This is a genomic window from Deltaproteobacteria bacterium HGW-Deltaproteobacteria-4, from assembly GCA_002841765.1.
Lineage (GTDB): Bacteria > Desulfobacterota > Desulfuromonadia > Desulfuromonadales > UBA2197 > UBA2197.
In genome coordinates this window covers 1-44,446 of the sequence record PHAV01000020.1, presented here as the reverse complement: position 1 = coordinate 44,446, position 44,446 = coordinate 1, and the positions used below count along the sequence as shown (strand labels likewise).

The window sequence follows — 44,446 nt, the reverse complement described above, 5'->3', positions numbered from 1 at the left end:
GCAGTCGAGCACGTCTTTCGGTATGGCCATCGGTTCCTCCAGTGGTTACGGGTTGTAACCGACGATGACCATTTACACAAAGTTTTTTACACCCTCGCTGTAAACGACATAACTACTCCTACCGCTCACCAGATTAAGCCGTGGACTATTCATGCACTAATCGCTAGGGTCGAGAGTGGTGTCATAGATCTTTCAAAATATGACAATCCCTTAATTGTCATCGATGAATGCTCAATGGTCGACGTTGCCCTGTTTAATAATCTTCTGAACCTCTTCGATGGCAAGAATTTCAGCCTTCTTACCGTTGGCGACACAGAGCAGCTCAGCCCGGTTGGTTTTGGCATCGCTTGGCACAAAATGGCTCAATCAGCAGCTATCCCTCGCGTCAACTTAACGGAGGTTCTTCGTCAGAAGAAAAATTCACCAATTCACAAACTTGCAATGCAGATGAGGAAATATGATGAAAAAGGAAAAGACCGCCAGATCGATGTACTCCAAGTATGGGCAGGAGAAGATGAGGGCGTTTTTCTTGTCCCATGTGCTAAGCAGGAAATCAAGGAGGCTCTCCGTAATATCAAGACAAGACTCCCCACCGCCCAGATTCTTACTCCTCACATGTCAGAACGGATGCCCGATTCTGGACACAGAATAAATAAGCACCTCCAGAATGAGCTCAATGGCGATGCGAAGCGAATAGCGCTCGGGCATCTCTGGCTACATGAAAATGATCCCGTTATTGTTACCGAAACGAAGAATGATATTGATCTGTTCAACGGCACTATGGGTGTCCTCAGATGCATTGAGATAACAAATGGTGAGTTGGTGGGTGTCTTCGATTTGGAGGGACACCCTCAGCCTCTTACTCTCGACACTGATGCCATGTTCGATGTTGGAATGATGCCCGCCTACGCCATCTCGATACACAAAAGCCAAGGGTCTGAGATGGATGTAACCGCTATCTGTTGTGTCGTCGATAGCGATATGATTGAAAGAAGTCTGATATACACAGCCCTCACCAGGGCTAAGAAACTCTGTCTTATAGTAGGCTCACAAAATGTTTTCGATCGTGCTGTTCATAAGAAACCAAAAGCCGAGACGCTTTGTGTCGGATTTTCGATTTAGTGATCTATCTTCAAATCCTCCAGTGGGGGCGTGACATTCAAAAAAATGCAGAGGTCATCTTCTTGGCGAAGCCGCACCGACATTGGGGTTCATAACCGAGCACCGCCGAATTCGAACTGAAGGAGATGTTACGCGTTTTCGGAGATTTCTTTCTCGCATGGATCTTTTTTTTACAAACTTGCTAGTTAACTTCCCAAAATCCAGCTCCTTTTCATATTGATTAATATCTCTGATTGGTGTATATAGCTCGTTCGCTTGCGGGCGTGGCGGAATTGGCAGACGCACCAGACTTAGGATCTGGCACCGCAAGGTATAGGAGTTCAAGTCTCCTCGCCCGCACCATTTTTCATACTAAGCCCATCATGGTGCATCTGGAGCACAGTGCTGGATCGTAGATGAAATGTGAAAAACACGGTTCGAGTCGATCCACTCTCGCCTGTGAGTTAATGCACAACTAGTTGTTCTTTCAAAAAATGCGTAGTCGGGGACAAGAGAATAAATCTAAGTATTGAAAAAACTTAGGTTCCAAGGAATTTAATTGGGTAAAATGAATACAGTCAGTAGGACGGGCAACCTACTTTTCTACCCCATAACGGTTCGACTCCCCTCTCTCGCACCAAGCCGTCACCCTTCAATAATTTTTGACGGTTCCTGAATTCATTAACTCTACGTCCAGACCGTAGCCCAGCAGGGTTCGGTCTGTCTCTTTTTTCACAATCCAACACCCCCATTAAAATCGCAAGGAGCAAACCCATGAACGTCACAATAGAAGAGATCAGCAGCATCAAAAAACGCCTGTCCTTTGAAGTCCCTGCCGAAACGGTCGCGACTGAAATTGAAAAGGCTTACCAGAAGATCGGTCAGAGCGCCAAAATCAAAGGTTTCCGCGCCGGCAAGATCCCCCGCCCCATCCTTGAGCAATACTATGCGCCGCAAATGGAGCAGCAGGTCATCAACCGCCTGATCAATGACAGTTACGTGAAAGCGCTCGACACCCACGACATCAACGTCCTTAGCGACCCGAAAATTATTGACAACAGCCTGATCGAACACGGAAAACCCTTTACTTATGCCGCTGAGGTTGAAGTCAGTCCGCAAGTGACCGCCCGCGATTACACCGGTCTGGTCCTGCAGAAAGAACGTTTCGTCTTTGACGAAACATCGATCGAAACACAACTCGAAGAGATGCGGCAAGGACGTGCCGAAATTGTCGACTCCAGCCGTGATACTGCCGCCCTCGGCGATCACGTCGTCATTGATTTCTCCGGCTCGGTCGATGGCGTCCTCTTTGATGGAGGAACTGCTGAGGATTTTACCCTGGAACTCGGTTCCGGACAGTTCATCCCCGGCTTCGAAGAGCAGGTTGTCGGCATGAAGGTCGATGAGTCTCGTGATGTTCAGGTCACCTTCCCCGAGCAATACGGTAGCGCCGACCTTGCCGGCAAGGCAGCGGTCTTTGCCGTGACCTTGAAAAAAGTGCGAGAAAAGGTTGCTCCGGTGTTGACCGACGAATTTGCCAAAGGTTTTGGTTTGGAATCACTGGCGGAACTGCGGGAAAAATTGACCGAGAATGCCCGGAGACAAGAGATCAATCGCATTGATGGTGATCTGCGCGAGCGCCTGGTGACCGCCCTGATCGAGCGTAATCCCCTGGAAGTTCCGGAGACTCTGGTGCAGAATCAGCTCGGCTATATGCTCGCGAATATCCGCCAGCGCCTGGAAAGCCAGGGAATGAAGCTGGAGATGATGGGAATGACCGAGGAATCATTTAAGCAGATGTATCGGGACACGGCCATCAGTCAGGTCCAGGGAACGCTGATTCTGACCGCCATTGCTACTCAGGAAGGGATCACCGTCGAAGAGGCTGAAATCGATAGCCGCCTTGAAGAGATTGCAACGATGGCCAATGCTCCGATCGAGGCGGTGCGCAAGCATTACGCCCGCGAAGATGCTCGCATTGGCTTGATGGCTCAGATAAGCGAAGAGAAGACCATCCGCTTCCTCCTTGATAAATCCCAGCTGACTGAGGTTGACAAGGAAGAGTTGACGACCGAAGAGAAGGAGTAAGTAATGGCTATGATACCATTCGTCGTTGAGCAGACCGGCAGGGGCGAAAGATCATACGACATCTACTCGCGCCTGCTCAAAGATCGCATTATCTTTTTAGGGGGTGAGATCGATGATCACCTTGCCAACCTGATTATTGCCCAACTCCTCTTTCTCGACTCGGAAGATCCGGAGAAGGACATCTTTTTGTATATCAATTCGCCCGGCGGCGTCGTCACCGGCGGACTGGCGATTTATGACACGATTCAATACCTGAAAGCGCCGGTCTCGACAATCTGTGTCGGACAGGCAGCAAGTATGGGGGCCGTCCTTCTCGCGGCCGGAGCCGCGGGCAAACGTTTTACTCTCCCCAACTCGCGAATCATGATCCATCAACCGCTGGGTGGATTCCGTGGGCAGGCGAGCGACATCCACATTCACGCCCAGGAAATTCTCCGCATGCGCGACATTTTAAATGGGATTATTGCCCACCACACCGGCCAGTCGGTCGAGAAGATTGCTGCCGATACCGAGCGGGATTTCTTCATGAGTGGCGCGGAAGCTTGCAAATATGGTATTGTTGACTCTATAGTAACGCGTAAACCTCATACTATGGAGCTGAAAAAGTGAGCCAAAAAAGTGATCATTCCGGGCAGTTAATCTGTTCCTTCTGCGGCAAAGAGCAGAATGATGTTCGCAAATTGATTGCAGGTCCTTCCGTCTTTATCTGCAATGAATGTATCGAACTGTGCAAAGATATCATGGATGATGAATCCGAGTCGCACAGTGCCGAAGCCTCGTCTGATTTGCCCCGCCCCGTCGAAATTAAAGAGACTCTTGACGAATATGTCATCGGTCAGGAGCGCGCTAAAAAGACCTTGGCGGTTGCGGTCTACAATCACTACAAGCGGGTGAATTACCTCCGCAGTGGCGGCGATGTTGAAGTACAGAAGAGCAATATCCTCCTCCTCGGCCCGACCGGCAGTGGCAAGACCCTCCTCGCCCAGACCCTCGCCAAGGTGCTCAATGTCCCCTTTGCCATCACTGACGCCACCACTTTGACCGAAGCGGGTTATGTTGGCGAGGATGTTGAAAATATTATCCTCAACCTCCTCCAGGCTGCCGACTGGGATATCGAAAAAGCGCAGCGCGGCATCATCTATATTGACGAAGTCGACAAGATTGCCCGCAAAACCGACTCACCCTCGATCACGCGTGACGTGTCTGGCGAAGGAGTGCAACAAGCCCTGCTCAAGATTATCGAAGGGACCCTCGCCAATATTCCTCCCAAAGGGGGAAGGAAACACCCGCAGCAGGAATTCCTCAAGATCGACACGACGAATATTCTCTTTATCTGTGGCGGCGCCTTCTCCGGTCTCGACAGCATCGTCTCCCAGCGCATCGGCACCAAGTCGATGGGCTTCGGGGCGATAACCAAGCAGCGCCACAATCTGTCGACTGGCGAAGCCATTGCACAGGTCGAACCAGGTGATCTTCTCAAATTCGGCCTCATTCCTGAATTTGTCGGCCGCCTGCCGGTCATCGCCACCCTGAACGAACTCGACGAAGAATCCTTGATCTCTATTCTCAAGGAGCCGAAGAATGCCTTGGTCAAACAGTATCAAAAGCTCTTTGAACTCGACAATATTAACCTCAAATTCACTGATGGCGCCCTGATTGCGGTCGCACAGCAAGCACTGAAACGGAAAACCGGCGCCCGTGGTCTCCGTTCCGTCCTCGAAAATGCCATGCTTGACGTCATGTATGAAATTCCCTCCCTTGATCGCGTCCGCGAGGTCGTCATCAACGAGGACGCAATTTTGGGTGTCGCGCGACCACTGGTTCTTCAGGACTGCGCTGAATCGGCCTGAACAACTGCACCTAAAAACTGGCGGTAGATTTATTCAACCAACCTTCCCCCAAGGGCTTGAGTCATGACCGACTATCCTGAATCAGGGCAGGCAGTCTCAAGCTTGTCCAATGAAACTCTCTACCCCCTCATCCCCTTGCGAGACATCGTCATCTTTCCGGCGATGGTCACGCCACTCTTTGTCGGCCGCCCACGCTCCATTCAGGCGTTGGAAGCGGCCAATGCTGAAAAGCGCCTTATCTTCCTGACAACACAACGCGATCCGAAAGTCGATGACCCGCTCCAAGGGGATCTCTATGAAGTCGGTGTTATCGGACAGATTATTCAATTGCTCAAACTCCCTGACGGGACCGTTAAGGTTCTGATCGAAGGGAAGGAACGGGCCCGTATCATCGGCCTCGAAGAACGTCCAGAATGTCTTTATGCGAAAGTCGTCCTGGAAGAGGAGTTGTTAGCGGACTCGGACGAGATTGAAGCGATGAGTCGGAGTGTCCTTGCCGCCTTTGAAAGCTATATCAACCTTAGCAAGAAGATCCCGCCGGAGATGTTCTCTTCGATTTCCGGAATCACGGCTGCAGGACGCCTTGCTGACGCGATTATTCCGCAATTGAATGTCAAAGTTTCCGACAAACAGCAGATCATGGAGCAGATCAACCCCCTCCTGCGCCTGGAAAGTCTTCTCACTCTCCTCGAACACGAACTGCAGATCCTCGGCATCGAGAAGAAAATCCGCAGTCGGGTCAAGAGCCAGATGGAACGGAGTCAGAAAGAGTATTATCTCAACGAACAGATGCGCGCCATCCAGAAAGAACTGGGTGAAAAGGACGATTTCAAGCAGGAGTTACGTGAATTAGAAGAACGAATTAACGCTGTCGGTCTCTCAAAAGAAGCAAAAGAGAAAGCTTTGGCTGAGTTGCGTAAACTGAAACTGATGTCACCCATGTCTGCCGAAGCGACGGTGGTCCGCAACTATATCGACTGGATCGTCTCGATTCCCTGGAAAAAAGCGAGTAAAGATCGTCATGATCTGCAACGAGCGGAAAAGATCCTTGAAGCTGACCATTACGGATTACAAAAAGTCAAAGAACGAATCCTGGAATATTTAGCAGTGCAAGCGCAGGTCAAAAAGATCAAGGGACCAATTATCTGCCTGCTCGGGCCTCCTGGTGTAGGGAAAACTTCCCTTGGACGTTCGATCGCCAAAGCTCTGGAAAGAAAGTTTGTCCGCATTTCCCTTGGCGGCGTTCGAGACGAAGCCGAAATTCGTGGTCATCGGCGTACCTATATCGGCGCCATGCCCGGCAAGATTATCCACGGAATGCGCAAAACCGGTGTCGTTAATCCCGTCTTTCTTCTCGATGAAATTGACAAAATGAGCACCGACTTTCGCGGAGATCCTTCGTCGGCCTTACTCGAAGTCCTTGACCCTGAGCAGAACCATACTTTTGGCGATCACTTCCTGGATGTTGAATACGACCTGTCGGCGGTGATGTTTATCGCCACGGCAAATTCCCTGCACACGATTCCACGGGCCCTACTCGACCGCATGGAGATTATCCGGGTGGAGGGGTATACCGAAGAAGAAAAATTGCATATTGCCCGTCGTTACCTCCTCCCCAAACAGTTGGAAGTGCACGGTTTCCCGCCAAACCAGATTAAATTCAGCAATTCTGCAATCTATGAGATCATCCGCTATTATACGCGGGAAGCGGGAGTCCGCAATTTGGAACGGGAAATAGCCGCCATCTGCCGAAAACTGACCCGGCAACTCCTGGCGGCACAGACCAGCAAGAAAGCTGTGACCGTGACTTCCCGCCAGGTTGGCAGCTATCTTGGCATTCACACCTATTCTTACGGAGCCCTCGAAATTAAAAATATGGTCGGCATCGCCACCGGTCTGGCCTGGACCGCAGTTGGCGGTGAGACCCTGACTATAGAAACTACGGTTCTGCCGGGGAGCGGAAAATTGACCGTTACCGGCAAACTTGGTGAGGTCATGCGCGAATCTTCCCAGGCGGCCCTCAGCTATGTCCGCTCACGCTGGCAGGAACTCGGACTCGAAAAGGATTTCTACCAACGTCTCGATATCCATATCCATATCCCCGAAGGGGCAACCCCCAAGGACGGACCATCCGCCGGGATTACCATGGCCACAGCCATCGCCTCGGCGTTGACAGGACGTGCTGTCGATAGAGCATTAGCCATGACCGGTGAAATCACTTTGCGCGGCCGGGTATTGGCCATTGGCGGTCTCAAGGAAAAGTTGCTGGCAGCAAAAAGAGCGGGCATTACTTGCGTTCTCATCCCTGAGGAAAACCGCAAGGATTTGACGGAGATTCCGGCCAGCGTCCAGCGGGGACTCACAATTATTCCCGTCAACCATATGGATCAAGTCCTTGAAGCAGCCCTCCTTGCACCTGCAGAGAAGCGAGAAGAAAGAGTCATAACCGCCGAGGCTCCAACTGTACAGTGAGCAGCGGTGATTTTGACCAAATATTTTCTTGACAGTAACAAAACGGCTCTGTTATAAACACTCCGCATTGAAGCAGTTTCATCCTAATCAATTAAAGCATGGAGGTTTTTGTGACTAAAGCAGATCTTGTCAACGAAATGGCAGAGAAGACGGGCTTCAGCAAGGTAGACACGGAAAAGTGCCTCAAAGCTCTTATTGAAACGGTGACTGAAGCCCTCAAACAAGGCGACAAGGTTGCATTGGTCGGTTTTGGAACCTTCAGCGTTGGTGAGCGCGCTGAGCGTACCGGCAAGAATCCCCAGACTGGTGCGGCGATCAAGATCAGCGCCGCTAAAACCCCGAAATTTAAAGCTGGCAAAGTCCTCAAGGATGCTGTCAACGCTTAATTTTTCAATAATGTCCAGCTAGAATTCAGAGAACCGGCGGCCCCACTGGCTGCCGGTTCTCTGTCTCAAAAGAACCTTTGGGGCTGTAGTAGAGTCGGTTACAACGCCGGCCTGTCACGCCGGAGGTCGCGGGTTCAAGTCCCGTCAGCCCCGCCATTGACTCAACGGGCGAATAGCTCAGCTGGGAGAGCATCGGCCTTACAAGCCGAGGGTCACAGGTTCGAGCCCTGTTTCGCCCACCAATTTTTATTCCCAGACCTGTTTCGGGGCTGTAGTAGAGTCGGTTACAACGCCGGCCTGTCACGCCGGAGGTCGCGGGTTCAAGTCCCGTCAGCCCCGCCAGAAAAATTAAAGAGGCGACCATGAAAATTGGTCGCCTCTTTAATTTTTATCAGTGCAATCAAATATCAACGGCCGGATATCAACAGGATATCCGGCCCTTCTCTTTACTGACGTCCTTCTTGCCGAAGGGGCTTCCTTTGTGCTATAGAATGCTGCCGTCAAACGGTCGGACAAATTCGGACAAGGAGAATTAATACCATGTCAGGTCATAGTAAATGGGCGAACATCAAACACCGTAAAGGCGCTCAGGACGCGAAAAGAGGAAAGATTTTCACCAAGATTATTCGCGAAATTACGGTAGCAGCCAAGACCGGCGGCGGCGATCCGGATGCCAATGCCCGTCTGCGCACAGCCATCGATAAAGCCAAATTTGAAAATATGCCGAAGGATACCATCGATCGGGCGATCAAAAAAGGGACCGGCGACCTCGACTCCGTTGTCTATGAAGAAGACAGCTTTGAGGGCTACGGCCCGGGCGGGGTGGCGATTATTGTTGAATTCATGACCGACAACCGGCAAAGGACTGTTGCCGATGTCCGTCATATCTTCAGTCGCAACAACGGCACCCTCGGTGTCACTGGTTCCGTCTCCTTCCTTTTTGATCGTAAAGGTTTGATCTCTCTCCCCAGCAGTTATGATTTTGACCAGATTTTCGAGATTGCTCTGGAAGCAGGGGCCGACGATGTCAATGAGGAAGGGGATTCGATTGAGGTTATCACTGCACCGTCCAGCTTCACAGCCGTCCGCGATGCCATCGCTGCACAAGGTCTGAAGTGGGAATCGGCCGAGGTGACGATGATTCCCCAAACCATGGTAAAACTGGAAGGGAAACAAGCGGAGCAGATGTTGAAATTGATGGAGAAACTCGAAGATTACGACGACGTGCAAAACGTTTATGCCAATTTCGACATCTCCGATGAAGAGATGGAAGCTATTCTCGGATGAAGCATACATGGACTTTTGATGCGCATATTAGGGATTGACCCGGGGACGCGGGTCACCGGTTACGGCATCATTGAAAAAGTCGGGAACCGACTGATCCATGTCGATAACGGCGGCATCTTTACCCGCGCCGATATGGAACTTGCCGACCGCCTCAAGCTTATTTATGATGGACTTTGTCAGGTGATCAGTGACTACGCACCGGGAGCAGTTGCCGTCGAACAAATATTTCTCGCCAAGAATGCCCTCTCCGCCCTTAAACTTGGGCATGCACGCGGCGCCGCCCTGTTGTCCGGAGTCAATCACGGCTTACCGGTCTTTGAATATTCCGCGTTACAGGTCAAGAGCGCTGTTGTCGGCTATGGTAAAGCTGAGAAAATCCAGGTACAGCAGATGGTCAAGACCCTGCTAAAACTCCCCGAAATTGCTCAGGAAGATGCCTCCGATGCTTTGGCCGTTGCTATCTGTCACGCCCACACCAATGTCCTTCACTCTGAACGTATGTTGAAAACGGCTAACCATTTGAGGCGCTCATGATTGCCATGTTGACCGGTCAACTCGTCAGCAAAGGAACCGACCAGATCATTATCGAGGTGGCTGGCGGTGTCGGTTATCGGGTTTTGATTCCCCTTTCGACCTTTTATTCCCTGCCCGATGACGGAACAGTTAAACTTCATATCCATACTCACGTTCGCGAAGATGCCCTTCTCCTCTACGGTTTCTTGACGGCTGACGAGCGCTCCCTCTTTATCCTCCTCCTCTCCGTTGCCGGAGTCGGGCCGAAACTGGCGCTTAATATCCTTTCGCACGCCAGCCCGGGTGATCTCCGGCAGGCCATCTCTGCTGGCGACGTGAAAAGACTGGCGACCTTGCCCGGTATCGGCAAGAAGAGTGCGGAACGTCTCGTTCTCGAACTCAAAGAAAAGGTCAATAAGCTTGATCTCTCTGGCGACCTGCTTGACCGGGGACGAGATTTTGTTATGCCCCCGTCGTCTGACCAGGCGGAAGACGCCCTTTCTGCCCTGCTCAATCTCGGTTATAAAGATGTACAGGCGCGTAAGGCACTGGCTGCCATTGTTATTACTCCGGAGACCCCGCTGGAAGAGATCCTCAAGAACGCGTTGAAAGCCTTGATGCGTTAGGAGCAGAATGACGAACGAACGGATCATTACGCCCGATCTTGCTGCCGATGACGATAACTTTGAGGCGTCGCTGCGACCGCGGCGGCTGACAGAGTATATCGGCCAGATCAAGGCCAAAGAGAATCTTCAGGTCTTCATTGACGCTGCCCGCTCACGCCGCGAGACTCTCGACCACGTCCTCTTTTACGGTCCACCGGGACTGGGCAAGACTACCTTGGCCAACATTATTGCCGCCGAGATGGGGGTCAGTATCAAAAGCACCTCGGGTCCGGTCATCGAAAAAGCCGGCGACCTGGCGGCTGTCCTCACCAATCTCGAAGCCGGCGATGTCCTCTTTATCGACGAGATCCACCGTCTTTCCCCGGTCATCGAAGAGGTCCTCTACCCGGCACTGGAAGATTACCAGCTCGACATCATGATCGGTCAGGGCCCCTCCGCCAGGACCATCAAACTCGACCTCCCCCGCTTTACCCTCGTGGGCGCCACAACCCGCATCGGCCTCCTCTCCTCACCTTTACGTGATCGCTTCGGGGTCATTACCCGCCTGGAGTTCTATACGCCGGATGAACTGGCGGTTATTATCCGCCGCAGCGCCGGAATTTTGGGGATTCCCATTACCGAAGACGGCGCTGATGAAATTGCCCGGCGCTCCCGCGGCACCCCCCGCATCGCCAACCGCCTGTTGCGGCGGGTACGGGATTTTGCTGAAATCCTTGGCAATGGCCGCATTGATCAGGACTTGGCCGCCTTGGCTCTACGCCGCCTCGAAGTCGATCTGTGTGGATTTGACCACATGGACTGCCTCCTCCTTTTGACCCTCATCGATAAATTCTCCGGCGGTCCGGTCGGTCTTGAAACCCTCGCCGCAGCTATTGGCGAAGAGAAAGGTTCAATCGAAGACGTCATTGAGCCCTACCTGATTCAGCAGGGTTATTTAAACCGGACGCCGCGGGGACGAATAGCGACTTCCCTTGCTTATCGCCACTTTGCCCGCGTCGACCCGCGCCGCAGCTCTGCACAGAATATTCTTTTTGCCGATGAATGAGTTTCCCCCCTGCCCCGACTTGCTTCCCCTCCTTCATCCCGATGAAACCCTTGACACGCTCGGCTACGGCAAACTGCAAATTATCCAGCCGCGGCAGGGGTTCCGCGTTACCATCGATCCGGTTCTTCTGGCCAGCTTCACCCGGATTAAGGCGGGGGAAAGATGGATCGATCTTGGCTGTGGCAGCGGGGTATTACCCCTGCTCTTAGCTAGTCGCGAAGCAGGGATACAGATGACCGGGATCGAGATAGATCCGGCCAGCGCCGACCAGGCGTGCAGAAATATCCTTCTCAATAATCTTGAAAAACAAATTGACATTATTCCGGGAGATTTACGCGATCTGCGTAAATCTCATGCAGCGCAATCCCTCGATGGCGTTATCACCAATCCTCCCTACCGGCGACCGGAAAGCGGACGAATTTCCATTGGAGAGCAACGCTCTACTGCCCGCCACGAACTGCACGGCAGCCTTGACGATTTTCTCGACGCGAGCCACTATCTCCTCAAAAATGGCGGACGTTTTTATGCCATTTATCTGGCGGAACGAATTCCGGAACTTTTGATTAAAATGTCCGCTAAAATGATCGAACCGAAGCGACTCCGCTGCATCCACCCGCGGCGGGAGAATGCCGCCAACCTCGTCCTGATCGAGGGACGGCGCAATGGCCGACCGGGATTGACCATTGAACCACCGTTATTTCTTTATGAAGGGGAGGGTTATTCGGAAGAAGTGCGGATGTTGGCAGGAGATTTTGTTGAAAAGCGGGATTAACTTTTGCTCAAGAGATGATGGAGCAAAAGCTTGCGCCAAGCATTATGGAGCTCGTCTTCGTCAGGAGGAAGGAGTCGATTAAGCTCCCCCTCCTCTGCCGGGGTCAGGGGGCGCAACACTATCTCTTCCGTAGGAATTACGGGAACAGGAATTTCCGGCTGGCCATGACGGAGGTGAATATCCTCCAACACCCCGGGGGCGATAGCACGATTTAAACGTTCGAGAATCCGCGGCTTAAGCAGTTGTAATTGTTGCATCCAGACCGGATGATCGACCCGCACCTCGAGAACCCCGCCCCGCAAACGAAAGGGTTGGGCATGTTGTGCAGTCTGCGGCCCGACCACTTCGGCCCAGACTTTCCAGGCACGATAAGGCTCAAGACGTTCACGTACCCCCATGTTCCGGGTCAAAGCGTCAAGAACGGCTCCGGCCGCCGCCGGGTGGAACATGCGATTACGCCGTACAGGGGGACTCATCGCTGCAGGCGCCGGAGTAAGCGCCCCCCCGCCATCTGACCCAAAACGGCGCAGCCGAGGGTCAGAGGAATCCACTTCCAGCCAAAATTGAGCCAAACTCGCAGGAAAATAATCAGGGGGATTGACGCGTGTATATAAAAAAACCACTGCCAGGAAAAACGCAAGGAGCGCTGCCGTAAATAACCGAGAGGAATGTTGGCAAGGAAGGCAAAACCAAGGAGCCCTGAGAGATTGATTGCGAAAGAGGACACTATAAAACCTTTCAACATTTTTCTAAGTTTATCCGTAACTGCCAAAGAAAGTCAATTACGCTAAAAGGATACTGCCATGGTTCGCGAAAATGATTTCATTGCGGTCTTTCACTCTATTCATCGGGTAATGAAAGCGGAAAAAATATTGAAGGGGGCCGGGGTACCGATACTGTTGATACCCGCACCCCGGGAGATCAGTTCTGATTGTGGACTGGCCCTGCGCTATACCCCGGATGATGCCGAAAGAATCCAGAATCTCCTTTTTGGACAAGGCCTCCCGCCGGCCGAAGTCTATCAATATCAGGGGGGGAAATTCACCGCCCAAGAGATATTCCCTTGACAACAACAGAGGGCTTCTCTATATTTCGCATTTTGCAAAACTTTCCTGGGATATCCCATGTTCGATACGCTCAGTGAAAAATTTGAGAGCATTTTCAAAAAGCTACGCGGCCAAGGCCAACTGACTGAGGAAAACATTCAGGAAGCGTTGCGCGAAGTGCGCCTCGTTCTTCTCGAAGCCGATGTTAACTTCAAGGTTGTCAAAGATTTTGTCGCGTCAGTCCGTGAAAATGCCATCGGTCAAAATGTCCTCAAAAGCCTGACTCCGGGGCAACAGGTTATCAAGGTCGTTCGTGAAGAACTTGGTCGCCTCATGGGCGAGGGGGAAGCCAATCATCTCAATCTGGATGCCCGTCCACCTGTAGCAGTGATGCTTTGCGGACTCCAGGGGGCCGGAAAAACGACGACTTGCGGCAAACTGGCCCTGCGCCTGCGCAAAGAAAAACGTTCGCCGCTCCTCGTACCTGCCGACATCTATCGCCCTGCTGCCATTGAGCAGCTGAAGACCCTGGGGCGCCAACTCGACATCCCGGTTTTCGATGCAAAAGCCGACATGGATCCGGTGCGTATTTGTACCGAAGCGCGTCGTTTTGCAGAATTGAACGGCTACGATACTCTGATTCTTGACACGGCCGGACGTCTGCATATCGACGAAGCACTGATGTCCGAATTGGTGCGCATCAAAGAGAGTCTGTCTCCAAAAGAAATTCTTCTTGTTGCTGACGCAATGACTGGTCAGGAAGCGGTGAATATCGCCGAAGGGTTCAACCAGAAGCTGGGAATAACCGGTATCATCTTGACAAAGCTGGATGGCGATGCCCGCGGTGGCGCCGCTCTTTCCATGCGGGCGGTCACCGGCAAACCGATCAAGTTTTCCGGTATCGGTGAAAAACTCGACGCTCTTGAGGTTTTTCACGCCGACCGCATGGCGCAACGCATTCTCGGGATGGGGGATGTCCTCTCGCTGATTGAAAAGGCGCAAGGTGCCATCGATCGCGATGAAGCCCTGGCCCTGGAAAAGCGGGTAAAAAAGGAAGGCTTCACCCTCGAAAACTTCCGTGATCAGATGCAGACCATCAAAAAAATGGGTTCCATGGAGTCAATTATCAGCATGATTCCCGGCGCCGGCAAAGCCCTTAAAGAAGCTCAGGGGATGCAGGCCCCGGATAAAGAATTGAAACGAATCGAAGCAATTATCAACTCGATGACAGTTGCCGAACGCCGCGATCATCATCTCCTTAATGGCTCGCGGCGTTTACGGATCGCCAAGGGGAGCGGCACCACGGTTCAGGATATCAATGTACTTATCAAGCGTTTCAGCGAAGCGCAAAAAATGATGAAGAAGATGCAGCAGCTAGGTCCCAAGGGACTGCGCAGCCTCATGGGACGAGGCGGTCGTTCCCCTTTTTAAAGTGAACAGGGACCTTACTTTAGTATGTATTATCAACCCTTTCGATATTGATCGAAACAACGTAAAAGAGGAGTAGAAAACTATGTCCGTTAAAATTCGCCTTGCCCGTGGCGGTGCCAAGAAAAAGCCTTTTTATCAGGTCGTTGTCGCTGATGGTCGTTTTCCCCGCGATGGCCGTTTTATCGACAATCTTGGACAGTACGATCCGAAACAGAATCCGCCGATGATCAGCCTGAATGAAGAACTCGCCATTGACTGGTTGCGCAAAGGCGCTCAGCCGACTGAAACAGTTCTGCAGATTCTTCGCACTTCCGGCATTCTTGCCAAAGCTAAAGCGTAAGAACGATACTGCTGTGTCTATGCAACCGATGGATGTCGATCCTCTCTTTCCGGCAGGAGTTGTCATCGGCGTCCACGGCTTGCGTGGTGACTTGAAAGTCCGACCTCATTCCGGTGATTCATCTTCGCTGGATAGTGTTAAAGAAGTCACCCTGTGGCGAGAAAGCAAGAAAAGCCTGCATCAGGTACAAAAAGCATCTCGCCATAAAGGAAATCTTCTGCTTCGCCTCGAGGGAATTTCTTCCGTCGAGAGTGCAGAAACATTCATCGGATGCGAAGTCCTCATCTCCCACGATGATTTGGCATCCCTTCCAGAAGATGAATTTTACTGGTTCCAGCTTGAGGGCCTGCGGGTTGACGATAGTCAATACGGAGATCTCGGCAGGATAGTTGAGATTTTCACCACACCGGCCCACGATATTCTCGTCGTACGCGGCCCGCATGGTGAAGTTCTTATTCCGGTAGTTGACGCCTTCATTCTCAAGATCGATGAAGACGCCAAGATCATGCACGTTGATCTGCCTGAAGGATTAGTTCCCGAAACGGATTCTGATGCGCTTTGATCTGCTCACCCTCTTCCCGAGCATGGTCGAATCTCCCTTTGCCATGAGCATTTTAGGGAAAGCGGTAGAACGTGGCATCATTGACATCCGCGCCTGGTATCTACGGGATTGGGCTGAGGGCCGCCATAAAGTCACCGACGACATCCCCTATGGTGGCGGAAACGGCATGGTCCTTAAACCGGAACCGGTGGCGCGGGCGCTGCAGAAACTGAAAGAAGAGACGCCGCAATCAAAAGTCCTGCTCATGAGCCCGCAAGGGCAGCGATTCGATCAGCAGGAAGCAGCGAAGTTAAGTCAGGAAACCGGCCTTATCTTTGTCTGCGGCCGCTACGAAGGATTTGACGAGCGCATCCGCTCCATGGTCGACGCCGAATACTCTATTGGCGATTTTGTCCTGACTGGCGGGGAATTGCCGGCCATGGTCATGATCGATGCTATTGCCCGACTCATTCCCGGTGTTCTTGGCAATTGCAACAGTGCAGTCACCGACTCTTTTGCCGACGGACTCCTTGAGCACCCGCATTATACGCGACCACAGGAGTTCAACGGAATGAAGGTTCCCGAAGCCCTCCTCAGCGGCGACCATGCCAGGATTGCCCGGTGGCGGCGGACCGAACAGTTAAGACGCACCTGGTTACGGCGCCCGGAACTACTCGAAAGCGCTGAACTCTCTGCTGAGGATAAAAAATTCCTCGCGGACATGGTGCAGGAGAAGGAAAGCTCCAGTCCGTGTTAAGCCGTCTTGCGGTTGCCTTGGTCCATTACCCGGTGCTCAACCGTTGCAACGAGGTGGTTGCAAGCGCTGTCACCAATCTGGATCTGCATGATATTGCTCGCACCTGCCGCACTTTCGGGGTCGGACGTTTCTTTGTCGTCACCCCGGTCAAAGAACAGCAAAAGGTTGTAGAGCAGATCCTTGAGCATTGGCTGCACGGTTATGGCTCGACGCATAATCCCGATCGTTGCAGCGCATTTCAACTACTGGAGACAGTGACTGATCTTGAAACGGCTCGGGAGCGCTGGAGTAAGAAACACTCCCGACCGGCACGGATCATCGTAACCAGTGCAAAAAGCCCGCAAGGGTTGAACGGTCAAGACTGCCAACGCCTGCTCATAGAAGAGCCGCTTCTGCTGGTTCTGGGGACAGGATCAGGACTGGCACCGGAGATTATCGAGCGGAGCTTTGAAACATTTCAATCGATTCAGGGAGTTGCAGACTACAATCATTTACCGGTCAGAGCGGCGGCGGCCATCATTCTCGACCGGATCTTCACAGGACGTTGATTCTAAACCACAGCCCGCCCCGTGCATGCGCCGGGAGCAAAACGATTTGTCCGAAAATCGGCATAGAGGAGAAGAAAACATGAACACAATTGAACGTCTCGAAATGGAACAGATGCGCAAGAATATCCCGGTCTTCAAAGGCGGCGATACTCTTCGCGTTCACGTTAAGATTGTTGAAGGCGACAAGCAGCGCATCCAGGTTTATCAAGGGGTCTGCATCAAGCGCCTCAACCGCGGCCTCGGTTCCAGCTTTACTGTCCGCAAGATTTCGAACAGCTACGGCGTCGAGCGTATCTTCCCGCTCCACTCGCCGAGCATCGACAAGATAGAAGTCGTCATGTGCGGTGATGTACGGCGCGCCAAGCTTTATTACCTGCGCAACCTGCAGGGCAAAGCAGCCCGCATCCGTGAGAAGCGCTACTAAACCAAGACCAAACAAAACGCCCCGATCATGCTGATCGGGGCGTTTTGTTTTACACTACTGATGTTAAAGTCCGGTCGATCAGTGGTGAACAGCCGGCGCCATCACTGCAGTTTCAGGGGACGAATAAACAATTGTAATCAGTACGGCCAGGAGGAGATACAGACACGCGGTCGCCCACCCTCCTTGTGCCAAGGCCGCACGCAAATTCTTCCAGTCGACCAACAAAAAGAGATATGCCAAAAAAAAGATTCCCAGAAACAGTCCAGCCATAACGTACTCTCCTTCACTTTGAATAATTTAATAACAAAAGCCGAAAGATTGTAGCGCAGACATTTCCGGAAATCCAGCTGGAAATGCAAGGAGGGTCAATCGACCATGCAACTATCCTTCCCCGACACAGCAACAAGCACTCCCCTTGACTACGAACTTTCAGCTAAACAACGCGGCTATGCTGCCATCGCCGGAATTGACGAAGCTGGACGGGGCCCCCTCGCCGGACCGGTCATTGCGGCAGCGGTCATCCTGCCCGACAGCTTCGATCTCCCCGGCTTAACGGACTCAAAAAAACTCTCGGCTAAAAAACGCGATGAACTATACCCCCTTATTCTTAGTCAAGCACGGGCCTTCTCTATCGGCCTTGTTTCTACGGCGACAATTGATCGTGTCAACATCTTGCAAGGGACCTTGCTGGCAATGCAAACAGCGGTAACGCGTTTACAGATTCCTGCAGATTATCTCCTTGTCGACGGCATCAGCAAAATACCGCTCAGCACGCCACAACTCACCATCAAACAAGGAGATTCCCGTTCTCTCTCCATTGCGGCCGCTTCGGTTCTGGCGAAAGTTGTCCGTGACCGGATCATGTGCGCCTTTGCTCGCCACTACCCACAATATGGTTTTGCCGAACACAAAGGCTATGGGACTGCAGCTCATCTCGCGGCCATCGCCCGTTTTGGACCTTCCCCCCTGCACCGGAAAAGCTTTCGCGGTGTCCGGGAATATGTTCCCGAACCATGACCGAGGCCCGACTCTCTCTTGGTCGCTGCGGTGAAGATGCCGCAGCTCTCTATCTCGCTGAAAAGGGGTACCGCATCGTCGCTCGCAATCTCCGCACCCCGGTCGGAGAGATCGATATCATTGCCCAACATGTCAAACTACTCATCTTTATCGAGGTAAAGACGCGGCGATCTCTTGCTTACGGCTCTCCTCAAGAAGCGGTCGGGCCACGAAAACAGCGGCAGATCATTCGCACCGCCCAATGGTATCTGAGCGATACCCAGCACCGCGGATTACAACCACGTTTCGATGTTATTGCCATCCTTTATCTCCCGTCCGGCCCGCAAATCGAACACATCGTCAACGCCTTCAGTCTTTGATTCTCTATCGATGGCAGAATTGGCCCTGGAAGATTAAAATGGAATGAGTATTGCTTGGCAGAAGTTATCCGGTTTTTTATTTTTGATCTGCACATGGAGCGCCATTACATGAACGGCGGGAACAAAGAGAAGAAAAAATCTCAAAACGCCCAGAATCAAGGAATTCTATTAGTCTTTCTTGGTCTTTGCGGAGTTCTCTTTGCTTTTGTCGGCGAAGCGCTCATCGATATGGTTTTTGAGGGGGGAACATTTTTTCAGGTTTTTCTTTCTCCCTCCCCCCAAAAAATGGCTATTCGCGCTCTTTTCAGCGGAACATTAATCCTCTTCATTCTCTATATCGCGTCTATCTGGCGAAAACGCGACTTACTCGAAAACTCACTGCAAGAAGCACTGGAAGTTGCGTGCATTGAAAAGAACAAATCAGAAGCAATTCTTGAAGTCATCGGCGATGCTATCAGTATCCAGGACCTCAAGCTGAATATCCTTTACCAAAACCGTGCTCACCTCGATTTAATGGGGAACCATCTCGGCGAAGCATGCTACAGCGCTTATCAAAAGAGAGAGACAGCATGTGGAGACTGCCACCTCTTACAAAGTTATGAAGACGGTCTTCCTCATCGCCGCGAATCAGCCGCGCTGGTGCGGGATGAAATTATTCATGTTGAAATTATCTCCACTCCACTATGTGACAGTTCGGGAAAGATCGTAGCCGGCATTGAATCCGTAAGGAATATCACCAAACGGAAGGAGACGGAACAGAGCATCCTTACCCTAAACGAAGTACTCCGGCAAAAGACACAAGAACTCAGCGCCTTGAACCATGACTTGAAAGCCTTCAGCTATTCCCTGTCGCACGACCTGAAGACGCCGTTGACCATCATTTACGGTTCGTCTCAAGTTCTTCACGACATTTACTCTTCGCAACTTGATGAAACCGGAGTTTACTTACTTGAACAGATTATTGTGGCCGGTGAACGGATGGACCAACTTCTTGACGCCATGCTACAGATGGCACACCACGCACAAAGGGAGATGAAGCTGGAGACGATCAATTTAAGTCTGATGACAAACGAGATTGTCGCGACGCAGAGGGCCAACGCCCCCAACCGGTCCATTCACTATGTGATTGCCGACAAGATCATCTGCCAAGGGGATCCGCACCTGATCCGCTCCGTGCTGGAGAATCTATTGGGGAATGCCTGGAAATACACCCGCAACACCCAAGATCCGGTCATCGAGTTTGGCCGCCAGGTTCGTGATGGCGTTGAATGCTGTTTTGTCCGCGACAATGGGGCCGGCTTTGATATGGAGAAAGCGGATCAACTCTTTCGCCCCTTCCATCGCCTCCATACACAAGAGGAATTTGAAGGAAATGGCGTAGGACTGACGACAGCGCAGCAAATTATTCACCGCCATGGCGGACGTATCTGGGCGGAGGGGAAAAAACGTGAAGGGGCTACTTTCTACTTCTCTCTTTAGTCACGATCCAAAGATTTATCCCCCTCCGGCAGAATCAGTTCAATCTCTTCAATCCGTCGTCCCCCGACCCTCCGCACTACAAAGGTCACCCCCTGCGCCGAACAGTGCGCCCCCTCGGCTGGAATCGTTCCGAATTGCCGCAGCAGGAAACCGGCCATGGTCGTCACATGTTCTTCCGACAACTCCAGAGCAAAGCGCTTGTTAACACTGCGGACAGACTCCCCACCGACGATCAGATAATGTCGCGGTGAGATCTCCTGAAAAGCAATTTCGGCGATGTCGTATTCATCATCAATTTCACCGACGATCTGTTCAACGATATCTTCCATCGTCACCAGACCTTCCACAGCACCATATTCATCGACGACGATGGCCATGTGCATCCGCAAACGCCGGAAGGATTGCAGCAGTGTTTCAATCCGTTTCGATTCCGGAACAAAGTAAGGCGGGCGCACCCGCTCCTGCAGACAAAACTCGTCAGGACGGTCGACATAACGGAGAATGTCCTTGGCGTGAATCACGCCGACAATTTTATCGAGATGTTCATCGTAGACCGGGAAACGGGAATGGGGAGCATTTTGAATCAAACGGAGCAGGTCGGGAAAAGGTGTTTTTATCTCGATTCCGACAATTTCAGGTCGGGGAACCATGACATCGCGCACCTGAATATGAGACAAATCGAAAACGCCGTGTAGCATCAAATGCTTTTCCTGCGCAACAGCACCGGATTGTTCTCCACTGGTAAGGATCGTCCTGATTTCATCTTCAGAGATCACAGACCGACCCGCTTCCCGACCCAGGCACCGCATAACCAAACGCGAGAGGCCACTTACGACCCAGACAAGAGGTTTGAGCAAAAGCATACAGAAACGAATAACCGGCAGGACGGCGAATGCAACTGATTCCGCACGCCGCGCCGCATAAGTTTTGGGAGTGACTTCACCGAAGATAAGGAGTAGCGGTGTAAGAATTAATATTGTCAGAAACTCACTATTTTTCTCGCCGAATATACCGACCAGAAAAGTTGTCGCAAAAACCGAGAGCGCAATATTGATGACATTATTGCTGACTAACAGAGTACCGAGAAGTCGCTCTGGCTGGCTAAGAAGTTCTTCGAGCTTCTCGGCATGACGCCGCTTCTTCTGCACCAGATAGTTCAACCGCATGCGATCGAGAGCAAAGAGTGCTGTCTCCGAGCCGGAGAAGAAGGCCGAGAAGAGTAAAAGGAGGCCGAGACCTAATAAATGAAAGAGTTGTTCCGTTGACATATGGCACTACACTCCTGAACTAGTGGAAATGTCCGGATATTAGACTAAATTTTCACAAATGACAATCTTGTCGACACCTTGCGGCTATGCTATATATCGGTGCCAATTCCCCCTTGCAGGAGCGCTACCGATGGATCACGAGGAAGCCGCCAGTCGTCATGCCGAACTCTGTACAATCCTGCGCCGCCACAGCTACCTTTATTACGCCCTTGATCAGCCGGAGATCAGCGACAGTCAATATGATCTGCTCATCAACGAACTGAGCCAACTCGAAAAAGTTTTTCCCGACCTGATCAGCCCGGACTCACCCACACAACGTGTCGGTGCTCCACCTCTTGATAAATTTTCACCTTATCGCCACACCGTGCCGATGCTCTCTCTCGACAATGCCCGCAACGAAACCGAACTTTACGACTTTGACAATCGTATCAAAAAAGAAGGGGGACGATTTGAAGAGATAGAGTATGTCTGTGAAGTCAAACTTGACGGACTCGCCGTCGAATTGATCTATGAAAAAGGCGTCCTGATTAATGGCGCCACCCGCGGCGACGGCATTGTCGGCGAACAGATTATCGAAAATCTCCGCACTATTTCCAGTATCCCCTTACGCCTGATTGGAGATTTTCCGGAACTTCTGGAGGTCCGTGGCGAGGTCTATATTGACAAGGAATCCTTCCAGAAATGGAATCGTGAACTGGAAGAGAGCGGCGCTCCCCCCTTTGCCAACCCCCGTAATGCCGCAGCTGGGTCGCTGCGACAACTCGACTCCCGCATCACCGCTAAACGACCGCTGACGATCTTCTGCTACGGTCTTGGCGCCATGGCTGGCCAACTCCCGACCAACCATTTTTCCACGCTGCAAGCACTGCGCGACTTCGGCCTGCGCGTCAACCTTGCGGAAACCAAACTAGTGCGCGGTCCGGCGGAGGTTATCGCCTGCTACCATGATCTCATCGCCCGGCGCGAAGAACTCCCCTACGAGATCGACGGCATGGTCGTCAAGGTCAACGACCTGTCCCTGCAGCGCGATCTCGGCGAAAAGAGCCGTTCGCCCCGTTGGGCCATTGCTTTCAAATTCCCCCCCCGTCAGGCGGTCACCACCGTCGTTGACATCCAGCTTCAAGTCGGTCGTACCGGTGCGATTACGCCGGTGGCGATCCTTTCCCCGGTCGAGGTCAGCGGCGTCATCGTCAGCCGCGCCTCACTCCATAACTGGGACGAAATCGCCCGCCTCGACGTACGCATCGGCGATCAGGTGGTGGTCGAACGCGCCGGCGACGTTATCCCTGATGTCGTGCAGGTATTGGCCGAAAAGCGCAACGGTAGCGAAGTTTTCGTCCAGTTGCCGGACAGCTGCCCCGAATGTGGTTCCCCCGTCAGCAAATTAGAAGGGGAGGTAATCCCCCGCTGTCAAGGACTTGCCTGCCCGGCCCAGCTCAAGGAGGCACTCATCCACTATGCCTCTCGCAACGCTATGGATATCGAAGGACTGGGAGAGCGCTACGTCGAACAGCTCCTGAACCTCGGACTGGTGTCAAACGTCGCCGATCTTTACAAGCTGACTCAAGCGGACCTCTTCCGCTTTGAGAGGATGGGAGAAAAACTTGCCGAGAATCTCTTGGCGGCCATCGCTCAAAGTAAAACCCGTCCCCTTCCCCGCCTCCTCTTCGGCCTCGGCATCCGTCATGTCGGCGTTCACCTCGCCAAGGTTCTGGCCCAACAGTTCGGCTCCCTCCCTGCCCTCGAACGCGCCAGCTTCGATGAACTCTGCGCCATCCACGAAGTCGGACCGCAGGTCGCGCAGAGTGTCGTCAACTTCTTCACGGCCCCGCGTAACCGGGAAATCCTCGATCAACTCCTCGCCGCCGGCGTGTCGCCAGGGGCAGAGGTTAAACGGAGCGGCGGCCCCCTGGCCGGCAGGATCTTTGTCTTCACCGGCGCGATGAGCCGTTTCGGGCGGAAGGAAGCGCAGGAGTTGGTCGAACGCCGCGGTGGGCGGGCGAGTGGTTCGGTGAGCAAGAAGACCGACTACGTTATCGCCGGTGACGAGGCCGGGAGCAAATTGGATAAAGCGCGGGAACTCGGAGTGACGGTGCTCAGCGAAGAGGAATTTGAAGAGCTCCTCAAAAAACTGGAGGATGGTGATGATACGAGCGACACTGCAGGTGACGGGACAGGTACAGGGGGTCAATTTTCGCTCTTCGACTAAATCTGAAGCTGACACCCTCGGCCTGACCGGTTGGGTGCGCAATCGCCCTGACGGCAGCGTTGAGGTGGTGATTGAAGGGCCCAAAGAAGCCGCGCAGCAACTCATCGACTGGTGCCAGCACGGTCCGGTCTGGGCGCGGGTTGATGGTCTGATGATCGAGTGGCAGGCGGCAAGCGGAGAATTCAGCGAGTTTAAGGTAAGCCGATAAGGAGGACAATATGTTTATGGAGCTCTTGCAACAACGGCGCAGTATTCGCCAGTTTAAATCCAATCCGATCAGACCGGAACAGCTCGCCCAGCTGACTGAAGCGCTCCTCCGTGCCCCGACATCACGGGGGCGCAACCCCTGGCATTTCGTGGTGGTTGACGATCCGCAACTCCTCACTCAGCTCTCCAAAGCTAAGGCGCATGGCGCTGAATTCCTGGAAAACGCACCTTTGGCGGTGGCGATCTGCGCCGATCCGGCCGTGAGCGATGTCTGGGTGGAGGATTGTGCTATTGCCGCCATTATCCTGCAGCTGACCGCAGAATCGATAGGGCTGGGGAGTTGCTGGGCACAGATGCGACTGCGCAGCGATGCTAACGGCCACAGTGCAGAGGCGAATGTCCGGGAGATCCTCAATCTGCCGGAAGCGTGGAACGTCGACTGCATCATCGGCATCGGCCAGCCGAGCCAACGCCTCCCCGGCCATCCCCGCGCCAGCCTGCCGGACGGGAAAATCCACCGGAATCGTCAGCCGGAGTAAGCTACTCTTCGTCAGCAGCCCGAAGCGACAACGCTTCCTTGTAAACCTCATCCCCCGGTAGCCCGTAAGCCTTGGCCACCTGTTTAACAGCGGCGCGCAGCAGCATCCCTTCGGCGAGAAGCTGCGCCAGCGCCTCCTTGACCGTCACAGTCGGTGTCTCTGCCGCAGTCGCCGGGCCGATAAGGAGGACGATCTCCCCCTTGATCTCCCGAGTAGCGAAGTGCTGCTGTACCTCCTCTGCTCTCCCCCGCACCAACTCCTCGTGTATCTTGGTCAACTCCCGTGCCACCGCCACCGCACGCTCCGCCCCGAGTTCCTCGACGATCTCCGCCAGGGCCTCGCCGAGACGGTGCGGCGCTTCATAAAAGAGCGTCGTGCGCTGCTCGGCGCGCAGTCGCGTCAAAGCTTCCCTGCGCGCCGTACTCTTGGCGGGGAGGAAGCCGGCGAAGACAAAGGCGTCGGTCGGCAGACCGGAAATCGCCAGGGCGCTGATCACCGCCGAGGGGCCGGGGATAGCGACAACCGGCAGGTTGGCGTTGCGACAGGCGACGACGATACGGTAGCCGGGGTCGCTGATACCGGGAGTACCGGCATCGGAGATCAGGGCAATCGACTTGCCGTCCTGCAATTTCTCCAGCAATTTCTCGGCTTTCGGCTCTTCGTTATGCTGGTGGTAGGCGGTCAAGGATGTGCTAATGCCGTAATGATTGAGGAGCTTGCGGCTGTGGCGGGTATCCTCGCAGGCGATGAGATCGACCTCCTTAAGGATGCGCAGGGCGCGCAGGGTGATATCTTCGAGGTTGCCGATCGGCGTGGCGACGAGATAAAGAGTGCCGGAGTGCGACTCAGACATGAAGATCCTCCAGTTCCGCCAGCCACAGGGCGGCAGAGGCATCGCTCGGCATCCGCCAATCGCCACGGGGGGAAAGAGCGACGCTCCCGACTTTGGGGCCATCCGGGAGGACAGAGCGCTTGAACTGCTGGGAAAAGAAGCGCTGGAAAAAGACTGTCAACCAGCGATGGATTTCAGCAGGAGGATATTCACCAACAAAGGCGAGGCAGGCGAGCGTGTAGATTTTGCGCGGGCCAAAGTGTAATCGTACGGTGTTATAGAGGAAAAAGTCATGGAGGCGATAAGGGCCGACATGATCCTCGGTGACCTGGGCAATCTCGCCACTGGCGTTCGGCGGCAGGAGTTCGGGAGAGACTGGTGTCGCGACAACATCGTGAAGAATTTGCGCGGTTTCGCCACTGAATTCTTCCTCAGCGCACCATTCAACCAGATAGCGCACCAGGGTCTTGGGAACCCCGGCATTGATCCCATACATCGCCATATGATCGCCGTTGAAGGTACACCAGCCGAGGGCAAGTTCGGAGAGATCGCCAGTGCCAAGGACCAGTCCGCCGACTTGATTGGCAATATCCATGAGAATTTGTGTCCGCTCCCGCGCCTGCGAATTTTCGTAGGTGATATCGTGACAGGCTTCGTTGTGACCGATATCGGCAAAATGCTGCCGCACCGCCGCATCGATGGAGATGATCCGTAAGGTGACACCGAGGCTGGCCGCAAGGACTTCGGCATTATTGCGGGTGCGGGCGGTGGTGCCGAAACCGGGCATGGTGACGGCGACGATGCCGCTCCGGGGCAGATCGAGTTTGTCAAAGGCCTTGACCGCCACCAGCAGCGCGAGGGTCGAATCGAGCCCTCCGGAGATGCCGAGGACAATTTTTTGCGATGCTGTATGGAGGAGACGCCGACCAAGGCCGGTCGTCTGGATGGCAAAGATTTCCGCACAGCGTTCAGCCCGCTCTTGCCGATGCGACGGGACAAAGGGTGCCGGATCGATACTGCGCAGCAGGGTCGTGACCGGAGCTGCAGAGGGAAGTTCGATAGGGAGAATGCGCACTGGTAACAGGGAGCTTGTCGCAAAGGTCGAACTGCGACGCCGCTCGTTGAGCAGTCGCTCGCAATCGATATCAGTGAGAGTGAGCGTCGAAGCAAAGGAGAAGCGCTCACTCTCGGCGAGGATGACGCCGTTTTCAGCGATCAGGCAGTGGCCGGAGAAGACCAGATCGGTGCTCGATTCGCCGGGACCGGCGCCGGCATAAGCGTAGGCAGCAAGACAGCGCGCTGACTGCAGGCGCACCAGATCGCGGCGATACTCCATCTTCCCCAGCGTCTCGGGACTGGCGGAGAGATTGGCAATCAGGGTGGCGCCGGCCATAGCGAGGTCGGCGCTCGGCGGACTAGGGCTCCAGAGATCTTCGCAGAGCTCAATACCGAAAAGGGCGGCAGCGGGAGTCGGTAGAGAGAAGAGCAGATCGGTACCGAAGGGAACTTCCCCGCTGGTAAGGACAATTGTCCGGCTCGTGCTCTGCTCTGCGCCGCAGAACCAGCGGCGCTCGTAGAACTCTTGACTATTGGGGATATGCCGCTTGGGAACAACGCCAATAACCCGGCCTGCAGCCATAACAACGGCACAGTTAAAGAGTCTGCCCCCCTGCATCAACGGTGCGCCGACGATCAACGTCAGTGACCACTGCCGGGAAAGTTCCGCCAAACGGGCAATCCCGGCTTCTGCGCCATGCAACAGGGTCGGTTGCAGAAAGAGGTCAGCACAACTGTAGCCCGTCACTGACAATTCGGGACAGAGCAGTACTTGCGCCCCCTGCCCGGCGGCTTCTACAGCCATTCCGGCGATGATTTCGCAATTATAGAGAGGATCAGCAAGGCGCAGCGCCGGACTGGCAACCGCGACACGCAACATTCCCAGAGGGGCAAGATCGACCGGCATCGGTAACTCCTTGGTTGAAAATGTCGATATTGTAGCGGCATTACGCCGGTTTGACCAGAAAAAGCTAAAAAATTCAGCCTCTACCTAGCGACTGCGTGATATTTCCCTCGAAAAAGAGGCGGCAATTGCGCGCTGCTGCGCCAACACCTCTGCCATATCCCGTTCACCCCGCCGCATACTGATAAGCAAGATCGCGCCAACCGTCCAGCTCAGGATCAACAGGAAGCTCACCCCGAGCAGCAACCGACGCTGCTGCCCGGAACGCGTGCCGACTTTACTCTTAACGGGTTGAAATCTCTGATTGTGCTGAAACGGGACAGAAACGGGGATAAAGTGATCGCAACTCTTCATGACAAAACCTCCTGCTCTTGATTGTGTGCAGCACAATTAGCAGAACTGGTCAGTCAGTTTGTGTCCTGGCAAACTATTTAATTTTTACAACGCTGATTTTTTCTGCTCGCGTCGTGAAGAAAAAATCAAAGGGGCTTGCATTGAAGCAATTGACCGTTACTATTTTTTAACGACCATATTTAACCGGAGATTTAACTCAGAGGATTAGCAAGTTAGATCTTCAGCGCTCCGCAAACAGACAGACTAAACAGTTCAAACTTCGGAAGGTCCTTATGAAAGTAAATATCTCCGGCACCATGGCTCAATTGATGGGAAATTGGACCCGTACTGAAATGACCGACCGCAATATCGATTCCCTCGCGGTCTCGTTACAACAACTAAAGGTGGCCGAGGTGAAGAACCTGCGCATCGATTGTGGTCAGCTAAACGAAGTTGATGCGAGCGGGTTGCAGGTTCTTTACATCTGGCTCCGCTCTTTCAAGTTCCGGGGCATTGACCTGCAGATGATTAACCCGCCCCGTAAATTGCGAAATACACTCCAGGGATTACTGATTGAAATTTGTTATCAGGAAAAAACCTTTTGGGCAGAACCTCAGCTTAAAAAAAACAATAAAGGGAGGAAATTCCACGATGAAAATCGATGCGATCAAAAAAATTGCCAAACAACATCAGCTTAAACCCGGCAAAGCCAATAAAGGCGAACTCATCCGGGCCATTCAGCAGGCCGAGGGGAACACAGCCTGTTTTGGCAGCAACAGTGTCAACGAATGTGGACAGTCCAATTGTTTGTGGCGCGAGGATTGTACCTGATTCGAGACAAAATCCTTTCGCTCGAAGGTGATTCAAACAACCGGGGGAGTTCACCCCAAACAACAACGGAGGAGAGAGCCATGGCAGACGATAAAAAAGAAATCTCCATATCGGAGAAAAGAGGTGAAAAACCTGGTGAGTTACAGAAATACACTTCCCCTTTCGCAGAGATGGAGCAGTTGTTCGATGACTTTTTTCAGCGGCGTTTCTTTGCACCGTCCTTTATGCCCCGCTTCAAGTTCCCTGAATTGACCAGCGTCTCGACGTCAATCGACATGTTCGAAGATGGGAATGACCTCGTCATCAAAGCTGACCTGCCGGGGATCAAAAAGGAGGAGATCAACGTCGACTTCACCGACGATATCATCACTATCTCCGGGGAGAAAAAGTCGGAAGAGAAGACTGAACGCAAAGATTATTACCGGGTGGAACGTTCCTATGGCTCGTTCGTCCGGAAACTCCGGCTGCCGGTAGAGATTCAGGTCGACAAAATCAATGCCTCATTCAAAAACGGGGTCCTGGAAATCAGGATGCCGAAAACTGAGAGCAAAAAGCCGCAAGCACAAAAAATCACCGTGAAATAGTACTCACGACCACTGAGCATATCGCTTGGTGCGGCGGGATGAAGGGGGGAGTTCTTTTTCCGGAATAATCACACGGGAGGCACTGAAAGATGACGACCGCAAACCGGAGAACCGAAGAAAAAGGGCAACGGACCCCACGCAGCCTCGACGCCTATCAGGGTAAAGATGGGGTCAAAGGAGCAGCCTATTGCGCGTGCGGCGCCGTCTTCCGCAACAAACGCTGGGTTCAGGAAACTAGTAGCGCAGCACGGCAGGAGGGGCAGAATATCGTCTGTCCGGCTTGCCACCGGATTGCCGATCAAAATCCGGCAGGAATTATCTCACTGAGTGGCGACTTTTATGCCGGCCACGAAGACGAGATCAACAATCTGGTCAAGAACACCGCACAGGACTCAGCGGCAAAGAATCCGCTAGGCAGGGTGATGGATATCAACAAAGAGAAGGGCAGTATCACCATTACTACCACCGACGTGAAGCTCGCCCAGAAAATCGGTCGCGTGGTTTTTAAAGCGCATGGGGGTGAACTGCATTATACCTGGAGCCATGCCGGCCCCCCGGTCCGGGTGACGTGGTCCCGTTAGCGGCAGGAGGATTGAGCGTTCCTCAAAATATTCCCCTTGTTAGAAGTCAAGAATTTCGGGCTATTGACAGAGCACGAATAAAAGTATAAAAAATTAAAATATTTTTTTAATTGCATCGAATGCCACTCAAACCCAGGAGGAATCTTATGTCCATGGTCAAAGAGTTCAAGGAATTTGCCATGCGCGGCAATGTCGTCGACATGGCAGTCGGCATCGTCATCGGTGGCGCTTTCGGCAAGATCGTCAGTTCGTTGGTCGCTGATGTCATCATGCCACCCATCGGACTGATCCTCGGCAACGTCGATTTTTCGAAGCTGTCGATCATTCTGCGGGAAAAGACTGCGACTGCAGAAGCAGTGTCAATAAACTACGGACTCTTTGTTAACACACTACTCGATTTTGTCATTGTCGCCTTTGCAATCTTCATGGTCATCAAGCAGATGAACAGACTCAAAAAGAAAGAAGAAGCGGCGCCGGTTGAAGTGACCACCAAGGAGTGCCCCAAGTGTCTATCAACGATTGCACTCAAGGCCACCCGTTGCCCCCACTGCACCTCAGAGATCTAAACAGCGATCAAAAAAATCTTCATGCTTTAAAGCCCGGCCCGTTCATGCGGACCGGGCTTTTTTGTCGGGTGCGGTCAAATTAGTCCTGCTTCGCATTTTGGTGACAGCTCGCCCCGTCAGCCCGCCGCCACGCCGAATTCCACACGGTTTCCTGACCAGTCGTCTGCCTTATCCTTTGGCCGGACGATCTCAACATTGTTCTGAAAGATTCGTTCGGCAGGAAGGCCATTCTGCTCCACCAGTTCGTTCTTAACCGCTGCACTGCGGGCCCAGGCAAGTTCGCTCAGCTGTGCCGGCCCGATCACGATATGGCTCAAAATCAGCTTTTCCATCTCCTCATCCGGCAGATCCTTGAGCAGGCCGATGACGTTACGCGGCTTGGGAAAATCCTCTTTGCGGTAAACCTCCTTGAGATAGCGCGGCCGCTCGGCAGCGGTCACTTCGATCGTCTCAACCGTCTGTCCGGCAGCAATCTCCTTGTTACGGGCCAACTCCAGAAACTTGACACGTCTGATCCGATTCTCCAGTAACTGCCGTCGATAAGCTTCTTCATCGATAACCGCCTCGGCATGCCCCGTCAACTCCAGCTTCAAGGTGGGACGATCAACCAGAACTGTTGCGAGTTTGGCAAGATTTTCCCGATCAAGCTCGCTCAATTTTGCACTCCCCGGCGCAAACTGCACGGCGCTGAAATCCTCCCCCCCGGCAAAGGAGGTCAGTAAAGCGAAGGGCGAGGTGGCGGCCTTGATCAGAAGATTTCTAAGGACTTGCCAAACAATCCGCCAGAGACTGAATTCAGGATCGTCGGTCTGTCCGCTGACCGGCACATCAAGGTGAATCTCGCCGTTGCGATCCTTAAGCAGCGCCACGGCCAGCTTCACCGGCAGATTAACGGCATCGGCGCTCTCGACACTCGAGCCAAAGTTAAACTGATCGAGAAAGATCTTATTTGAGGCTGCAAGGACTTTATTTTCCACCCGGTAGTTGAGATCGAGAAAGAGTTTGCCTTTGTCGACGGTATAACCGAGATAGCGCCCGGTGTAGGGGGTTGCCGGACTCAGCTCGATGTCACTGAAAATCACCTTGAGATCGACCTGCGGGGTCTTGCTGAGAGGATTCATCGTCCCGACGATCTGGAGTGGCGAACGACTTTCCAGCTGACCGCGGACATCGACATCGGCCAGCATCTCGGGAGAGGACGAAAGACCGCTGATCCGGCCGCCAAGGTTGCTCATCTCGGCATGAAATGGTGGGGACATATGGCGATCGGTGAAATCAATCCGGCCGTTCTGCAGCGTCACGTTGTCAATAGCAACATGCCAGTCACGGGGGGCCGTATCTGGCTGATCCGGAGGAGCGGTCGGGGGTGCGGGATCTTCCTGGACAAGCGGCTCCTCCTTTTCCACAACCTTGCTGAAGTTGAGTGTGCCCTCCGGAGTAATCGTCAACCGGGTCACCAGGCCGCTCAAAGCAATCTCGGCGATGTCCAGACGGGGTTGCTCAAGGTCCAGGGCAATTCGATCCAGGTTTAGATTCTCCCAGCGCAGCAAGTCGTCGGCATCGTCGCTATTGACCAGGTAGAGATCATTGATGCCGAGAGAGCCGCGACAGTTGCCGGAGATTTGCTGCTGTTTCTGGACAAGGCGGAAGCGCAAATCACTGTTGAGATCGCCAGTGACCAACAGAACCCGCACGTTGGGCGGGACATAGGCCCAAAATTGGGAGAGCGGGAGTTGCTTGAACTGCAGACGGCCGTTAAGTGCCAAGGGATCCAGGCGCCCGCCGGCTTCGAGTTGCAGTTTCCCCCCAGCGGAACTTGCAGCAAAGACAGCACGATCGACGGTCAATTCAGGATAGACTAACCGGTCCACAGCGATATTGAGCTTACTTAAGATCAGAGTGTTGTCGACCGTTTCGTCACGAAACTCTGCCTGCCAATTATTGACCAGCAGCCGGCCAAGGGTAAAATTCGGCGCTGATTCTGAGGGCGGCGCGGCACTAATTGATGATGCTGCCTGTTTTCCCCCTCTCCGCAACAGGTCAAGGGGTGACCAGCGCCCATCGCTGAAGCGCGTCAACTTGACTCGACCCTGATCCAGAACCAGCTCCTCCAGATGATAACTTTGCCGCTTCAAATCGACCTGCACACCGTTGGCGGTCAGACGTGGCAACGACAACCCTTCGCCGGGGCGAAAAGGGACCTGCAACACTTCCAGCAAAAGACTACCTTCACGGAGACGGACACCCGACTCTTGGTCAAAACCGACGTTGCTTTCAAGTGTCAGAAATCCACTCACCGGCGATATCAACTGCGTTTGCAGATAGGGGTAGTAAGCGGCCAGGGGCAGCCGTTCCAGTTTGACATCGAGGTCGGCACTGAGCGGATTGAGAGTGATCCCCCCCGTAAGCTCGAAGATTTCACTACGTTCTGTCGTGAAGTTGAGAGCAAGGCTGGCGACGGCAGAAGAGCCGTTGTCAAAGTTCTTGACCTCCAGGCTGATCTGTTTTAGTCGGGTTTCAAATCCGCCGGCCGGGATTTCATCATGAAAATCTATTACACTATCGCTAAGATTCAAAGTCTGGATGCGCAGTCGAAGCGGCACGGCAGGTTCTTCGGCATCGATATTCTCCACCACCGACGGTGTAGCGACGGAGTCGTCCCGGGCTGTCAGTCCAGGGAGATTCCACGCTCCCTGCTGATTACGGTGGGCCGACAATTGAACCCCGTTGATGTCGATCTTTTTGATAACAATATCCCCGGACAACGGCCGGGTCGGGAGAAGTTCAACCCCGAGATCACTGATAGTGGCGAGGGGCGCACCGTCGAGACTGTCTGCGGCGAAGTTGGCCAGATGCAGGGATCCGAAGAGTTCAACTTCCGGTTTCAGATCTCTGGCAACCTGATAGGCCACTGTGATTTTACTGTCGACAAGTCCGCGTTTGATCTGGAGCGGTAAAGTGGCTGGCAGGTAGGGGATATAGTGTGCGAGATCGAAAGCAGTGAATGTCAGATCGAGAGTGGTTTCAGAGCCGTCCTTGAATGGTTTGAGCTTCCCCTCAAAGACAAAGGGAGCTTCGTTGATGTTGGCGCGCAAAGACGGGGTGACGTAAAGATCCGTCAGATACGGAATGTTGCCGACAAAAGGGACGCCGATATTCAGCGCGCTGATGGTGTGGTGCTGCTCCTCGGGGAGAACTTTATCTATAATGTCGATATGACCATCTGTGAGAGATATATTGTTGATCGAAAAGAGAAACGGTTTTTCTTTATCCGCAGGGCGGGACGCTTCGCTTTGCGGCGACTGTTCACCGAGCGCCTGCAAATCAGCAAAGTTGTAGCTATTTTCGGCGATTCGCACCAAACGGACCCTTGGTCCTGCGATGCTGAGTTTCTTCAGAATCAAGGCACGATCCCACACCGAACGTAAACTGAGGGCCATATCCAGACGATCAAAAGCGATAAAAGGTGTGGGAGAGTTGTCGGGATCACTGAGACTGACACCACGCAGGGTGACTGCCAGCGTCAGGGGATTGATACGGAGGGAGTCGATCGTCAGACTTCGGCTGGTATGGGTCGCCACCCACTTGATCGTTTGTTGTTTGACCACTAACGGCACAACCAACAGGAGAATCAGGCTCGCTACGCCGCAAGCAATCAACCACCAGCGCAATCTTTTATTCTGCTTTATCATGGTCAGCAACCTGGACACGAAATCCTCCTTGTTAGAATACTCACACCCGCTAGGTCCCTGTGCCAAGAAAAAAAGGGATTGATCTCCCCAGGATAAAAATGGCAACGCCTCCGACAAGCGAATGACGGAGGCGTTGCTATCGGACTTTTGCTACTTATTTATTGCTGGGGTTTGAGAATCACCGTTTCGATCGCGGCTTCGATCCGCCGGTTCAGTTGCCGACCCTGAGCCGTAGCATTATCGGCAACCGGGCGGTCAGGGCCATAACCGACCGCTTTGATACGCTTGGCATCAATGGCGTAGTTCTTGATCAGGTACTCACGTACCGCTTCGGCGCGGCGCTGTGAAAGGTCCTTATTCATGGCAGCAGAGCCGACACTGTCAGTATGTCCTTCGATCACCGTTGTCGTTGTCGGATAAGTCTGCATGAAAACACCGAGTTTTTTAATGTCTTCGGCAGAATCTTCTTTGATGTCTGCTTTACCGGTCGCGAAGAGCACACCGATGGCAATTTTGACATTTTCTTCAATCGGAGGAGGGCATCCCTTGCTGTCAACCGCCAGACCGGCGCGGGTATTCGGGCACTGATCAAGACTATCAATCACTCCGTCCTTATCGCTGTCAAGAGGACATCCTTTGGCGTCAACGGCCACTCCAGCCGCTGTCCCCGGGCATTGATCCTTCTCGTCGATAACGCCGTCTTTATCACTATCAACAGGAGGGAGCGGTGCGGGGACAAGAACGGGAGACACGACGACTGGCGCAGGGGCAGGAACGACAGCCGCCGGCTTTGCCGGGGGTGCCTGCTCCGGCACAGGCGGTCTCATAAAGAAGCAGCAGCCGCTGAGGGTGAGAGCGCCAGCAGTTACACTCAGGAAAAGTAAAGATTTTTTCATAATACGACCTCCGGGTTAGGGTGTAATCAAAGAAACTGCAAATTAAAATCGTCAATAATTTAACAGCATAATCTCGTTTTGCAACAAAAAAAAAGACTCAGCACAAATGGCTAAGTCTTTTTTTATTTTGGAGCGGGAAACGAGATTCGAACTCGCGACTTCAACCTTGGCAAGGTTGCACTCTACCACTGAGTTATTCCCGCAAATTCTGACTTTAATACTGTCCCTGCGAACGGGGCAATTTATAGCAAAGGAGGGTTCATTGAGTCAACAGAAATTTCACCCTCCCCCAAGGTTTTTTTCGCCGACAATGACTTTGAAAAATTTCACCAGATAATCAATGCCCGACCACATCGTCATAATAAAGGCCGCATAGAAAAATAATATCCCGGGATTATGCATGGTGACATGAAAGATTTCGGAGCGGATACCGAAGAGCCAGTAGTAATCGTAATGCAATAACAGGGCAGCGATCGAAACCATCTGGATGATGGTTTTGTATTTTCCGAGATCGCTGGCGGCAATAACGATCCCCTCGGAGGAAGCGATGGAACGCAGGCCGGTGATCGTCACCTCACGGGCAAGAATAAGGAAGACCGCCCAAGCAGGGACGCGACCGAGGGGGATGAGCATGATCAGGGCCGCCATGACGATGAGTTTATCGGCCAGAGGATCAAGGAATTTCCCTAGAACCGTGACGATTTGCCAACGCCGCGCCAACCAGCCATCAAGCCAATCGGTGATGGCGGCAGCACCGAAAATAGCAGCAGCCCAGAAACCGGATTGTCGGGTGTCAGACATCAGCAAGAGGACGACAACAGGGATAGCAGCAATTCTCGCCAAGGTGAGCAGATTGGGGAGATTAAGCCGCCCGGTCCGTAAATTCATAGGTTAGTGCCGCCTTGCCGATAAGTGCTGAGATATTGTTTTACCCGCTTCACGTAAGTGCGAGTCTCCTCATACGGAGGGATTCCGCCATGACGCTTGACCGCGTTGGGTCCGGCGTTGTAAGCAGCGATGGCAAAGTCGAGATTGCCGTTAAATTCATCAAGCATCTGCCGCAAATAACGACTGCCCCCACCGATATTCTCGGCGGGATCAAGGGGGTTGTCGACCTTAAGCAAGCGCGCCGTCCCCGGCATCAACTGCATCATCCCCAAGGCCCCTTTTTTTGAGACCGCTGTAGCGTTATAATTGCTCTCTGCCTTGATAACGGCGTGAACCAATCCCTCTTCAAGACTATATTTTTCGCTGTAATGGCGGATAATATTCCCGAGTGAAGAGGGAATTGCCGGACCGGCACTACCGGGTTTAATTGCAATAGTTTCACGACGATAAAGTTTAAATTTTTTAGTCGGGGGGTCATTGGTAAAATGCACAATGCCATCAGCATCGACATACCGGTAAATATCAGCTGCGGCGCCCGCCACCAATAAGATGAGAAAATTAAAAGTTAAAAGCTGGATTTTCCAAGACATGTCAAATCCTCACGATACGATTTTCCTTTAACTGTTTGTGATGTATAACGTAAAAACTGCAAGATTTCAATGTGTTTAACCGTTATTTTACACGCAAACCCCTTGACAGCGCAAGCAACTGAAGATTATGTTCTCGCTGTCGAGAAGCGAATACGGCAAAATCCCGACGCCCTGTAGCTTACCTCCGGTGCCGTTTTGTCCACTCTTTATGTCAATTGGGTCATTGATGAAGACAACTTCTGATTTTCTCGTCATCGGCAGCGGTATTGCCGGTCTCTCCTTTGCACTGAAGGCAGCTGAACATGGTACCGTTGCGGTCGTCGCCAAACGGCAACTCAGCGATACTGCTACTGCTTTAGCCCAAGGTGGCATTGCTTCAGTTTCGGCATCGGACGATTCCTTTGCCGAGCACATCACCGACACCATGGTCGCCGGTGCCTATCTGAGCGACGAAGCTGTGGTGCGGATGATCATTGAAAACGGGCCGGCCGCTATCGCCGACCTTATTGCCTGGGGGACAGAATTTTCCCGCAACGCCGATCAAAGCTATGCCTTGACCCGCGAAGGGGGGCACAGCCATCGCCGCATCTTTTATGCTTCCGACGCCACCGGCAAGGAAGTCGAACGGGCTTTGATCAACGCCGTCAGCCAACATCCGAATATTACCCTTTACGAAGATCATATTGCTATCGATCTGATTACCGAAGCCAAGGTCAAGCATCGCCGTATCCGTCCGGATCGGGCACTCGGCGCCTACATCCTCGACGTAAAGAAGGGGGAAGTCGTCACCTTCGGTGCGCGGATGACCATCCTCGCTACCGGTGGCGCCGGCAAAGTCTATCTTTATACCTGCAATCCCGACATTGCCACCGGCGACGGCGTGGCGATGGCTTACCGGGCCGGGGCAACGATTGCCAACATGGAATTCATGCAATTTCACCCCACCACTCTCTTCCATTCCCACGCTAAATCGTTCCTGATTTCGGAAGCAGTCCGCGGCGAAGGGGCGATCTTGCGGCGGCGCGACGGGCACGCCTTTATGGAAGAATACCATCACCTCAAAGATCTTGCCCCGCGGGATATCGTCGCCCGGGCAATCGACCATGAAATGAAGATCCATGGCGATAACTGTGTCTTTCTCGATATCACCCACAAAGACCCTGACTACATCAAGGAACGCTTCCCGACCATCTATCAAACCTGCTTGCAGTACGGCATCGACATGTGCACTGAACCGATCCCCGTCGTCCCGGCTGCCCACTATCTCTGCGGCGGCGTCAAGGTCGACACCTGGGGGGAGAGCGATATCCAGAATCTCTTTGCCATCGGTGAAGTCTCCTGCACCGGTCTGCACGGCGCCAACCGCCTGGCGAGCAATAGCCTTCTCGAAGGTATTGTCTACGGCAAGCGCGCGGCAGAACGTGCCATCGAACGCCTGGCAGAACCGGCAACCCCCTACCCTGCTATCGACGCCTGGGATAACGGCAATGCCACCAGCAGCGACGAAGCGGTGATCATTGCCCAGAACTGGGATGAAGTCCGACGCTGCATGTCCAACTATGTCGGCATCGTCCGTTCGCAGAAACGGTTGGAGCGGGCCCTGCGCCGCATTGAAATGATCCGTGAAGAGATCGACGACTATTACTGGGATTTTCTCGTTACCCCCGACCTCATCGAGCTGCGCAACATCACCACCGTTGCCGAACTGATCATCCGCTGCGCTCTGGAGCGGCGAGAAAGTCGTGGACTGCATTATAATATCGACTATCCGGAGATCGACGACATCCATTTCAAACGCGACACCATTATCCGCAAGAACTTTTAGGGAAGGGCAGCAACTTTGAATATTGATGATCTGCGACAGGAAATCGATCGCCTTGACCACGAGCTGCTCCGCATCTTCAACGAGCGCGCCAGCCTGGCCCTGAAAATCGGCGAAATCAAAAAAGTCCTCCATCTCCCGGTTTACGATCCTGACCGCGAAAAACGCATCTTTGCCCGTATGAGCAACGACAACCCCGGCCCCCTGGAGAACGAAGCAATCATTCGCCTCTTTGAGCGTGTCATCGATGAATCCCGCCGCCTTGAGCGGATTCGTACGAAAGGAATCTGACAAAAGATGCTTGTCGTCATGAAAAAGAACGCCTCTGAGGCGGAGATTGAAGGGATCAAACAATATCTGATCGATCTCGATTATGATTTTCACCAGTCGACCGGCGCCAATCGCGTCATCCTCGGGGTCATCGGTCGCACCGATGCCCTGGCAACAGCGAGCCTCAAGGAACTCCCCGGCGTCCTTGAAGTCTTTAAGATCCCTTCCGACGAATAAAATTGTCTCCGTAGGGGCGTAATTTATTGCGCCCCTAAATTAGAATCGATTTCAACGCAGGAGCTTTTTGCATATGCAGTACCTCAGTACCCGTGGCCAGATCACAGGTCTTTCCTTCAAAGAAGCGGTGATGATGGGACTCGCCGACGATGGCGGTCTCCTCCTGCCCGAACATATTCCCCTGCTCCCGCCGGATGAGCTCGACAGCCTCACTGAACTTGCCTACCCCGATCTCGCCTTTAACATCCTCCAGCGCTTCATTGACGACATTCCCGCGTCCCGACTGCGCGAGTTGATTCAGCGTTCTTACGCCTCCTTCACCGTTCCGGAAGTGACTCCGGTCGTCAAGAAGGGAAATCTCTACATCCTCGAACTCTTTCACGGCCCGACCCTCGCCTTCAAGGATGTGGCTTTGCAGTTCCTCGGCAACCTCTTCGAACTGATCCTGGCAGAACGCAAAGAGCGGATGAATATCGTCGGCGCCACCTCGGGAGACACCGGAAGTGCGGCGATTTACGGCGTGCGCGGCAAAGAGAATATCAACATCTTCATCATGCATCCTGAAGGGCGGGTTTCGCCGATTCAGGAAAAGCAGATGACGACGGTCCTCGATGCCAATGTCTTTAATCTGGCGATCCGCGGCTCCTTCGACGATGGTCAGCGCATCGTCAAGGAGATCTTTGGCGACCTCACTTACAAGAACGAATACGCCCTCGGCGCCGTCAATTCTATCAACTGGGCGCGGGTTCTGGCACAAGTGGTCTATTACTTCTATGCCTGGGGACAAGTGCGAAAAAACAGCAACTGCCACGATGTCTACTTTTCTGTGCCGACCGGCAATTTCGGCGACATCTTTGCAGGCTATATCGCCAAGGAGATGGGGCTGCCGATTCGCCGACTCATTCTCGCCACCAACGCCAACAACATCCTGTCCCGATTTGTCCGCGACGGCGATTATTCGATCGGCGAAGTAGTTCAGACCTGGAGTCCGTCGATGGATATCCAGATCTCCAGCAATTTCGAGCGCTACCTGTATTATCTCCATAACGGCGATACTGCAGCAGTCAGTGCAGCCATGACGACCTTTAAAGAGAGCGGTCGCTTGAGCTTTACTGCCGAACAGCGGGCGCGGATTGCCGAGGATTTTCTGACCTGTTCTGTTACCAACGATGAAACCCTTGCCACCATTCGCGATTTTTATCAGGCAACCGGTTACTGTCTCGATCCCCATACCGCCATCGGCGTCAAAGCGGCGCAAAGCTGTGCCGAAGCACCGATTCCGGTCATCTGTCTGGCCACAGCTCATCCCGCCAAGTTCGGTGAAGCCGTCCGTCAGGCGATCGGCACCGACCCGGAGCGTCCGCCCTGCCTGGTCGGCATCGAAGAGCAGCCCAGCCGTTGTGAAACGGTTGATGCTGACACTGAAGTCATCAAAGCTTTCGTTAAGGCCCACGCCCGTTGACCAGAACTTCGAGTTGCCTCCTTCTCCTTCTTTTCCTGGTTACCCTGCCGGCCTGCCGGCAAAAGCCGCCCCCGCTCATCACGGGGGTCGCAGATCTCAGCCGTTATGAACAACGGGTCAGTGCCTATGCTTATAGCGAGGAATCCTTGCTCAGCAGTGCTGATCAACTCGATTTCGACGCGCTCTTCAATCAAAAGTTCTTCGCCCCCTGGCGTCTCAAAAAGGCCTCCCTGAGCGCAGAGAAAGCTTTTTGGGGGATTAAACACTACGAAGGCAAAGAGGGATTCGCCGAGAACCTCCTCCCCCTGCGGCCCGAAGAGTGGCAGCGTCTTATCGCTCTGCAACAGATTGACTCTTATCCCACCCTTGCCCGCCCGGCAATCACCGTTCGCAACACTTCGCTGCGCCTGCTCCCGACCGAGCGCCCCTTCTTTCTCAATCCCCAGCGCGCCGGCGAAGGCTTCCCTTTCGACTATTTTCAAACCTCGGCTCTCGCTGTTGGCAACCCGATCTTTGCCACCCATAGCAGCACTGACGGCGGATGGATCTTTGTTGAGAGCAATTTTGCTTTTGGCTGGGTACCGCTAGATGCCATTGCCTGGGTTAAAGAGCCGTTACAGCGCCGCTACGAAAACGATCAATATGTTGCCATCCTCCATGACGACACCAGCTTGCGCAGCGCCAAAGGGGATTTCCTCACCCAGGCTGATCTCGGTGCCATCTTCCCCGTCGCCACAAATAAAAGTCCCGATTTTTCCCTGTATGTGCCGGTGCGCGATGCCGACGGCAACGCTGAATTGCGCATCGCCGTTGCTCGCCGCGAGGATGTCGCATTGAAACCGTTAGCGTTAACGCCGGCGGCCATCGCCCGACTCAGCGATCCGCTCATGGGGCAGAGTTACGGCTGGGGAGGACTCTTCGGCAATCGCGACTGCTCTTCCAACATGCGCGACCTCTTTATCCCTTTCGGCATCTGGCTCGGCCGTAATTCCGCTAATCAAGGGCAAAAGGGCGGTGAATTTATCGATCTGCGCAACAAGAGTGCCGCGGAAAAAGAGCAGGAGATTGTCGCTAAAGCGATCCCTTTTGCCACCCTGATCTGGCTGAAAGGCCACATCGGCCTGTATCTCGGCACAGCGCTGGGGAGTACCGAGCCGTTGTTTCTTCATAATATCTGGGGAATCCGGACCGTAGACAAAGAAGAGAAAGAAGGGCGAGAGATCGTCGGCCGCCTGGTCATCACTTCATTGCGACCGGGCGAAGAGCGGCCCGATGTCCGCAAGGATGATTTTTACAGTCGTGTGCAGGGAATGGCGATTTTGACCGGACAACGAGAGAAGTAAGGGACAATCGGAGAGGTTCGTCGCACCCATGCAATTTTATCGACTGCAACGAGAGCAACAGCTCCCCGTCTCTCGCGAGGTAGCCTGGGACTTCTTTTCGGACCCGCGCAATCTTTCGCAGATCACGCCCCCGTCTCTGGCACTGCAGATTACATCCTCCGTTCCGGAGGAGATTTATGCTGGGTTGCTGATCAGTTACCAGGTCGCCCCCTTTCCCTTCTGGCGGACAAACTGGCTGACCGAGATCACCCACGTCGATCAAGGGATATTCTTTGTCGACGAGCAGCGGCTGGGACCTTATCGCTTCTGGCAGCATCAACACCACTTCATTGCCAACGCAGACGGCACCCTCACCCGCGATGAGGTCACCTATGCCCTCCCCTGCCCTCCCTTCGGCAACCTTCTGGCCGGGGTCGTCGCCAGAGAACTGGAGGAGATCTTTGCCTATCGCCGGGACGCGCTGGAGAGGCTCTTTCCACAATAACAAAACGCCCCCGGAATCCCGGAGGCGTTTTGTGTTTCAGCTCGAAAAAACAATAATCAGCAGTCGTAGTAAAGCTGGAATTCGAGGGGAACCGGACGCATACGGATCGGATCGACTTCAGCTTCCATCTTGTACTCGATCCACTTCTCGATGAGGTCTTCGGTGAAGACATCTCCTTTGAGGAGGAAGGAGTGATCAGCTTGGAGGCACTCCAAGGCTTCAAGGAGGGAACCGGCAACCGACGGAATGTCCTTGAGCTCTTCCGGCGAAAGACCGTAGATGTCCTTGTCAAGGGGCTGACCCGGATCGATCTTGTTCTCGATGCCGTCAAGGCCGGCCATCATCATTGCGGCAAAGGCGAGGTAGCCGTTGCAGGAAGGGTCTGGGGTGCGGTATTCGACGCGTTTAGCTTTCGGGTTGCTGGTGGCGGGGATACGCAGGGACGCCGAACGGTTACGGTTCGAGTAAGCAAGGTTGACCGGGGCTTCATAGCCGGGGACGAGCCGCTTGTAGGAGTTGGTGCTGGGGTTGGTGAAGGCGCAAAGGGCCTTGGCGTGCTTGATAATGCCGCCGATGTAGTAGATGGCCATCTTGGAGAGGCCGCCGTAGCCGTCGCCGACAAAGAGGTTCTTGCCGTCTTTCCACAGGGACATGTGGCAGTGCATCCCCGAGCCGTTGTCGCCGAAGAGGGGTTTCGGCATAAAGGTGACGGTCTTGCCGTTGCGGAAGGCAACGTTACGGACAATGTACTTGAACCACTGCAGGGTGTCGGCCATCTTCATCAGGCTGTCGAAACGCATGTCGATTTCGCACTGGCCGCCGGTGGCAACTTCGTGGTGCGCCGCTTCGATCTGCATGCCGACGCTCTGGAGGACTTCGACCATCTCGTTACGAAGATCGACGAGGGAGTCGGTCGGAGCGACCGGGAAGTAGCCGCCCTTGAAGCCCGGCTTATAGCCGAGATTAGGGAACTCTTCGCGACCGCTGTTCCAGGCGCCTTCGATCGAATCGACGGAATAGAAGGACTGATTGGCGCTCGAAGAGTAACGGACGTCGTCAAAGATGAAGAATTCCGGCTCCGGTCCGAAGTAGCAGGTATCAGCAATGCCGCTCGACTTTAGATAAGCTTCGGCCTTTTGCGCTACAAAGCGGGGATCGCGGGTATAGCCTTCACGGGTGAAGGGATCGATGATGTTGCAGATCAGGCTCAGGGTCGAGGTCTTGGGAAAGGGATCGATCTTGGCTGTGGTCGGATCCGGGAGGAGGAGCATGTCGCTGTTGTGGATCGGCTGCCAGCCACGGATCGAGGAACCATCAAAACCGATTCCTTCTTCAAAAGTCTCTTCACTGAACATGCTGATCGGCTGGCTGAAATGCTGCCAGATCCCGATAAAATCGAGAAACTTGTAATCGACCATTTTGCAGTCATGCTTCTTTGCGAACTCGACGACTTCTTTACCAGTCATGGAACTCTCCTTCATAAGGTGTCAGGATGGTGGTTAAATGATGGCCGAAGAGACCACGAACAAGAATCTCGCAGAACTCCGGCAGCTAAAATACAAAATTTCCTAGAGAGCGTCGTTACCGCGTTCGCCGGTCCGGATCCGGACAACTTCATCGACCGGGGTGACAAAGATTTTGCCATCGCCGATGCGTCCGGTGCGAGCGGCTTCGGCAATGGTGTCAACAACCTTAGCCACCATCTCATCGCTGACAATGATCTCCATCTTGATCTTGGGGATAAAGTCGACGACATATTCAGCGCCGCGATAGAGTTCGGTATGCCCTTTCTGGCGACCGAAACCCTTGACTTCACAAACCGTGATCCCTTGAATACCGATCTCGTTCAAAGCCTCTTTGACTTCGTCGAGTTTGAACGGTTTGATAATTGCCTCAACTTTACGCATTGTCATAGCCTCCCGTGTCAATTGGCTCGTTATCACCTTACTAGAGCAAAGACCTTGCCGAAATTTACCAGAAAAATAACTCCCTGATTTTAAAGAAATTCAGGGAATTGTGACCTCAAAAAAGGCTGGGATACGCCTAAAAAGTAGACGGTGATGATTTTGCTGCCCATAAAAAGAGCACTCTCCCGGCTCAGAGAGACGGATGCCCCTGCCAGCGCGCCCATTCATCCTCTAAGTTCGGGGTGAGTATACCGCTGGACAACGCGGCGTCAATCTCTTGCGCTGTCCAGAATCTCACTTCGTCAATTTCATCCACAGAGAAAGGGAACGGGCCGTCGTGACAAGCGATAAAAGTGGCAACATTCTCTGACTCGAAGTCGTTGCGCATCGGATAAGCATAAAGAAAAGTCAGGGAGAGACCGGCGATCCCGAGTTCTTCAAACATCTCTCTTTTGGCTGCAGCGGCATAGCTCTCACCCGGGTCAAGATGACCTCCGACGCTGGTATCCCATTTCCCTGGTTGCACATCTTTGTTCATAGAGCGCTTTTGCAGCAGAAGCCTGCCCTGACGATCAAAGATCAGGACATGTGCGACACGATGAATCAATTGTGGATTGCCGTGGCACTCGGAGCGTAACGCCATCCCGATAACCTGATCATCAGCATCGACAATCTCAAAAAACTCACTCATGCTCTTCTCCTCCGGCACAATCGGTACCTTAACGGCAGAGCGAAGAACGGTCAAGCGAAAGTATAATCATGGGATCGGGTAGGAGGCGGAATTACTCCCGCCGTCCTCCCACACCACCGTACGTACGGTTCCGTATACGGCGGTTCACATTGAATTCTGGAAACGGTGAAAC

Annotated in this window: 49 protein-coding genes and 5 tRNA genes; 39 read left to right on the top strand and 15 right to left on the bottom strand. The window is 53.4% G+C overall.

Features of this window, described 5'->3' with window-relative positions; translation table 11 throughout:
* The 15 genes from CVU69_12475 to CVU69_12405 all read left to right on the top strand — a co-directional run.
* The coding region (locus CVU69_12475) for a DNA helicase RecD (GenBank protein ID PKN11488.1) at positions 1-1,122 on the top strand (1,122 nt) is incomplete at its 5' end.
* A gap of 257 nt (positions 1,123-1,379) precedes the next feature.
* Positions 1,380-1,464: transfer RNA gene (locus CVU69_12470), tRNA-Leu, on the top strand.
* 411 nt (positions 1,465-1,875) lie between these two features.
* Positions 1,876-3,189 (top strand): trigger factor, encoded by a 1,314-nt coding sequence (gene tig / locus CVU69_12465; protein PKN11487.1) that lies wholly within the window; start codon positions 1,876-1,878, stop codon positions 3,187-3,189.
* A 3-nt stretch (positions 3,190-3,192) separates the two neighbouring features.
* Positions 3,193-3,798, top strand: coding sequence for an ATP-dependent Clp endopeptidase, proteolytic subunit ClpP (gene clpP, locus CVU69_12460; GenBank protein PKN11486.1), 606 nt, complete (start codon positions 3,193-3,195; stop codon positions 3,796-3,798).
* A complete protein-coding gene (locus CVU69_12455) occupies positions 3,795-5,039 on the top strand; it encodes an ATP-dependent Clp protease ATP-binding subunit ClpX (protein ID PKN11485.1) in 1,245 nt (414 codons plus the stop codon). Before clpP ends, CVU69_12455 begins: the two co-directional genes overlap by 4 nt.
* A 63-nt stretch (positions 5,040-5,102) precedes the next feature.
* The gene (locus tag CVU69_12450; GenBank protein PKN11484.1) at positions 5,103-7,511 is read left to right on the top strand and encodes an endopeptidase La; all 2,409 of its coding nucleotides are present in this window, start codon (positions 5,103-5,105) and stop codon (positions 7,509-7,511) included.
* Between the two features lie 110 nt (positions 7,512-7,621).
* Positions 7,622-7,897 carry a DNA-binding protein HU gene (locus CVU69_12445; GenBank protein PKN11483.1) on the top strand — a complete coding sequence of 92 codons (276 nt, stop codon included), beginning with the start codon at positions 7,622-7,624 and terminating at the stop codon, positions 7,895-7,897.
* Between the two features lie 79 nt (positions 7,898-7,976).
* Positions 7,977-8,053 (top strand) — tRNA-Asp (locus tag CVU69_12440).
* Between the two features lie 10 nt (positions 8,054-8,063).
* Positions 8,064-8,139, top strand: a tRNA-Val gene (locus tag CVU69_12435).
* Between the two features lie 23 nt (positions 8,140-8,162).
* Positions 8,163-8,239 (top strand) — tRNA-Asp (locus CVU69_12430).
* A 198-nt stretch (positions 8,240-8,437) separates the two neighbouring features.
* Positions 8,438-9,184 carry a YebC/PmpR family DNA-binding transcriptional regulator gene (locus tag CVU69_12425; GenBank protein PKN11482.1) on the top strand — a complete coding sequence of 249 codons (747 nt, stop codon included), beginning with the start codon at positions 8,438-8,440 and terminating at the stop codon, positions 9,182-9,184.
* An 18-nt stretch (positions 9,185-9,202) separates the two neighbouring features.
* The gene (locus CVU69_12420) at positions 9,203-9,718 is read left to right on the top strand and encodes a crossover junction endodeoxyribonuclease RuvC (GenBank protein ID PKN11481.1); all 516 of its coding nucleotides are present in this window, start codon (positions 9,203-9,205) and stop codon (positions 9,716-9,718) included.
* On the top strand, positions 9,715-10,323 hold the full coding sequence (locus tag CVU69_12415) for a Holliday junction branch migration protein RuvA (protein PKN11480.1): 609 nt from the start codon (positions 9,715-9,717) through the stop codon (positions 10,321-10,323). The genes CVU69_12420 and CVU69_12415 overlap by 4 nt, the downstream gene beginning before the upstream one ends.
* Before the next feature lie 7 nt (positions 10,324-10,330).
* Positions 10,331-11,368, top strand: coding sequence for a Holliday junction branch migration DNA helicase RuvB (locus CVU69_12410; protein PKN11479.1), 1,038 nt, complete (start codon positions 10,331-10,333; stop codon positions 11,366-11,368).
* On the top strand, positions 11,361-12,140 hold the full coding sequence (locus tag CVU69_12405; GenBank protein ID PKN11478.1) for an SAM-dependent methyltransferase: 780 nt from the start codon (positions 11,361-11,363) through the stop codon (positions 12,138-12,140). The genes CVU69_12410 and CVU69_12405 overlap by 8 nt, the downstream gene beginning before the upstream one ends.
* Here the strand turns inward: CVU69_12405 and CVU69_12400 are convergent.
* Together CVU69_12400 and CVU69_12395 are read right to left on the bottom strand one after the other, a co-directional pair.
* On the bottom strand, positions 12,137-12,616 hold the full coding sequence (locus CVU69_12400) for a hypothetical protein (protein PKN11477.1): 480 nt from the start codon (positions 12,614-12,616) through the stop codon (positions 12,137-12,139). The genes CVU69_12405 and CVU69_12400 overlap by 4 nt on opposite strands.
* Positions 12,613-12,867, bottom strand: a complete 255-nt coding sequence (locus tag CVU69_12395) for a hypothetical protein (GenBank protein ID PKN11490.1) — start codon at positions 12,865-12,867, stop codon at positions 12,613-12,615. Before CVU69_12395 ends, CVU69_12400 begins: the two co-directional genes overlap by 4 nt.
* A 76-nt stretch (positions 12,868-12,943) precedes the next feature.
* Between CVU69_12395 and CVU69_12390 the strand changes: the two genes are divergently transcribed.
* The 7 genes from CVU69_12390 to CVU69_12360 all read left to right on the top strand — a co-directional run bounded on the left by CVU69_12390 (position 12,944) and on the right by CVU69_12360 (position 17,227).
* Positions 12,944-13,207, top strand: a complete 264-nt coding sequence (locus tag CVU69_12390) for a hypothetical protein (GenBank protein PKN11476.1) — start codon at positions 12,944-12,946, stop codon at positions 13,205-13,207.
* A gap of 57 nt (positions 13,208-13,264) precedes the next feature.
* On the top strand, positions 13,265-14,617 hold the full coding sequence (locus CVU69_12385) for a signal recognition particle protein (GenBank protein ID PKN11475.1): 1,353 nt from the start codon (positions 13,265-13,267) through the stop codon (positions 14,615-14,617).
* An 82-nt stretch (positions 14,618-14,699) separates the two neighbouring features.
* Positions 14,700-14,957: a 30S ribosomal protein S16 gene (locus tag CVU69_12380; GenBank protein ID PKN11474.1), complete on the top strand. Its 258-nt coding sequence runs from the start codon at positions 14,700-14,702 to the stop codon at positions 14,955-14,957.
* Positions 14,854-15,519: a 16S rRNA processing protein RimM gene (rimM, locus tag CVU69_12375; GenBank protein ID PKN11473.1), complete on the top strand. Its 666-nt coding sequence runs from the start codon at positions 14,854-14,856 to the stop codon at positions 15,517-15,519. Before CVU69_12380 ends, rimM begins: the two co-directional genes overlap by 104 nt.
* A complete protein-coding gene (locus CVU69_12370; protein ID PKN11472.1) occupies positions 15,509-16,255 on the top strand; it encodes a tRNA (guanosine(37)-N1)-methyltransferase TrmD in 747 nt (248 codons plus the stop codon). Before rimM ends, CVU69_12370 begins: the two co-directional genes overlap by 11 nt.
* Positions 16,249-16,803, top strand: a complete 555-nt coding sequence (locus CVU69_12365) for a hypothetical protein (GenBank protein ID PKN11471.1) — start codon at positions 16,249-16,251, stop codon at positions 16,801-16,803. The genes CVU69_12370 and CVU69_12365 overlap by 7 nt, the downstream gene beginning before the upstream one ends.
* Before the next feature lie 79 nt (positions 16,804-16,882).
* Positions 16,883-17,227 (top strand): 50S ribosomal protein L19, encoded by a 345-nt coding sequence (locus tag CVU69_12360; GenBank protein ID PKN11470.1) that lies wholly within the window; start codon positions 16,883-16,885, stop codon positions 17,225-17,227.
* Positions 17,228-17,305: 78 nt separating this feature from the next.
* Here CVU69_12360 and CVU69_12355 read toward each other — a convergent pair whose 3' ends face one another.
* Positions 17,306-17,497, bottom strand: a complete 192-nt coding sequence (locus CVU69_12355) for a hypothetical protein (GenBank protein ID PKN11469.1) — start codon at positions 17,495-17,497, stop codon at positions 17,306-17,308.
* A gap of 105 nt (positions 17,498-17,602) precedes the next feature.
* Between CVU69_12355 and CVU69_12350 the strand changes: the two genes are divergently transcribed.
* From CVU69_12350 to CVU69_12340, 3 genes are read left to right on the top strand one after another with little or no spacing between them, the layout of a single operon-like run.
* Positions 17,603-18,244: a ribonuclease HII gene (locus CVU69_12350; GenBank protein ID PKN11468.1), complete on the top strand. Its 642-nt coding sequence runs from the start codon at positions 17,603-17,605 to the stop codon at positions 18,242-18,244.
* Positions 18,241-18,603 (top strand): YraN family protein, encoded by a 363-nt coding sequence (locus CVU69_12345; protein ID PKN11467.1) that lies wholly within the window; start codon positions 18,241-18,243, stop codon positions 18,601-18,603. The genes CVU69_12350 and CVU69_12345 overlap by 4 nt, the downstream gene beginning before the upstream one ends.
* A gap of 54 nt (positions 18,604-18,657) precedes the next feature.
* Positions 18,658-20,082 carry a histidine kinase gene (locus CVU69_12340; GenBank protein ID PKN11466.1) on the top strand — a complete coding sequence of 475 codons (1,425 nt, stop codon included), beginning with the start codon at positions 18,658-18,660 and terminating at the stop codon, positions 20,080-20,082.
* Here CVU69_12340 and CVU69_12335 read toward each other — a convergent pair.
* Positions 20,079-21,350, bottom strand: coding sequence for a transporter (locus CVU69_12335; protein ID PKN11465.1), 1,272 nt, complete (start codon positions 21,348-21,350; stop codon positions 20,079-20,081). The two genes, CVU69_12340 and CVU69_12335, sit on opposite strands and share 4 nt — an antisense overlap.
* Positions 21,351-21,480: 130 nt before the next feature.
* Between CVU69_12335 and CVU69_12330 the strand changes: the two genes are divergently transcribed.
* The 3 genes from CVU69_12330 to CVU69_12320 are packed head-to-tail and all read left to right on the top strand — an operon-like array spanning position 21,481 to position 24,305.
* The gene (locus tag CVU69_12330; GenBank protein ID PKN11464.1) at positions 21,481-23,559 is read left to right on the top strand and encodes a DNA ligase (NAD(+)) LigA; all 2,079 of its coding nucleotides are present in this window, start codon (positions 21,481-21,483) and stop codon (positions 23,557-23,559) included.
* Positions 23,489-23,767 (top strand): acylphosphatase, encoded by a 279-nt coding sequence (locus CVU69_12325; GenBank protein ID PKN11463.1) that lies wholly within the window; start codon positions 23,489-23,491, stop codon positions 23,765-23,767. Before CVU69_12330 ends, CVU69_12325 begins: the two co-directional genes overlap by 71 nt.
* A gap of 10 nt (positions 23,768-23,777) precedes the next feature.
* Positions 23,778-24,305, top strand: a complete 528-nt coding sequence (locus CVU69_12320) for an NAD(P)H-dependent dehydrogenase/reductase (protein ID PKN11462.1) — start codon at positions 23,778-23,780, stop codon at positions 24,303-24,305.
* Between the two features lies 1 nt (position 24,306).
* Here CVU69_12320 and rsmI read toward each other — a convergent pair whose 3' ends face one another.
* The 3 genes from rsmI to CVU69_12305 form a co-directional block, all read right to left on the bottom strand.
* Positions 24,307-25,158, bottom strand: coding sequence for a 16S rRNA (cytidine(1402)-2'-O)-methyltransferase (gene rsmI, locus CVU69_12315; GenBank protein ID PKN11461.1), 852 nt, complete (start codon positions 25,156-25,158; stop codon positions 24,307-24,309).
* Complete coding sequence (locus tag CVU69_12310) at positions 25,151-27,100, bottom strand: NAD(+) synthase (protein PKN11460.1); 1,950 nt, start codon at positions 27,098-27,100, stop codon at positions 25,151-25,153. Before CVU69_12310 ends, rsmI begins: the two co-directional genes overlap by 8 nt.
* Before the next feature lie 84 nt (positions 27,101-27,184).
* On the bottom strand, positions 27,185-27,451 hold the full coding sequence (locus CVU69_12305; GenBank protein PKN11459.1) for a hypothetical protein: 267 nt from the start codon (positions 27,449-27,451) through the stop codon (positions 27,185-27,187).
* Positions 27,452-27,723: 272 nt separating this feature from the next.
* Between CVU69_12305 and CVU69_12300 the strand changes: the two genes are divergently transcribed.
* The 5 genes from CVU69_12300 (at position 27,724) to CVU69_12280 (ending at position 29,992) form a co-directional block, all read left to right on the top strand.
* Entirely contained in the window at positions 27,724-28,128 is a 405-nt protein-coding gene (locus CVU69_12300) for a hypothetical protein (GenBank protein ID PKN11458.1), read from the top strand.
* A complete protein-coding gene (locus tag CVU69_12295; GenBank protein ID PKN11457.1) occupies positions 28,082-28,261 on the top strand; it encodes an SAP domain-containing protein in 180 nt (59 codons plus the stop codon). The genes CVU69_12300 and CVU69_12295 overlap by 47 nt, the downstream gene beginning before the upstream one ends.
* A gap of 80 nt (positions 28,262-28,341) precedes the next feature.
* Complete coding sequence (locus tag CVU69_12290) at positions 28,342-28,845, top strand: Hsp20/alpha crystallin family protein (protein ID PKN11456.1); 504 nt, start codon at positions 28,342-28,344, stop codon at positions 28,843-28,845.
* 89 nt (positions 28,846-28,934) lie between these two features.
* Positions 28,935-29,426, top strand: coding sequence for a hypothetical protein (locus CVU69_12285; GenBank protein ID PKN11455.1), 492 nt, complete (start codon positions 28,935-28,937; stop codon positions 29,424-29,426).
* Between the two features lie 152 nt (positions 29,427-29,578).
* Entirely contained in the window at positions 29,579-29,992 is a 414-nt protein-coding gene (locus tag CVU69_12280) for a large conductance mechanosensitive channel protein MscL (protein PKN11489.1), read from the top strand.
* A 116-nt stretch (positions 29,993-30,108) separates the two neighbouring features.
* Here CVU69_12280 and CVU69_12275 read toward each other — a convergent pair whose 3' ends face one another.
* The 5 genes from CVU69_12275 to CVU69_12255 all read right to left on the bottom strand — a co-directional run bounded on the left by CVU69_12275 (position 30,109) and on the right by CVU69_12255 (position 36,058).
* Entirely contained in the window at positions 30,109-33,684 is a 3,576-nt protein-coding gene (locus CVU69_12275; GenBank protein PKN11454.1) for a hypothetical protein, read from the bottom strand.
* Positions 33,685-33,842: 158 nt separating this feature from the next.
* Positions 33,843-34,580, bottom strand: a complete 738-nt coding sequence (locus CVU69_12270) for a hypothetical protein (GenBank protein ID PKN11453.1) — start codon at positions 34,578-34,580, stop codon at positions 33,843-33,845.
* A 128-nt stretch (positions 34,581-34,708) separates the two neighbouring features.
* Positions 34,709-34,783: transfer RNA gene (locus CVU69_12265), tRNA-Gly, on the bottom strand.
* A gap of 76 nt (positions 34,784-34,859) precedes the next feature.
* The gene (pgsA, locus tag CVU69_12260; protein ID PKN11452.1) at positions 34,860-35,468 is read right to left on the bottom strand and encodes a CDP-diacylglycerol--glycerol-3-phosphate 3-phosphatidyltransferase; all 609 of its coding nucleotides are present in this window, start codon (positions 35,466-35,468) and stop codon (positions 34,860-34,862) included.
* A complete protein-coding gene (locus CVU69_12255) occupies positions 35,465-36,058 on the bottom strand; it encodes a lytic transglycosylase (GenBank protein PKN11451.1) in 594 nt (197 codons plus the stop codon). The genes pgsA and CVU69_12255 overlap by 4 nt, the downstream gene beginning before the upstream one ends.
* A gap of 226 nt (positions 36,059-36,284) precedes the next feature.
* Between CVU69_12255 and CVU69_12250 the strand changes: the two genes are divergently transcribed.
* The 6 genes from CVU69_12250 to CVU69_12225 all read left to right on the top strand — a co-directional run bounded on the left by CVU69_12250 (position 36,285) and on the right by CVU69_12225 (position 41,676).
* Positions 36,285-37,883, top strand: a complete 1,599-nt coding sequence (locus CVU69_12250; protein PKN11450.1) for an L-aspartate oxidase — start codon at positions 36,285-36,287, stop codon at positions 37,881-37,883.
* A gap of 15 nt (positions 37,884-37,898) precedes the next feature.
* Entirely contained in the window at positions 37,899-38,171 is a 273-nt protein-coding gene (locus tag CVU69_12245; protein PKN11449.1) for a chorismate mutase, read from the top strand.
* 6 nt (positions 38,172-38,177) lie between these two features.
* Positions 38,178-38,387: a hypothetical protein gene (locus CVU69_12240; protein PKN11448.1), complete on the top strand. Its 210-nt coding sequence runs from the start codon at positions 38,178-38,180 to the stop codon at positions 38,385-38,387.
* Between the two features lie 73 nt (positions 38,388-38,460).
* Entirely contained in the window at positions 38,461-39,849 is a 1,389-nt protein-coding gene (locus tag CVU69_12235; protein ID PKN11447.1) for a threonine synthase, read from the top strand.
* Positions 39,846-41,192 (top strand): hydrolase Nlp/P60, encoded by a 1,347-nt coding sequence (locus CVU69_12230; protein PKN11446.1) that lies wholly within the window; start codon positions 39,846-39,848, stop codon positions 41,190-41,192. Before CVU69_12235 ends, CVU69_12230 begins: the two co-directional genes overlap by 4 nt.
* A gap of 28 nt (positions 41,193-41,220) precedes the next feature.
* Positions 41,221-41,676: a hypothetical protein gene (locus CVU69_12225; GenBank protein PKN11445.1), complete on the top strand. Its 456-nt coding sequence runs from the start codon at positions 41,221-41,223 to the stop codon at positions 41,674-41,676.
* Between the two features lie 56 nt (positions 41,677-41,732).
* Here CVU69_12225 and glnA read toward each other — a convergent pair whose 3' ends face one another.
* The 3 genes from glnA to CVU69_12210 form a co-directional block, all read right to left on the bottom strand.
* Positions 41,733-43,142 (bottom strand): type I glutamate--ammonia ligase, encoded by a 1,410-nt coding sequence (gene glnA / locus CVU69_12220; protein ID PKN11444.1) that lies wholly within the window; start codon positions 43,140-43,142, stop codon positions 41,733-41,735.
* A gap of 102 nt (positions 43,143-43,244) precedes the next feature.
* Entirely contained in the window at positions 43,245-43,583 is a 339-nt protein-coding gene (locus tag CVU69_12215) for a transcriptional regulator (protein ID PKN11443.1), read from the bottom strand.
* 190 nt (positions 43,584-43,773) lie between these two features.
* Positions 43,774-44,274: an NUDIX hydrolase gene (locus CVU69_12210; GenBank protein PKN11442.1), complete on the bottom strand. Its 501-nt coding sequence runs from the start codon at positions 44,272-44,274 to the stop codon at positions 43,774-43,776.
* Positions 44,275-44,446 lie beyond the last annotated feature (172 nt).

Coding starts and splice junctions, on each gene's coding strand:
- tig (PKN11487.1), top strand. CDS start 1,876: ATGAACGTCACAATAGAAGAGATCAGCAGCATCAAAAAACGCCTGTCC.
- clpP (PKN11486.1), top strand. CDS start 3,193: ATGGCTATGATACCATTCGTCGTTGAGCAGACCGGCAGGGGCGAAAGA.
- CVU69_12450 (PKN11484.1), top strand. CDS start 5,103: ATGACCGACTATCCTGAATCAGGGCAGGCAGTCTCAAGCTTGTCCAAT.
- CVU69_12425 (PKN11482.1), top strand. CDS start 8,438: ATGTCAGGTCATAGTAAATGGGCGAACATCAAACACCGTAAAGGCGCT.
- CVU69_12420 (PKN11481.1), top strand. CDS start 9,203: ATGCGCATATTAGGGATTGACCCGGGGACGCGGGTCACCGGTTACGGC.
- CVU69_12415 (PKN11480.1), top strand. CDS start 9,715: ATGATTGCCATGTTGACCGGTCAACTCGTCAGCAAAGGAACCGACCAG.
- CVU69_12410 (PKN11479.1), top strand. CDS start 10,331: ATGACGAACGAACGGATCATTACGCCCGATCTTGCTGCCGATGACGAT.
- CVU69_12405 (PKN11478.1), top strand. CDS start 11,361: ATGAATGAGTTTCCCCCCTGCCCCGACTTGCTTCCCCTCCTTCATCCC.
- CVU69_12400 (PKN11477.1), bottom strand. CDS start 12,616: ATGAGTCCCCCTGTACGGCGTAATCGCATGTTCCACCCGGCGGCGGCC.
- CVU69_12390 (PKN11476.1), top strand. CDS start 12,944: ATGGTTCGCGAAAATGATTTCATTGCGGTCTTTCACTCTATTCATCGG.
- CVU69_12385 (PKN11475.1), top strand. CDS start 13,265: ATGTTCGATACGCTCAGTGAAAAATTTGAGAGCATTTTCAAAAAGCTA.
- CVU69_12380 (PKN11474.1), top strand. CDS start 14,700: ATGTCCGTTAAAATTCGCCTTGCCCGTGGCGGTGCCAAGAAAAAGCCT.
- rimM (PKN11473.1), top strand. CDS start 14,854: ATGAAGAACTCGCCATTGACTGGTTGCGCAAAGGCGCTCAGCCGACTG.
- CVU69_12370 (PKN11472.1), top strand. CDS start 15,509: ATGCGCTTTGATCTGCTCACCCTCTTCCCGAGCATGGTCGAATCTCCC.
- CVU69_12360 (PKN11470.1), top strand. CDS start 16,883: ATGAACACAATTGAACGTCTCGAAATGGAACAGATGCGCAAGAATATC.
- CVU69_12355 (PKN11469.1), bottom strand. CDS start 17,497: ATGGCTGGACTGTTTCTGGGAATCTTTTTTTTGGCATATCTCTTTTTG.
- CVU69_12350 (PKN11468.1), top strand. CDS start 17,603: ATGCAACTATCCTTCCCCGACACAGCAACAAGCACTCCCCTTGACTAC.
- CVU69_12345 (PKN11467.1), top strand. CDS start 18,241: ATGACCGAGGCCCGACTCTCTCTTGGTCGCTGCGGTGAAGATGCCGCA.
- CVU69_12335 (PKN11465.1), bottom strand. CDS start 21,350: ATGTCAACGGAACAACTCTTTCATTTATTAGGTCTCGGCCTCCTTTTA.
- CVU69_12330 (PKN11464.1), top strand. CDS start 21,481: ATGGATCACGAGGAAGCCGCCAGTCGTCATGCCGAACTCTGTACAATC.
- CVU69_12325 (PKN11463.1), top strand. CDS start 23,489: ATGGTGATGATACGAGCGACACTGCAGGTGACGGGACAGGTACAGGGG.
- CVU69_12320 (PKN11462.1), top strand. CDS start 23,778: ATGTTTATGGAGCTCTTGCAACAACGGCGCAGTATTCGCCAGTTTAAA.
- rsmI (PKN11461.1), bottom strand. CDS start 25,158: ATGTCTGAGTCGCACTCCGGCACTCTTTATCTCGTCGCCACGCCGATC.
- CVU69_12310 (PKN11460.1), bottom strand. CDS start 27,100: ATGCCGGTCGATCTTGCCCCTCTGGGAATGTTGCGTGTCGCGGTTGCC.
- CVU69_12305 (PKN11459.1), bottom strand. CDS start 27,451: ATGAAGAGTTGCGATCACTTTATCCCCGTTTCTGTCCCGTTTCAGCAC.
- CVU69_12300 (PKN11458.1), top strand. CDS start 27,724: ATGAAAGTAAATATCTCCGGCACCATGGCTCAATTGATGGGAAATTGG.
- CVU69_12295 (PKN11457.1), top strand. CDS start 28,082: ATGAAAATCGATGCGATCAAAAAAATTGCCAAACAACATCAGCTTAAA.
- CVU69_12290 (PKN11456.1), top strand. CDS start 28,342: ATGGCAGACGATAAAAAAGAAATCTCCATATCGGAGAAAAGAGGTGAA.
- CVU69_12285 (PKN11455.1), top strand. CDS start 28,935: ATGACGACCGCAAACCGGAGAACCGAAGAAAAAGGGCAACGGACCCCA.
- CVU69_12280 (PKN11489.1), top strand. CDS start 29,579: ATGGTCAAAGAGTTCAAGGAATTTGCCATGCGCGGCAATGTCGTCGAC.
- CVU69_12275 (PKN11454.1), bottom strand. CDS start 33,684: ATGATAAAGCAGAATAAAAGATTGCGCTGGTGGTTGATTGCTTGCGGC.
- CVU69_12270 (PKN11453.1), bottom strand. CDS start 34,580: ATGAAAAAATCTTTACTTTTCCTGAGTGTAACTGCTGGCGCTCTCACC.
- pgsA (PKN11452.1), bottom strand. CDS start 35,468: ATGAATTTACGGACCGGGCGGCTTAATCTCCCCAATCTGCTCACCTTG.
- CVU69_12255 (PKN11451.1), bottom strand. CDS start 36,058: ATGTCTTGGAAAATCCAGCTTTTAACTTTTAATTTTCTCATCTTATTG.
- CVU69_12250 (PKN11450.1), top strand. CDS start 36,285: ATGAAGACAACTTCTGATTTTCTCGTCATCGGCAGCGGTATTGCCGGT.
- CVU69_12240 (PKN11448.1), top strand. CDS start 38,178: ATGCTTGTCGTCATGAAAAAGAACGCCTCTGAGGCGGAGATTGAAGGG.
- CVU69_12235 (PKN11447.1), top strand. CDS start 38,461: ATGCAGTACCTCAGTACCCGTGGCCAGATCACAGGTCTTTCCTTCAAA.
- CVU69_12225 (PKN11445.1), top strand. CDS start 41,221: ATGCAATTTTATCGACTGCAACGAGAGCAACAGCTCCCCGTCTCTCGC.
- glnA (PKN11444.1), bottom strand. CDS start 43,142: ATGACTGGTAAAGAAGTCGTCGAGTTCGCAAAGAAGCATGACTGCAAA.
- CVU69_12215 (PKN11443.1), bottom strand. CDS start 43,583: ATGCGTAAAGTTGAGGCAATTATCAAACCGTTCAAACTCGACGAAGTC.
- CVU69_12210 (PKN11442.1), bottom strand. CDS start 44,274: ATGAGTGAGTTTTTTGAGATTGTCGATGCTGATGATCAGGTTATCGGG.